The sequence below is a fragment of the Novosphingobium sp. LASN5T genome, from assembly GCF_003856955.1.
Classification (GTDB): Bacteria; Pseudomonadota; Alphaproteobacteria; order Sphingomonadales; family Sphingomonadaceae; genus Novosphingobium.
Window position 1 is genome coordinate 1 of record NZ_RQSI01000024.1, and the last position, 54,910, is coordinate 54,910.

Genomic DNA, 54,910 nt, shown 5'->3' on the forward strand with positions numbered 1-54,910 from the left:
CCGGTGCGGGGCGAGCCTGTGGCGCAGGTTTCGGGGGCGCGGGCTTCGGCGGTGCAGGCCGGGGAACCGGCCTTGGCGGCGCGGGGCGTGGCTGCAGCGCCACGGGCTTCGGTTGCGGCTGGGGCTTTGGCTCAGGTTGCGGCTTGGGCTGCGGCTGGGGTTGCGGCGCCGGCTGCGGCTGGGGTTCCGGCTGCGCTTCCTGCGCGGGCTGCGGCTCTCCCAGCGCGGGCGCGACATCGGGCGCGGCCTGCGCGTTGGGATCGGGCGAGGTCGACTTGTCGGCGATCTCGTCCGAGAACGTCACGGTCATGCGTTCGGGCGGCGGCTGCAGCTTCTTGCCCGGAGGTGACAGCGTCAGCGCCAGGATCAGCGCGGCATGCGCCGCCACCGCAATCGCCAGGGCGACGCCTTCTTCCTTCGAGAGGCCCGGAGCGGAGGGATCGCGCATCGTCGATAGCGCCTATGGCGTGGCCGCTGAACCGTTGGTGACCAGCGAGATCGACTTGAACCCGGCGTTGTTCAGTTCGCCCATCACCGCCATCACGCGGCCGTAATCAAGCCCGCGGTCGGCGCGCAGCGTGACCAGCGGCGGCTTGCCCACGCCTTCGGCCGGGCGCATGGTCATCAGCCGGTCGCCCAGTTCGCCGGGGGCCAGTTCCTGATCGCCCAGGAAGATGCGCCCGTCCGCATCCATCGACACGGTGATTTCGTCCTGCTCTTCCTTCAGCGCTTCGGCCTTGCTGTCGGGCAGGTCGATCGGCACGCCAGCGGTCAGCATCGGCGCGGTCACCATGAAGATGATCAGCAGCACCAGCATCACGTCGACCAGCGGGGTAACGTTGATCTCGGACATCGGGCCGCCCCGGCCCCGCCCGCGCCGGCCGCGCCGCCCGCCGCCGCCCGCCGAAAGGTTCATCGCCATCGCCTATTGCTCCAGCTCGCGGCTCAGCGACGCCTGGAAGCGATCGGCGAAGCGGAACAGCCGCGCTTCGAACCGGTTCACCCGGTGCGAGAAGCGGTTGTAGGCGACGACCGCCGGAATCGCCGCGAACAGGCCGATCGCGGTGGCCAGCAGCGCTTCGGAAATGCCGGGCGCGACCACCGCCAGCGACGAATTCTGCTGCGCGCCGATGTTGAAGAAGCTGTCCATCACGCCCCACACGGTGCCGAACAGACCCACGAACGGCGCCACCGAGCCGACCGTGGCCAGGAAGTTCAACCGCCCGGCCAGCGCGTCGCTTTCCGCCGTCACCGCGCCTTCCAGCGCAAGGCTGAGCCGCTGGCGCGTGCCCTCGCGGTCAATCGTGCGGCCCGAGGTGGACCGGCGCCATTCGCCCAGCGCGGCGTTGACGACGCGGGCGGAGGCCACGTCGCGCTTGCCGTTCTCCTTCTGGAACGCGTCAATGTCGTGCGCGTCCCAGAACTCGCGCTCGTACTTGTCGCACTGGCGCTGGACGCGGCCCATCTTGATCCGGAAGCCGACGATGATCGTCCAGACCCAGACGCTGGCGAGCACCAGCCCACCCATCACCGCCTTCACCACGATGTCGGCGTGAAGGAAAAGCTCCACCGGATTGAGCTGGGTCGGCGCGCCGGCGGCGCCGCTGGCGAGAACTTCGAGCATCATGCGGAAATCGGGCCTTCCTGTTCGGATGAGGTCGCTTCGGATGGAGCAACGAGGACAGTGTGGAACGCATCGACCCACGCGCGCGGCTGGCGGCGGGGCCGGCCAGTGGGCGCAACGAAGGCGACACGCACGGTCGCTTGGGACAAGAGCGCGTCTTCCCTGAACGCACGCTGGACGATCCGGCAAGTCGCGGGGGAAATATCGGAAACCTCGCTGCGCACCAGCACCGCATCGTCCAGCCGGGCGGGCCGGAGATAGCGGATCGCCAGGTCGGTCACGGCATAGGCGCCCTCGCCCGCGTCATGCGCGCCGCGCTGGTCGATGCCCAGGCAGCGCAGCATGTCGGAACGGGCGCGTTCGAACCAGCGCAGGTAGTTGGCATGATAGACCACGCCGGAAAGGTCCGTGTCCTCGAAATAGACGCGGACCGGGAAAAGATGGACGGCGCCGTCGAAACGGCCGGAAGGCGGCGCGGGCGGGAGCATGGGCGTTCCGTTTCTAGCCGTGCGACGAGTCGAAGGGCAAGGTCGTGCGGCGAACTTTGTTAAGCATCAGGCGAACCGAAGGACAGAACCCGAAAACGCCGCCGCTACGCCCTCGCTCGCTCAGCGCGTCACCAGCATCGGCCCCAGCGGACGGCCCGCGAAGACGTGGACGTGCAGGTGCGGCACTTCCTGGTGGCTGTCCGGCCCGACGTTGGCGAGCAGGCGATAGCCCGGCTCGATCACCCCCGCCTCGCGCGCCACCGTGCCCACCGCGCGCACGAAGCCGCCGATTTCTGCATCGGACGCCTGGGCCGAGAAATCGTCCCAGCTCACATAGGCGCCCTTGGGGATGACCAGGATGTGCAGCGGCGCCTGCGGGTTGATGTCGTGGAACGCCAGCGCCCATTCGTCCTCATAGACCTTGCGCGCGGGGATCTCGCCCCGCAGGATCTTCGCGAACACGTTCTGGTCGTCGTAAGGCAGGGTGGCGTCAACGGCCATGGCCGGCTCTCCTCTTGGCGTTTCTTGTCGGAATGGCGGGTCTTTCGAGGTCGCTTACTCCGTCGGCCGACTGGCCTTTTCGGCGATGCCGGAAACGCCTTCGCGCCGGTCCAGTTCCGCCAGCACGGCGGCCAGCGGCACGTCCCGCGCGCCCAGCAGGACGAGCAGGTGGAACAGCAGGTCCGCCGCTTCGCCGGTCAGCTCGTCGGCGCTGCCCGAAAGCGCGGCGATCACCGTCTCGGTCGCTTCCTCGCCCACCTTCTGCGCGATCTTACCCAGCCCGCGCGCGTGGAGCTTGGCGACATAGCTGGTCGCGGGATCGGCGTTGCGCCGCGCCGCGATGGTCGCTTCCAGGCGCGCGAGAGTGGTGGCGTGGTCCATGGCGCGGGGGATGGAGCGGCCGGGCCTCCGGGTCAAGAGGCCCGAATCCCGGTCAGGCCCGCGCAGGAAGGCCCGCCGCCCGCAGTGCGGCGTGCGCCTCGGCGATGGAATGCGTGCCGAAGTGGAAGATCGACGCCGCCAGCACCGCGCTGGCGTGGCCCTGGGTCACCCCGGCGACCAGGTGGTCGAGCGCGCCCACGCCGCCGCTCGCCACCACCGGCACGCTGACCGCATCGGCGATCGTCCGCGTCAGTTCCAGGTCATAGCCCTGCTGGGTGCCATCCCCGTCCATCGAGGTGACGAGCAGTTCGCCCGCGCCCAGGTCGGCCAGGCGCACGGCATGGTCCAGCGCGTCGATCCCGGTCGGCTTGCGGCCGCCGTGGGTGAAGATTTCCCACTTCCCCGGCGCCACCCGCCGCGCGTCGACCGAGCCGACCACGCATTGCGCGCCGAAGCGCTGGGCGATGTCCGCCACCAGTTCGGGCCGGGCAACGGCGGCGGAATTGACCGCGACCTTGTCCGCCCCCGCCAGCAGCAGCGCGCGCGCGTCCTCGGCGCTGCGCACGCCCCCGCCCACGGTCAGCGGCATGAAGCAGACCTCGGCCGTGCGCGCGACCACGTCGAGCAGCGTGCCGCGCCCTTCGTGGCTGGCCGAAATGTCGAGGAAGCACAGCTCGTCCGCCCCGGCCTTGTCATAGGCGCGCGCCTGCTCGACCGGATCGCCCGCATCGCGCAGGTCGACGAAGTTGACGCCCTTGACCACGCGCCCGTCGCGGACATCGAGGCAGGGGATCACGCGGACGCGGACAGTCATCGATCAGCCCCTCGCCGCCATCTGCAGCGCCGCGCGCAGGTCCAGCCGCCCGTCATAAAGCGCGCGGCCGGTGATCACGCCCTCGATCCCGTCCTCGGCGTGGAGCGTCAGGACATGGATGTCGTCCAGCCCCTTCACCCCGCCGCTGGCGATCACGGGAATGTCCACGCGCCGGGCCAGGCCCACCGTCGCCTCGATGTTCACGCCCTTGAGCAGCCCGTCGCGGCCGATGTCGGTGAACAGCAGGCTGGCGACGCCGGCGTCCTCGAACCGGCGGGCGAGATCGACCACCGAGACGTCGGACACATCGGCCCAGCCCTCGGTCGCGACCATGCCGTCGCGCGCGTCCACCGCCACCACGATGCCGCCGGGGAACTCCTTGGCCATGTCCTTGACGAATTCCGGGTCTTTCAACGCGGCGGTGCCCATGACCACGCGGCTCACGCCCAGGTCGAACCAGCCCGCCACCGCTTCGCGCGTGCGGATGCCGCCGCCCAGCTGGACGTGACCGGGAAAGGCTTCGAGAATGCCTTCCACTGCCTCGCGGTTTTCCGCGCGGCCGGCGAACGAACCGTCGAGATCGACGACATGCAGGTGCATCGCGCCCGCTTCGGCGAACAGCAGCGCCTGGGCCGCCGGGTCGTCGCCATAGACGGTCGCCCGGTCCATATCGCCTTCGGCGAGGCGGACGACCTGCCCTGCTTTCAGGTCGATGGCGGGAAAGACGATCATGTCAGGGCTTCCATTCCAGAAAACGGGCCAGCAGCTCCAGCCCGTAGGACTGGCTCTTTTCGGGGTGGAACTGCACCCCCAGGATATTCTCGCGCGCGACGGCGGCGACGATCCCGCCGCCGTGGTCGGTCATCGCCGCCACGTCCGCGCCCGCTTCGGGCACGAAGTGGTACGAATGCAGGAAATAGGCCTCGCCCGGCTCGATCAGGCCCGCCGCCGGCGCGCCGGCATGGTGCGCCGGGGCAACGTCGTTCCAGCCCATGTGCGGCACCTTGATCGCGGGATCGATCGGCTCGATCAGGCGAACCTCGCCGCCGATCCAGCCAAGCCCCGGCGTCACGCCATGTTCCACGCCACGGTCGGCCAGCAGTTGCATGCCCACGCAGATGCCCAGGAACGGCGCGCCGCCCACCAGCACGCGCTCGCGCATCGCCGCGACCAGCCCCGGCACCGCTTCCAGCGCATCGATGCAGGCCTTGAACGCGCCCACGCCGGGCAGGACGATGCGATCGGCCGCGCGCACCACGTCAGGATCGGCGGTCACCGCGACGCCTTCCGCCCCCGCCGCCTTCAGCGCATTGGCCACCGACCGCAGGTTGCCGGCGCCGTAATCGACCAGCGCGAGCACTTCAGCCACCGAGGATGCCCTTGGTGGACGGCACCGCATCGCCCTTGCGCGGATCGATTTCCACCGCCTGCCGCATGGCGCGGGCAAAGCCCTTGTAGATGCCTTCGATGATGTGGTGGTTGTTCGATCCGTAAAGCGATTCGATGTGCAGGGTGATGCCGGCCGCCTGGCTCACCGACTGGAACCAGTGCTCGAACAGCTCGGTGTCCATCTCGCCCAGGCGCGGCTGGGTGAACGCGGCCTTCCACACCAGCACCGGGCGGCCCGAAATATCGAGCGCGACGCGGCACAGCGCCTCGTCCATCGGCGAATAGGCGGTGCCGTAGCGGGCGATGCCCTTCTTGTCGCCCAGCGCCTGGGTGATCGCCTGGCCCAGCGCGATAGCGCTGTCCTCGGTGGTGTGGTGCTGGTCCACGTGCAGGTCGCCCACCACGCGCATCGTCACGTCGATCAGCGAATGGCGCGAAAACTGTTCGACCATGTGATCGAGAAAGCCGATGCCGGTGGACACGTCATAGGCGCCCGTGCCGTCGAGGTTGACCGAGACCGCGATGTCGGTTTCCGCCGTCTTGCGCGCGACCGATCCGGTACGGGACTGCTGCATGGTTTGGTCCTGTGCTGTCTGGGCCTGCGTATCCGAGGCGGACTCAACTGCGCCGCCTATAGGCGGGTGCGAACGAGAATCAATCTTTGCGCGCAACAAGGCCATGTGGAGACATGCCCTCTTGACCGCGCGGGCGGCCAAGGCCAGTTGTGGCGACGATGAACGATACGCCCGACAGCCTGATCCCCTATGACGAGATCGTGCAGGAGGCCCTGCGCGCCGTCGTCGGCCGCGTGCTGGGCGAAGTGGAAGCCTCTGGCGGCTCGCTGCCCGGCAACCACCATTTCTATATCACCTTCAAGACCCAGGCGCCCGGCGTCTCGATCCCGGCGCGCCTGAAAGAGCGCTTCCCCGACGAGATGACGATCGTGCTCCAGAACAAGTTCTGGGATCTGAAGGTGGAGAGCGACCGGTTCAGCGTGGGGCTCAGCTTCAACCAGGTGCCCGCCATGCTGGATATTCCGTTCAGCGCGATCACCGCCTTCGTCGATCCGGCGGTGGATTTCGGCCTGCAGTTCCAGGCGATCGCCGACAGCGACGACGAACCGCACGAAAGCGCCGAGAACGATTCGCCGGAACAGGCGGAGCACCCGGCCGTTGAACGCAACGAGGACGGGTCCAACGTGGTGACGGTGGATTTCGGCCGCAAGAAATAGCGGCGGGGCCTGCCGCAGGATGTCGGCCCCGGCGGGAATACCGAAGGGCAAGGCATGACGATCAGGGACAAGCTGGCAAAAATCAAACCCGGCCGGATCACCGGGAAAGGCGGCACCGCGCCTGTCGGGAAGGCGGCCGATGAAGCAGGGAGTGGCCCCAGCATCCCCGGCCCAAGCATCCCGGGCCCCAGCACCAACGCGATGACCAACCTGATCCTGGCCGACATCGCGCTGCGCGCCGGCGGCGCCCTGCTGCGGCGCGGCGTGGAGCGCGGGCTGCTGGGCAACCGCACCGGCGCGGCCAAGGCGAAGAAGATCATCCGCGGCCGCACCATGGGCGAAACGCTGATCGGCACCGCGCTGGCCCGCGTGGCCACCCGGTCGGTACCGGGCGCGATCATGGTCGGCGGCGGCCTGCTGGCCAAGACGCTGTACGATCGCCGGCACGGCAAATCCGCGAAGGCGGAAGGCGAGGCGGCCGTGGATGCGAAGGCGAAAAAGGGCGAGAAGGAATAGCCCGGCGGTCCGCCTGCAGCCGTCAGCGAAGCCGGGCCGAAAGCTCCATCAGTTCCAGCCGGTTGCCGAACGGGTCGTCGACATAGGCGTGCTGGTAGCCATCGCGCGACGCCTCGTCGCGGATCACGTAGCAGCCGGCATGTTCCAGCTTCCGCACCAGATCGCCAAGATGCGCCACGATGAACGCGACGTGGGCTTTATGCACCGGGCGGAAGTCGGGATCGACACCGAGGTGGACCTTGACGGCATCGCGTTCGAACCAGCAGCCGCCCAGCTTCGCCAGATGCGGCGGCTTGGGCACTTCACGAATGCCCAGCACGTCGCGGTAGAACGCCCGCGCGCGGTCCTCTCCGCCCGGTGGCATGGCCAGTTGCACGTGATCGAGCCTCTGAATGTCCATCCCTTGCTCCCGCCGGCGGCTCGCCGCCCAGTAACGACCCTGACCACGGCCTTGACCACCGCCTTGTCCATGCGCCACTAGCACGCATGGCCGATAACACCACGCATACCACGGATACGCTCCATCGCAGGGGGCTGATGTTCATCCTGTCATCGCCATCGGGCGCGGGCAAGACGACGATCGCGCGCAAGCTGCTGGACGAGGACGACGAGATCGCGATGTCGGTGTCGGTCACCACCCGCCCGATGCGGCCGGGCGAGGTCGACGGCAAGGACTACTACTTCGTCAGCCAGGCGGAATTCGACCGCATGGTGGAGGAAAGCGCGTTCTACGAATGGGCGCATGTCTTCGGCAACAGCTATGGCACGCCCAAGGCGCAGATCCGCGCGGGCCTGAAGGAAGGGCGCGATTTCCTGTTCGACATCGACTGGCAGGGCACGCAGCAGCTTTACCAGAAGGCGGAAACCGATGTGGTGCGCGTGTTCATCCTGCCGCCCAGCCTGGACGAGCTGCACCGCCGCCTGACCGGGCGCGGCACCGACAGCGCCGAAGTGATCGCCAGCCGCATGGCGCGCGCGCAGGCCGAAATCAGCCACTGGGACGGCTACGACTATGTCGTGGTCAACGATGACATCCAGAGCTGCTTCGACAAGGTGAAGCAGATCCTCGCCGCCGAACGCATGAAGCGCGCGCGCCAGACCGGGCTGATTGGCTTCGTCCGCGAACTGACGCGGGGATAGAACGGGCGCGCCGGCAGGCGGGCAACCTGCCGGCGATCGGCCTCAGTGCCCCGAAGGCCGGCTCAATGCCCCGAAGGATCGACGAAGTCGCTCGGGATCCAGGCGTTGACGATGCCGCCGTCGATCGGGATCGTCGTGCCGACGACATAGTCGCCCGCGCGGCTGGCCAGGTAGATCGCACCGCCGGCGATATCCTCGACGCCACCGATCCGCCCCGACGGGATGCCGCGTGCCGATTCCTCCGGCTTGCGCGCCGCCACCTTGTTCATTTCCGAAGGGTAGGCGCCGGGCGCGATGCAGGTGACGACGATGTTGTCCTTGATCAGCCGCGCCGCCATGCGCCGGGTCAGGTGGATCACCGCCGCCTTGGACGCCTGGTAGCTGTAGGTTTCCCACGGGTTGACCCGCATCCCGTCGATCGAGGCGATGTTGATGACCTTGGCCGGTTGCCCCGCCGACGCGGCCGCCTTGAGCAGACCGTGCAGCTTCTGCGTGAGGAAGAACGGCGTCTTGACGTTGAGGTTCATCACCTTGTCCCAGCCGCCTTCGGGGAAGTCCTCGAAGTCCGCGCCCCACGCCACGCCGGCGTTGTTGACCAGGATGTCGATCTTGGGCTCCAGCTTCGCCAGATCCTCGGCCAGCGCCTCGATCCCGGCGAGCGTGGAAATGTCGCCCGGCAGCGCGATCACGCGATCACCCAGTTCGCGCGCGGTTTCCTCTACCACCGCCGCCTTGCGCGCGGTGATGTAGACCTTCGCGCAGCCGGCGGCGAGGAACCCCTCGGCCAGCATCCGGCCGATCCCGCGCGATCCGCCGGTAATCACCGCCACGCGGCCTTCAAGGCTGAACAGCTTGCTGAAATCCATGTCAGTGCCTTTCGCTTTCCTTCCGCACGGGAAGGGCAATCAGGGTCAATATCCGCTCAGCTTCGCCACGCGCTCGGCATGGTAGAACGGATCGCCGGTGAATTCGGACAGCGCGCGGTCACGCTTCATGTAGAGGCCGATGTCGAACTCGTCGGTCATGCCCACGCCGCCGTGCATCTGCACGCCTTCGCGCACCGCCAGGTTGCAGACCTTGCCCGCCTTGGCCTTGGCCACGGCCACCATCAGCTCCGCCTTGTCGGAGCCGGCATCGAGCAGTTGCTGCGCCTTGATCACCGCGGCCTCGGCAATCTCGATTTCCGAATAGAGATGCGCGGCGCGGTGCTGCAGCGCCTGGAACTCCCCGATCAGCTGGCCGAACTGCTTGCGCGTCTTGAGATAGGCGGTGGTGATGTCGAACGCGCCGGAAGCGACGCCGATCTGCTCCGCCGCCGCGCCGACGCGGCCGGCATCGAGCACCCGGTTCAGCAGCGCGCGGCCGCCATCGACCTCGCCGATCACGCAATCGCCATCCAGCTCCACGTTGTCGAACGTGACGTGGCTGGCCATGGCGCTGTCGACCAGCCGCACCACGTCATGCCGCACGCCCGCGGCATCCTTGGGGACCGCGAACAGGGTGACACCATCGGCGTCGCCGTCGCTGCCCGCGGTGCGCGCGGCCACGATCAGGGCATCGGCCGAGGCGCCGTGGACCACGAAGTCCTTGCGGCCCGAAAGGCGGAAGCCATTGCCCGCCTTCTCGGCGCGGCAGGCGATGCGTTCGGGGCGGTGCTTGGGACCTTCGTCGATCGCCATGGCCAGCACCGTCTCGCCCGCGATAACGCCGGGCAGCCAGCGGCCGCGCAGCTCGTCCGATCCGGCGGATAGCGCGGTCACGCCCATAACCGCCGTGGTCAGGAACGGCGAAGGGCTGAGGTTGCGCCCGATTTCGGTGAGCACGATGCCAGCCTCGACATGCCCCATCGCCAGCCCGCCATCGGCTTCGGCGGCGAGGATGCCGGTCAGGCCCAGCTCGGCGAACTGCTTCCACAGCGCATGGCCGAACCCGTCCGGGCAGTTGATGTCGCGCCAGTGGCGCAGCTGCTGCTTGATCCCGCCTTCGTCGGCCATGAAGCCGATGACGGTTTCGGCGAGCATCGCCTGATCTTCGGTATGGTAGAGCGGCATGTCGTTTGCTCCGTTTCCCCTCCCGCTTGCGGGAGGGGTCAGGGGTGGGCATGGCTTGGGGGGCGCCTCGTTCGGCCCACCCCCGGCCCCTCCCGCAAGCGGGAGGGGGGATCGAAGCGTCAGGCCCCCGGAAGATCCAGGATGCGCTTGGCGATCACGTTGAGCATCACCTCGCTGGTGCCGCCCTCGATCGAGTTCGCCTTGGTCCGCAGCCACGATCGCGCGGGCGTGCCGCCGCTGGTCGCTTCGCTTTCCCATTCCAGCGCGGTGCTGCCGCCGGCGGCCATCAGCAGTTCGTGCCGGCGCTTGTTCAGCTCGGTCCCGGCATACTTCATCATGTTGGGCTGCGCCGGATGCGCCTTGCCCACCTTGATCTCGTCGAGGAACTTCTCGCCCATCGCGGTATAGGCCAGCGCATCGACATCGAACTGCGCCAGTTCGGCGCGCAGAATCGGGTCTTCCAGCCCGTTCCGCGCGATCACCGCGCCGATCGTGGTCAGCCGGTCGCTGCCGCCCGCGCCGGAGATCATCTCGCGCTCGTGGCCCAGCAGGTATTTCGCCACGTCCCAGCCGCGGTTGAGCTGGCCGACGATCTGCGCCTTGGGCACCTGCACGTTGTCGAAGAACGTCTCGCAGAACGGCGAACTGCCCGAAATCAGCTTGATCGGCTTGGTGGTGACGCCGGGGCTCTCCATGTCGAACAGCAGGAAGGAAATGCCCTGGTATTTGTTGGTCTTGTCCGTGCGGACGAGGCAGAAGATCCAGTCGGCCTTGTCGGCATAGGAGGTCCAGATCTTCTGGCCGTTGACCACCCAGTGGTCGCCCTTATCTTCGCCAAAGGTCTGGAGCGAGACGAGGTCGGAGCCCGATCCGGGCTCGGAATAGCCCTGGCACCAGCGGATTTCGCCACGCGCGATCTGGCCCAGGTAGTGAACCTTCTGCTCCTCGGTGCCGAACTTCAGCAGCGCCGGCCCCAGCATCCAGATGCCGAAGCTCGATAGCGGCGGCCGGGCGCCGATGCGGGCGCACTCCTCGCGCCAGATCTTGGCTTCGGCCGGCGACAGGCCCGCGCCGCCATAGGCCTTGGGCCAATCGGGCACGGTATAGCCCTTGGCCACGCAGCGTTCGAGCCAGGTCTTCTGGGCCGCGTTCTTGAACTGGAAGCGCCGCCCGCCCCAGCATATGTCCCCTTCGTCGCGCACGGGCTCGCGCATTTCCGGCGGGCAGTTGGCTTCCAGCCACGCACGGATTTCCTGTCGGAAACTGTCGAGATCAGACATGTTCGGGCTCCTCTCTTAATCGCAAGGTTAAGGCGAGTCGCTGCGCTTGCGCAAGCGCGGATTTCCAAGGGTTTGCGCGATGCAAGGATGCCGTAGCGTCAAGCGCCAAGGCATTGACGAAGACCCATTCGCGCCTAAGCTCCCGGCCAAACAGACAGACCGGAACACGGTCCAGAACACAGGCCCGACCGGGCCGGGAGAGAACCATGCGCTTCGAAGGAAAGACCGTTGTCGTAACGGGTGCCGCCTCGGGAATCGGCCGCGCCACCGCGCTCAAGTTCGCCGCGGAAGGCGCGCGCGTCTATGCGGCGGACATCGACGAACAGGGCCTTGCCGCGCTGGCGGCCACCACCAACGGCAGCATCGCCACCGCGCGGTGCGACGTGACCCGGACCGAGGACATCAAGGCGCTGATGGACCGCGCCGCCGCCGAAACCGGCGGAATCGACGTGGTATTCAACAATGCCGGCGCGGGCGGCGATCGCGCCACGATCGACGAGATCGAGCCGGCCGGCTGGGACCGCACGATGGACCTGCTGCTGCGGTCGGTGGCGTTCGGCATCCGCTATGCCGTCCCGCACATGATCGGCCGCCCGGGCGCGGCGATCGTCAACACTTCCTCGGTCGCGGCGGTCGGGCCGGGCTATTCGCCCACCGCCTATGCCGTCGCCAAGGCCGGGGTGCTGCACCTGACCAAGTGCGCGGCGGCGGACCTCGCCAAACACCAGATCCGCGTCAACGCGGTGCAGCCGGGCTTCATCAACACCAACATCTTCACCCGTTCGCTGGAAATGCCGGCCGAACTGGAAGCACAGGCCAAGGGCGCGATCGCGATGATGTCGCAAAGCGCACAGCCGGTGGCGCGCGGCGGCCAGCCGGACGACATCGCGGACGCCGTGCTGTTCCTGGCCAGCGACGCGGCCGGCTTCGTCACCGGCACCTCGCTGATCGTCGATGGCGGCATCACCATCGGCCCGCGCCACAGCTGGGATCCCACCATGCCGGGGATGTTCGACGCCCTGCAGCAGATGGCAGACGCCGGGCAGCCGGCGTGATCCCGATAGAAGGCCGCGTTCCGACGCGGACCGCGGCGTTTGCCGGGCTTGGCAGCGTGGCCTACGGGATCAAGGACAACGGCTTTTCCACGTTCCTGCTGCTGTTTTACAACCAGGTGCTGGGCATGGACGCCCGGCTCGTCAGCCTGGCGCTGCTGATCGCGCTGGTGTTCGACGGGCTCGTCGATCCGCTGGTCGGCCATGTCAGCGATCGCACGCGCACGCGTTTCGGCCGCCGCCTGCCGTTCCTCTACCTTGCCCCGATCCCGCTGGGGATCGCGTGGGTGCTGCTGTGGTCGCCCACCGGCGCGCCCAGCTTCGCCACGCTGCTGGTCTCGGCCATTCTCGTGCGCGGGCTGGTCGCGGCCTGCGAGGTGCCCTCGGCCGCGCTGGTGGCCGAAATCAGCCGCGATTACGACGAGCGCACCCGCCTCACCCGCTTCCGCTTCGTGTTCGCCTGGGGCGGCGGGCTGCTGATGCTGCTGCTGGCCTATGGCGTGTTCCTGCCCAACGCGATGCTGGCGCGCGAAGGCTATCGCGCGTTCGGCATCGCCGGCGCGATCCTGATGGCGGGTTGCGTGCTCGGCTCGGCGATCGGCCTCCACCGCACCATCGCCGGCTGGCCGCCGCAACAGGCCTCATCCGGCAAGGGACTGCTCGGTTCGCTGGGCGAAATCCGCGAAAGCTTCTCGCACCCCGCCTGCCTGGTGGTGATGGCGGGCATCGCCTGCGCCATGACCAGCCAGGGCATCACCTTCGCGCTGTCGAACTACCTGTACCTCTACGTCTGGCGCTTCACGCCCACGGCCTTGCAGATATTTCCGGTCGTGCTGTTCGGCAGCGTCATCGGCGCCTCGCTGCTCGCCGGGCCGGCACAGCGGCGCTGGGGCAAGGCGGGCGCGGTGGCGGCCACCGCGCCGCTGGGCATGCTGTTCTGGGTCGGCCCGCTGCTGCTGCGCTATGGCGATCTCTGGGCGGCGGACGGCAGCACGCCGGCGCTGGTGGCGATGTTCGTCTGCACGCTGCTGGCCAACACCTTCACCGTGACCTCGTCGATCGCGCTGTGGTCGATGGTGGCCGACGTGGTGGAAGCGTCGGAGGAACAGACCGGGCGCCGGTCGGAAGGCACGCTGTCGGCCGGGGCGTTCCTTGCGTCCAAGTGCGCCACCGGGCTGGGCATCTTCGCCGCCGGGCTGCTGCTCAGCTATGCGCAGTTGCAGCCCAACGCGCGACCGGACGCGGTGCCCGCGACGGTGATAGACCGGCTGAGCCTGGCCTATGCCGTCTGCACCGCCCTTCTCGCCGTGGCCACCGCCCTGATCGCGCGCCGGTTTCCGATCGATCGCGCCGCCCACGAAGCGCGGCTCGCCCTGCTCGACAAGCTGGCGCACAGCGATCCCGACGCGGGAGGGCTGCACCCCTGACGCCGGGGTCTGAAGCCCCCGGGACCGGTTTTGCTCCGGATCAAGGCCCGCTTTAACCGCACAGTTAGTTTTCGCTTGAATTCGCCCGATGCCCGGTGAATTCTTCCCGGACGCAAGGAGAGGACAGATGGATTTCGACCCCACAGAACGCCAGGTCTATTGGCGTGACCGCGTACGCCAGTTCATCGAGGACCGTGTCCGCCCGCGCAATGCCGAATTCAAGGCCGAGAAGAACAGCGGCGAACGCTGGAAAGTGATCCAGGTCCTTGAAGAGGAGAAGGCCCGCGCCAAGGCGCAGGGCATCTGGAACCTGTTCATGCCGCCGCAGTCCGGCCGTGCCCATGTGGACGACAGCTTCGCCTTCGAAGGCCCCGGCCTTACCAACCTCGAATACGCGCTCTGCGCCGAGGAAATGGGCCGCGTGGGCTGGGCCAGCGAAACCTTCAACTGCTCCGCGCCCGATACCGGCAACATGGAAGTGCTGCACCGCTACGGCACGCGCGACCAGAAGGACGAATGGCTCAAGCCGCTGATGAACGGCGAAATCCGTTCCGCCTTCCTGATGACCGAACCGCAGGTCGCCTCGTCCGACGCCACCAACATCGAAACCTCGATCCGCCGCGAAGGCGATGAATACGTCATCAACGGGCGCAAGTGGTGGTCCTCGGGCGCGGGCGATCCGCGCTGCAAGATCGCCATCGTCATGGGCAAGACCGATTTCGAGGCGAAGCGCCACCAGCAACAGTCGATGGTGCTGATGCCGCTGGATGCGCCGGGCGTGACGATCGAGCGCTTCCTGCCGGTGTTCGGCTATGACGACGCGCCGCACGGCCACATGGAAATCCGGCTCGACAACGTGCGCATCCCGGCGTCGAACATCCTGCTGGGCGAAGGGCGCGGCTTCGAAATCGCGCAAGGCCGCCTCGGGCCGGGCCGCATCCACCACTGCATGCGCACGATCGGCGTGGCGGAAGAAGCCATCGCCAAGATGGCCAAGCGCCTGCAATCGCGCGTCGCCTTCGGCAAGCGCGTGTCCGAACATTCGATCTGGGAACAGCGCATCGCGCAGGCCCGCATCGACATCGACATGACCCGCCTGCTCTGCCTGAAAGCGGCAGACATGATGGACAAGGTGGGCAACAAGGCGGCCGCGCTGGAAATCGCGATGATCAAGGTGCAGGCCCCCAACATGGCGCTGCGCATCATCGACGACGCGATCCAGGCGCACGGCGGCGGCGGCGTGTCCGAAGACTTCGGCCTGGCCGAAAGCTATGCCCACATGCGCACGCTGCGGCTGGCGGACGGGCCCGACGAAGTCCACAACCGCGCCATCGCGCGCATCGAGTTCGCCCGCCACGCGGAAGGCCCGCAGGGCGATCGCGGCTTCAGCTCGGGCGATCTGGGCGTGGCGCGCTAGGCCTCTCTGGCGCCAACTCCCCCCTCCCGCACGCGGGAGGGGTTGGGGGTGGGCCGGTCGGGCACTCCGCCGCTAACGCTCGCCCTGCTCCGTCCCGATGGGGACCACAAAGGAAAAGCACACATGAAAGCCGCCATTCTCGAAAAGCCCGGCCAGCCGCTGGAAATCGACCGGCTCGCCATTGCCAAGCCCGGCCCGCATGAGGTGCTGATCCGCACGGCGGCCTGCGGCCTGTGCCATTCGGACCTCCATTTCATCGAAGGCACCTATCCCCACCCGCTGCCCGCCGTGCCGGGCCATGAAGCGGCCGGCATCGTCGAAGCGGTGGGCAGCGAAGTCCGCACCGTGAAGAAGGGCGACGCGGTCGTCACCTGCCTGTCCGCCTTCTGCGGGCACTGCGAATTCTGCGTGACCGGCCGCATGGCGCTGTGCCTGGGCGGCGACACGCGGCGGGGCGCCGGCGAAGCGCCGCGCCTGACGCGGGCCAGCGACGGCAGCGCGGTCAACCAGATGCTCAACCTGTCCGCCTTCGCGGAAATGATGCTGGTGCACGAACATGCCTGCGTCGCGATCAATCCGGAGATGCCGCTCGATCGCGCGGCGGTGATCGGCTGCGCGGTGACCACCGGCGCCGGCGCGGTGTTCAACGCCTGCAAGGTGACGCCGGGCGAAACCGTGGCCGTGGTCGGCTGCGGCGGCGTGGGCCTTGCCACCGTCAACGCCGCGAAGATCGCCGGCGCGGGGCGGATCATCGCCGCCGATCCGATGCCGGAAAAGCGCGAACTGGCGAAGAAGCTGGGCGCGACCGACGTGGTCGATGCGCTGGCCCCCGATGCGGCCAAGCAGATCCTCGAACTGACCAAGGGCGGCGTCGATCACGCGATCGAGGCGGTGGGGCGGCCGGCTTCGGGCGAACTCGCGGTCAAGTCGCTGCGCCGGGGTGGCACCGCCACGATCCTGGGCATGATGCCGCTGAACCACGCGGTCGCCCTGCCGGCGATGGACCTGCTTTCGGGCAAGAAGCTGCAAGGCGCGATCATGGGCATGAACCGCTTCCCGGTGGACCTGCCGCGGCTGGTCGATTTCTACATGCGCGGCCTGCTCGATCTCGACACGATCATCGCCGAGCGCATTCCGCTGGAAGGGATCAACGAAGGCTTCGAGAAGATGAAGCAGGGCCATTCCGCCCGTTCGGTGATCGTGTTCGACCAATGAGCGAACCGGCCCCGATCGACGCCCAGGCCGCCTTTACCGGAACGGTCGTGCCCGAAGGGGCCGACCGGCTCGACGAAGCGCGCCTGACCGAATGGTTCGCGGCCAACGTGGCGGGCTTCCGGGGGCCGCTGACGGTGCGCAAGTTCAAGGGCGGGCAATCCAACCCGACCTACCGCATCGACGCGCCTTCGGGCAGCTACGTGCTGCGGCGCAAGCCGTTCGGCAAGCTGCTGCCCTCCGCGCACGCGGTCGATCGCGAACACCGCGTCCAGGCCGGGCTGGCGAAGACGGGCTTTCCTGTGGCGCCGCAATATGGCCTGTGCACCGACGATTCGGTGGTCGGATCGATGTTCTACGTCATGGGCATGGTCGAAGGCCGCACGATCTGGGATGGCGCCATGCCCGGCGCCACGCCCGATTTCCGCCGCCAGACCTACCACGCCATGATCGACACACTGGCGGCGCTGCACAGCGCGGACATCGAGGCGGCGGGGCTTTCGGATTTCGGCAAGCCCGGCAACTACTTCGGCCGGCAGGTCGATCGCTGGACCAAGCAGTACAAGCTGGCCGAAACCGAACACATGGACGTGATGGAGCGGCTGATCGCGTGGCTCCCCGCCACGCTGCCCGAACAGACGCGCACCTCGGTGGTCCACGGCGATTACCGCATCGACAACATGATCTTCGCGCCCACCGAGGCCCGCGTCGCCGCCGTGCTGGACTGGGAACTGTCCACGCTGGGCGATCCACTGGCCGATTTCACCTATGTCGCACTGGCCTGGGTGACCGAGAACGGCGGCCGGTCGGGCGTGATGGACCTTGATCGCAAGGCGCTGGGCATTCCCGAACTCGAGGAGATCGTCGAACGCTATTGCGCTGCCACCGGGCGCGATGGCGTGCCCGATCTGAACTGGTACTTCGCCTACAACTTCTTCCGCCTGGCCGGGATCATCCAGGGCATCAAGAAGCGCGTGATCGATGGCACCGCTTCCAGCGCCCATGCCCGGCAGATGTCGGAACGGGTCACGCCGCTCGCCGAAACGGCGTGGTCCTTCGCGGTCAAGGCGGGCGCCTGAACGTTACGTAACCAGGAACCAAAGCGGCGCTTCGGCGTAGATGGGCATCGAAACAGGAAAGCGCCGGGCGGCTCTCAGCAGACGACCCGGCAGCACCCGAAAAAGGATGCCAACCATGCTGATGACCATCGCCGTCGTGCTGCTCGTTCTGTGGCTGCTGGGCGTATTCGTGTTCAAGATCACGGCCGGCCTGATCCACCTGGTGCTGGTGGTGGCGATCGTCGTGGGTCTGTTCCAGCTGTTCACCGGTCGCAGAGCCTAGAGGGGGCAGACTGGCGGCAACAGGCCGCCACACGCGGCGCCCATTGTAACCGGCACGGTCCTCTGCCAACGGGGGTTCACCCCGCCCGCGGCAGCGGCTACACCGGTTACATATGCAACAGCTTTCAGCGACAGAACGCGATCTTGTCGGCCGCTTCAATGCCGGCGCCATGCTTTCGCAGGTACAGGCATGGAGCGCGGTCAACACCGGCACGCGCAATCTGGATGGTCTGGCGCGGCAGTGGGACCTGCTGGCCGATGCCTTTTCCGATCTGCCGGGAGAAATCCGCAAGGTTGAACCTGCGCGCGTGACCGCCATCGCGGCGGATGGGCGCGAGGAGGAAGTGGGCCACGGCGCGCATTTCGTACTCTCGGTCCGTCCACAGGCCGCGCGGCGCTATCTGCTGACCGGGCACATGGACACCGTGTTTCCGGCCACCCACGCCTTCCAGCAGCAGCGCTGGCTGGATGACGAGACGCTGAACGGCCCTGGCGTCGCCGACATGAAAGGCGGCATCGCGGTGATCCTGGCCGCGCTCGCCGCGTTCGAAACCAGCGTGGCGGCCGGCAACGTCGGCTACGATGTGATGATCAATTCGGACGAGGAGACCGGCAGCCTCGCCTCCGCCGCGCTCATCGCGGAACTGGCGCACGGCAAGGCGGCGGCGCTGACCTATGAACCGTCCGCCCTGCCCGATGGCACGCTGGCCGGCGCGCGCGCGGGCAGCGGCAACTTTTCGCTGATCGTCACCGGCCGCTCCGCCCACGCCGGGCGCAATCCGCAGGACGGGCGCAACGCGATCGTCGCAGCCGCCGATCTCGCCTTGCGGCTCAAGCACATGGAAACGGCCACGCTTTCGGTCAATCCCGCGCGGATCGACGGCGGTTCGGCCAACAACGTGGTGCCCGATCACGCGGTGCTGCGCTTCAACATTCGCCCGCGCGCGGTGACCGATGCCGATCGCTTCGCCGTGGCGCTGCGCGGCCTGATCGCCGAGATCGAGCGCGAGCATGAAGTCTCCATCCACCTCCACGGCGGCCTCTCGCGCCCGCCCAAGCCGCTCGATCCCCCGGCCGAGGCGCTGTTCGGGCTGGTCCGCGATTGCGGCGCGGCGCTGGGGCAACCAATCCGCTGGGAGAGTTCGGGCGGGGTCTGCGATGGCAACAACATCGCCGCGCTGGGCGTGCCCGTGGTGGACACGATGGGTGTGCGCGGCGGCGCGATCCATTCGCCCGACGAATTCCTGATCGTATCCTCGCTGGCGGAACGCGCGGCCTTGTCCGCGCTGGTCCTTCACCGGCTTTCCGGAGGCAACTGACCGTCATGACGCACCGTATCCGCGCCGCCGGCGCGCAGGACCTCCAGCACTTGTACGAGATGGCCAAGCTGACCGGTGGCGGCTTCACCAACCTGCCGCCCGACCGCAAGGCGCTGCAGGCCAAGCTCGACCGCTCGGCCGAAGCCTATGGCACCGAGGAAACGGGCGGCGACGAGCTGTTCGTGCTGGTGCTGGAGGACATCGAGACCGGCGAAGTGCGCGGCACCGCGCAGCTCTTCACGCGCGTCGGTCTGCAGTGGCCGTTCTATTCCTATCGCATGGCCACGCTGACCCAGCATTCCAAGGAACTAGGCCGCACCTTCCGCGCCGAAATGCTCAACCTCGTCACCGATCTCGAAGGGTCGAGCGAGGTCGGCGGGCTGTTCCTGCACCCGTCCGAGCGCGCCGGCGGCCTCGGCATGTTGCTGGCGCGCAGCCGCTACCTGTTCATCGCCATGCACCGCGCGCGCTTTTCCGACCGCATCCTGGCCGAATTGCGCGGCATCATCGACGAACGCGGCGGATCGCCGTTCTGGGATGGCGTGGCCGGGCGCTTCTTCGGCATGAGCTTCCAGGAAGCGGACTATTTCAACGCCATCAACGGCAACCAGTTCATCGCCGATCTGATGCCCAAGCACCCGGTCTATATCGCGATGCTGCCCGATTCGGCGCGCAGCGCGATCGGCCTGCCCCACCCTTCGGGCCGCGCCGCGATGCGCATGCTGGAAGGCGAAGGCTTTGCCAACGAAGGCTATTTCGACATCTTCGATGGCGGCCCGACGATGACCGCGCGCACCGACCGGGTGAAATCGATCGCCGAGGCGCGCCATGTGAACGTGGCGCGGGTCTGCCCGCCCGACAATCCGAAGAAGGCGCTCGCCGCCACCGGCCACCTTTCCACCTTCCGTTGCACCTTCGCGGAAATCGGGGAGGATGGTGACGGGGTGACGCTCGATCCCATGGCCGCCGCCGCGCTGGACGTGCGCGAGGGCGACATGATCTGGCATGTGGAACGCTAAGGCCGCGCGAACCGGACGGAGTCTCCTGTGAAACTGGTGGAAATCAACTTCGACGGCATCGTCGGCCCGAGCCACAACTACGCGGGGCTGAGCCTCGGCAACCTCGCCTCGGCCAGCCACGCCGGCGATGTCTCCTATCCGCGCGCCGCCGCGCTGCAGGGCGTGGCCAAGATGCGGCACAACCTGGCGCTGGGGCTGGCGCAGGGCTTTTTCGCGCCGCTGCCCCGGCCCAATTCCACGCTGGTGGAGGCCATGGGCCTGACCGCGATCGACGAAGGCGATCCGGTGCAGCGCCGGCTGCGCGCGGCGGCCTGGTCGGCCTCGTCGATGTGGACCGCCAACGCCGCCACGGTCAGCCCCGGCCCCGATACCGCCGACGGCCGCTGCCACCTGACCCCCGCCAACCTCGTGACGATGCTCCACCGCTCGCAGGAATGGCCGGACACCGCCCGCCAGCTCGCGCTCGCCTTTGCCGACACGGCGCACTTCGCGCTCCATGGCGCGGTTCCGCCGTGCTTCGGCGATGAAGGCGCGGCCAACCACATGCGCATGGCCGCGCGGCACGACGCGCCGGGCATCGAGATCTTCGTCTATGGCCGCACCGGCGGCGCGTTTCCGGCGCGCCAGCACGAACAGGCGAGCCGCGCCGTCGCGCGGCTGCACGGCCTCGATCCCGAACGCGCGCTGTTCATCGAACAGGCGCCCGAGGCGATCGCCGCCGGCGCCTTCCACAACGACGTGGTCGCCGTCGCCAACGAACGCGTGCTGTTCACCCACGAACAGGCCTTCGCCGACCCCGAGGGCGCCTATGCCGCGATCCGCGACAAGCTGCCCGAGGCGGAGATCGTGATCGTGCCCGCCGCCGCGGTGAGCCTGGCCGAGGCGATCCGCAGCTATCTGTTCAACGCGCAGTTGCTGACGCTGCCCGATGGCGACATGGGCCTGGTGATCCCGCTGGAAGCCTGGGAAAATCCCGCCGTGCGGGGCTGGCTGGACGGGATGCTGGCCGGCAACGGCCCGATCCGCCGCGTGCTGCCGGTGGATGTGCGGCAATCGATGGCCAACGGCGGCGGTCCCGCCTGCCTGCGGCTGCGCGTGGTGGCCGATCCCGCCACGGTCGATCCGCGCTTCCTGCTGGACGAGGCAAAGGCCGAACGGATCGAGGCCACGATCGCCCGGCTCTGGCCCGAACAGATCGATCCGGCCGACCTCGGCCGCGAATCGCTCGCCATCACAGTACGCGCGGCGCGGGGGGGCCTGCTCGATGCCTTGGACCTTGGTGCGCTGGCCTGACACCGCAGCAGGATCGCTCCCACATTGGAACATCGGGACCCGCAGATTTCCTTACCTGTCGCCGCGTTTTACAGTTACCATCCAGTTAACCTTGCCCTTTCCCGGAAATCCGGGGCTGGCACGATGATTGCTGACTGGTGGTTGTAAAATGGCGCCGGCCGTCCCCGCAGAGAAGGACGCAGCGGCGCAGGGGATAACAATGTTCGGAAAGCTCGGTCGCCTTTTCGTCATCAAGACTCGCTTTGAGGCCTGCGCCATCATCTATGCGCTGGCGCTGGGCGCGGTCGAGCGCGGGCAGGTTTACCTGTCGGTCTATCCCGGCTTCGGCGGCAAGCTGCTGTTCCTGGCCTGCACCGCCGCCGTGTTCATGGCCGGATCGAAGATTTTCGACTGCCTGCGGCACGAACAGGCCGACCGGCTCCGGCTGTAGAACCAGGCGGTTCCACCCCGGCATCGTCAGTGCGAGCGCAGCGAAGCAATCCAGAATTCCACGTGCCGCTCGGGATTGCCGCGGGGCTGCGCCCCTCGCAATGTCGATGTAACCAACGCATTCGCTGCTACAGCACGCGCCAGACCCACAGCTTGATGCCCAGCGGGAAGCGCGCGCCCGAACAGATGAAGATCGAGCGGTTCATCCATTCGTACCGGCCCTTGGGCGCGATGAATTCCGGCACCGTGCGGAAATAGTACTCCGCCGGGTCCACCGCGTCCCCGGCGGCGAGCCGCTGCATCACCTCGGGCGGGCCGTGGCGCAGGCCACGGTTGCGGATCTGGATGACCACGCCGTCGTCGGTTTCCAGCGCGTAGATCGCGTCGGCCACCGTCACCCCGTCGGGGCGGGTCAGTTGCCAGTCCGCCGCGTTGCCGACCAGCTTTCCGCTGATCAGCGGCCCTTCCACGCGTCCGCCGCCCACGATCGGAATGATCCGCCGCGTCCCGTCATAGGTTTCGCCGATCGGGCGCGGCGGTTCGAGATCGCCCGTGGCCTCGTAGACGAATTCGAGGCCGGGCGGGCTTACCGGCGGATTCACGCGGCCTCCGCTTCCAGCAGGCCGATCTCCTCGGCATTGGCCCAGTTGCCGTGCAGGCCGAAGCGCAGGCGGATGGGGACGTGGATCGTGGCGACCGGCCCCTTCTCGATATCGAGCGCGTCGAAGATCAGCAGATCGCTGCGCTGTTCCTCCAGCCGGTTGCAGACCTGCACGATCCAGCCATCGCCTTCGGGCGCGTTTTTGGCGCGCGGGACGAACGCTGGCTCCTGCAGGCTGCTGACCGGGCCGCACCACCAGTGCTGTTCGGCACCGGTCTCGAAGTCCTTGAGGAACAGGCAGTTCATCAGCAACCCGCCGGCACTGCCGCCGCGCAGCTCGACCGGTCGCTTCATGTCCATTTCCAGCCCCCAGCCATAGCGCGTCTTGCGGCCGGTGAAGCGATCGTCGATGCGCGGAAACTCGCTGGCGGTATCGGTCAGCGGACGGATTTCGGCGAAATCCTCGCTGTTAGAGGCCATATCGACCACCCAGTCGGTCAGCCGGCTCATCGCCTCCATCCCGTTGAACGGCGCACCGTGGACATCGGGGAAGAACGGGAACATGTTGTTCTTGGCCTCGGGCACGATGAAGTGGATCTTCGTGCCTTCCTGCCAGGCGTTCAGCACGTGGCTGGCGAAGCAGTTATCGCGCTTGAACCAGCGGATGTCGGCGTCGGTCACGCCATCGCGGCGGGGGATGATTCCCAGATAGACCGGCAGCGTCGTATCGAATCCGAAGTGCGGCTTGCCCTGTTCCAGCCGTTCCCAGCTGCCGATCGAGGGCACGATGTGCAGCACAAGATAGTCCTCGGTAATGCCGAAGTCGTGCATCATGCAGTAATAGGGTACCTTGAACCAGATTTCGCGCACCAGTTCGCCCGCCGGGCTGACTTCCATGTAGGTCACGTCGTCGGTGCACAGGCCCGATGCGGCATAGCCGATCGCCACCATGTTGCCGCTCGCCGGGTCCACCTTGGGATGCGCGGTGAAGGTCTGCCCGGTCATCTTGCCGCCGAACTTCTCGAAGCCGAAGCTTTCCATCGTCGCCGGGTCCATGACCAGCGCGGGGCTGTCCTCCTTCATCGCCCACAGCTTGCCGCCGAAGATGAAGGCGTTGGTGTTGGCGGTGGAGCGGATCTCGCCCTTCACGCTCTCGTCATCGGTCAGCGGGTTGCGATAGGCGCCGAACAGCGCCTTTCCGGCCTCGTTCTCCAGCTTCCACTTGTCCGTCTTCGCCCAGCGCTGGCGGAAATCGCACTGCCCGTCATGGATGTGGAACCGGGTGATCATGCCGTCGCCGTTGAAGGCGATGTCGTCGCCCAGCCGCGGCGGAAATTGCGGGTCGGGCTGGACGCGGTAGAAAGCGCCGTTTAACTCCTGCGGGATCGTGCCATCGTGGGCCAGATCGGCGATATCCGCCTCCACCCGCGACGGCGTGTTGAAGCCCGTGAAACTCGGGGTTTTTGGAAATTCGGCCATGACATCCTCCTTGTGATATTTGTATGCGACACTAACAAATAAGCAAGGGGCATCGGGGGTGGATCATTGATCAAGGACAAATTCGAGGACGCGATTGCGCCGGCCGACCCGGAATCCGGTGATATCGGCGCGATCAACGATATCCTGGGGTTCCACATCCGCCTGGCCCACGGCGCCTGCCTGCGCCACTTTACCGAGACGTTCACCGATCTCGATCTGACGCAGAAGCAGGTTTCCGTGTTGTGGCTGGTCGATGACCACCCCGGCATCGCCCAGACCGATCTGGCGCAGCGCCTGCGCATGGACCGCGCCACGACAATGGCGATCATCAACCGGCTTCAGGCCAAGCACCTCCTGCGCCGCGACCGTTCGCCGAAGGACGGACGCAAGCAGGCGCTCTATCTGGAGCCGGCCGGCAACGAGATGCTGGCCAGCGCCAAGCGCGCGATCGGTGAGCACGAAGCCTGGGTCAAAAGCCGCTTTAGCGATCGCGAAGTAAAGATCCTGCTGGAATTGCTGGCGCGCATTCATGAATGAGTTATAGGAAATAACAGTTTCGCCGCCGGCAGGGACCGATCTGGCGCGAAGGGGAGAGTGATGGCCGATTCGAGCACCGATCCACGCAGCATCCTCGACGATGCCCCGATGACCGCGCGGCAATGGATCGCGGTGATCATCACGATCTTCCTCAACGCGCTGGACGGCTTCGACGTGCTCTCGAGCGCCTTCGCCGGCCCCGGCATCAAGAAGGAATGGCACCTCGCGCCCGACGGGCTGGGCGCGGTGCTGTCGATGGAACTGATCGGCATGGGCCTCGGCTCGCTGCTGCTCGGCGGCGCGGCCGACCGCTTCGGCCGGCGCCGGACCACGCTGGCCTGCCTGCTGCTGATGGTAGTGGGCATGTTCATGGCGACCACCGCCACGTCGCCGGTCGGCCTTTCGATCTGGCGCATCATCACCGGCCTCGGCATCGGCGGGATGCTGGCCGCGATCAACGCCATCGCCTTCGAACTGTCCAGCCGCAAGGCGCGCAGCATGGCGATGTCGCTGATGGTGATCGGCTATCCGCTGGGCGCGTTCCTGGGCGGCCTCGTCGCGGCGCAGCTGCTGAAAGCGCACGACTGGCGTTCGGTGTTCCTGTTCGGCGGGACGATGACGGCCATCTGCCTGCCGCTGGTCTGGTTCCTCGTGCCCGAAACGCCGGCGTGGCTGATGCGCGCCCGGCCCGCCGGCGCGCTGGAGAGGATCAACCGCGCGCTGGCCGCGCTACGCCAGCCGGCGATCGGCGCGCTGCCGCCGCCGGCGCCGCACGAACAGAAGGCCAGCCTGGCCGACATCTTCAGCCCCGCGCTGCGCAAGGCCACGCTGATCCTCTCGCTCGGCTATGCCGCGCACGCGCTGACGTTCTACTACATCCTCAAGATGACGCCCTCGATCATGTCCGATCCCCAGTTCGCCGGACAGAACTTCACGCAGGCGCAGGGCGCGGGCGTGCTGGCCTATGCCAACCTTGGCGGCGCGATCGGCGGGGCGGCGTTCGGCTGGTTCATGCACCGTTTCGGGATCAAGCAGGCGACGCTGGTGGCGTTGGCGCTGTCGGTGCTGCTGGTCGCGCGCTTCGGCTTCGGCGCCAACAGTCTGATGGGCTGGACCCTGGCCGTGGTCTCGGTCGGCCTGTTCACCAATTCGGCGATCGTCGGCTTCTATACCGCTTTCGCCGCCGTCTATCCCACCCACGTCAAGGCCACCGGCACCGGCTTTGCGCTCAGCATCGGCCGCGCGGGGGCAGCGCTTTCGCCTTATCTCGCGGGCACGCTGTTCAAGGCCCAGCTGGGGCTGATGACGGTTTCGGTGATCATGGCCACCGGTTCGCTGCTCGCGCTCGCGCTGATGCTGTTCCTGCCGCTGCGGCGCGACCAGCACTGATCGCGGCCGCGGGCAGGCCCGGCGCTCACATCGCGGAAATGCCGCCGTCCAGCTTCAGTTCGGCGCCGGTCATGAAGCGGCTTTCGTCGCTCGCGAGATAGAGTACGCCCGCCGCGATATCGTCGGGCTGGCCCACGCGGCCCAGCGGGATCTGCCGCGCCAGCTTGCCCATCACCACGTCCTTGTCGAGATTGGCGTTGGTGGCGATGCCATCGAGGATCGGCGTGTCGATGAACGTCGGGTGGACCGAGTTGCAGCGCACGTCCCAGCCGCGCTTGGCGCAATAGAGCGCCACCGACTTGGACAGCATCCACACCGCTGCCTTGCTGGCGTTGTAGCCGGGCATGGTGTCGGAAGCGATCAGGCCGGCGATCGAGCTGATGTTGACGATCGATCCGGGCTGGTTGTCCTTCAGCAGCGGCAGCGCCTTCTGGCAGCCCAGGAACACGCTGTCGACGTTGATGGCGAAGCCGCGCCGCCAGTCTTCCAGCGTGCAGGTCTCGATATTGCCGCGCACGCCCACGCCGGCGTTGTTGACCAGCACCGACAGCCCGCCCAGCGCCTCGCCGGCCAGCGCGATCGCGGCGTCCCAGTCGTCGGGGCTGGTCACGTCGTGGCGGATCGCGAAGGCGGTGCCCGCACCCAGCTCGGCGTTGATCGCCTCGGCCTGCGCCGCCGCTCCCGCGCCGTTGATGTCGGTCAGCAGCACCTTCGCGCCCTCGCGCGCCAGCATCCGTGCCTGCGCCGCGCCCAAGCCCTGCGCCGCGCCGGTCACCAGCGCCTTCTTCCCCTGAACCCTGCCCATTTCATCCTCTCCGTTATGGTTTTCAGGTGCCGCCCAGCAGGCGCGGCCCCAGCAGCATGAGTATGCGCACGTCTATGCCATAGCCTTCGGCCCGGCGCGCGGCGATGAACCCTTCGATCTCCGGCAGCGGCACGTGGTGGACGGTGATGCCTTCGCCTTCCACCCCGCCGCCATCGGACACGCGCTCCAGATCGTGCGCGCGGAACAGCGTGAAGCTTTCGGAGACCATGCCGGGGGAGGAATAGAACTCGCCCACCGCCTCCATGCGGCCGGGGCGATAGCCCGTTTCCTCCTCCAGCTCGCGCGCGGCGGCGACGGCGGCATCCTCGTCCGCGCTATCGTCATGATCGCCGATCAGCCCCGCCGGCAGTTCGATCGCCGGCCTGCCCAGCGGCACGCGGAACTGTTCGACCAGGATCACCCGTTCCGCGCTGTCGACGGCCAAGATCACCGCCGCGCGGATGTTGCGCGTGCGGCTGACGTATTCCCAGCGCCCGCGCGTCTTGGCGACGATGAACCGCCCTTCCCAGCGCACCTGTTCGGGCTCGTCGCGATACTCGTCTTCCGGGCTCATACTTCGATCAACCGGTCCGGCAATTCGTTCACGTCATCATCGGCGCGCGGCAGGTGTTGCGCAAGCACCGCGCCCACGCCTTCCACGGCCGCGATCATCCCGTCGGCCACGCGGCCCTGCCGGATTTCGGCCAGCAGCGCGTGCATGGCGTCACCCCACACCTCGGGCGCGACGCGCGCGGCGATGGCCTCGTCGGCAATGATCTCGGCCCGGCGTTCCGCCATCGACAGGTAGATGAGGATGCCGGTGCGCCCGGTGGTGCGGCTTTCGGCGCCGATGCGGAAGCAGGTCAGCGCACGGGCGTGAACGCGCGCGCGCTTGATCGGCCGGGGCACCAGCCACAGCCGCAGCGGCTCCCAGGCCTGCAGCAGCAGCATGGCCAGGAATTTGACCAGTGCCACGCTCAGCGCCACCCCCAGCACCGCGCGCGGGCTCCATTCGGTCGCCCACAGGCCCAATACGCGGTCGATCAGCGCCAGATAGAAATGCGGCGCGAATTCGAGCGCGGCGAGCGCGAGAAACGCCACCGCCGCCGCCCAGGCCAGCGCCACGTCGCGATAGGGATCGGACCGCGCGGTCACGATCGTCACGATCTCGCCCGCGCTGCGCAGCTCGGCGGCGGTGACCGCCTGCGCGATGCGCGTCCGGTCGCTGTCGGTCAGGTGCACAGCCGCCATCCTACCAGTCCCCCGAAGCGCCGCCGCCACCGAAGCTGCCGCCACCGCCGGAGAAGCCACCGCCTCCTCCTCCGCCGCCCCAGTCGCTGCCGCCCCAGCTGCTTCCACCGCCACCGCTGCCCCAGCCGCCGCCGGGGAAGATCATCACGCCGGGGCTGCTGCCATAGCGCCGCCCGCCTCCCCGCATGGCGCGGATGAACGGCAGCACGAAGAACAGGAAAAAGATCACCAGGAACACCACGGTGCCGATGTCGAACCGTGGCGCGCTGCCCTTGCCGGCGCCCGCCTGCGCCTGTTCGGCCACCTTGCGCGCCTCGTCATCGGGCAGCTTCAGTTGCGCGATGAGCTGGTCCACCGCCGCGTCGATCCCGCCGGCATAATCGTTCTGCTTGAAGCGCGGCACGATCTCGCGCTGGATGATCACCTGCGACAGCGCATCGGTGAGAATGCCTTCCAGGCCATAACCGACCTCGATCCGCACCTTGCGTTCGTTGGGCGCGACGATCAGCAGGGCGCCATCGTTGCGCTGCTTGTCGCCCAGCCCCCAGGCGCGGCCGAGCTGGTAGCCGTAATCCTCGATCGGCATGCCCTGCAGGTCGGGAATCGTCGCCACGACCAGCTGGCGCTGCGACTGCTGCTCCAGCGCGGCCAGCTTGGCATCGAGCGCGGCGACCTGCTGCGGGTTCAGCAAATGCGCGTCATCGACCACGCGGCCGGTCAGCGGCGGAAAGGTCTGCGCGAAGGCCGGGCCGGCAACAAGCGCCAGCACGGCCAGCAACAGCGCGAACAGCGGGCGATTCATGACGCCCCTTTCGGCAGCGTGGGGTGGGCCGATAAGATCGCAATGATGCGATCCGCGCCTGCCTCGATCCCTTCACGCAGGGCATTAGCACGAAAGCGAGGGAGGATATCCTCTCCGATCACCTCGGCGCACAGAGTATCAGACAACGTGGTTTCGAGACCCTTGCCCACTTCAATCCGCACCTTGTGTTCGGCTGGCGCGACCAGAAGAATCACGCCATCATTGCGTTGCCTGTCGCCTACGCCCCAGCCATTGCCGAGTGCGCGGGCATAGTCCTCGATCGAACGATCACCAAGCGTGGGCACCGTCACCACCACGAACTGCGGCCCGGCCGTCCGTTCCAATACCGCAAGTCTATCCGTCAACGCCGCCTTAGCCGCATCCGGCAGAAGCCCTGCTTTGTCGACCACGCGGCCTGTCAGGGCAATGGGCGCTGACGGCCTCGCCGCTTCGGCCACGCGCTGGCCGAATACCGCCCATGCCCAACCCGCCGCGCCCGTTGCCAGAAGCAGCGCGGCTGCAAGAGCAAGAGCGAGCCTGCGCATCACGGGGCCGATCAGTTCAGTTCGCGGCCTTCTTCGCCGACGCATCACCGGTGTTGTCGTTGGCGGGCGCCGCGACCGGGGCGGCCGGGCTGTCGAAGCTGACGGCCGGCGCCTCCTGCGCCCCCGGCGTGGTCGCCTCGAACGGCACCAGCGGCTTCGCGCCATAGATCACCTTGGCACCGATCACCGCCGGGAAGGTGCGGATCGTGGTGTTGTATTCGCGCACGGCCTCGTTGTAATCGCGCCGCGCCACGGAAATGCGGTTCTCGGTGCCTTCCAGCTGGCTTTGCAGCGCCAGGAAGTTCTCGTTTGACTTGAGATCGGGATAGGCTTCCACGTTCGCCATCAGGCGGCCCAGCCCCTGCGACAGCGCGCCCTGCGCCTGCTGGAACGCGGCCATCTTGGCGGGATCGGTCAGGTCGTCGGCGGAAACCTGCACGCTCGTGGCCTTGGCGCGCGCTTCGGTCACCTTGGTCAGCGTGTCCTGCTCCTGCTTGGCATAGCCCTTCACCGTCGCCACCAGGTTGGGGATCAGGTCGGCCCGGCGTTGGTACTGGTTCTGCACGTCAGCCCACTTGGCCTTGGCGTTTTCCTCGGCGGTGGGGATCGAATTGACGCCGCAGCCGGCCAGCGTCGCCGCGGCGGCGGCCACGAACGCGAAACGCGCCAGGGGGCGGGAAAGGCGGCGGAACAGGGAAGCGGCCATCGGTCGGAATACCCTTATGTCATCCTGCCGGGCGCGCGGCCCCGGCAGGGCCGCTCCGGCGTTGCTGTCCAGGAACATAGCGATAGCCGGTGACCGTTCAAGGGCAGGGCCGGGTTGCGGCAACCTGCACCATTCTGGAGAAACCCGCAGCACGTTTGCCGCTTGTCGCGCCCGGCGGCGGGTGGCAAGCAACCGGTAACAGGGCCGTCAGAACTACGGGGAAGCTCATGGGCATGTTGCAGGAATTCAAGACGTTCATCGCGCGCGGCAACGTGCTGGACCTGGCCGTTGGCGTGATCATCGGCGCGGCGTTCGGCAAGATCGTCACCTCGCTGACCGAAAACGTCATCATGCCGGCGGTCGGCTATTTCACCGGCGGCGCCGATTTCTCCAAGTATTTCATCCGCCTCGGACCGATTCCGGAAACCTACAAGGGCAAGCCGGACGATTACGCCGCGCTCAAGGAAGCGGGCGTGGCGATGATCGGCTATGGCGATTTCGTCACCCAGATCGTCAACTTCGTGATCCTGGCCTTCGTGATCTTCCTGATCGTGAAAGCCGCGAACAAGGCGTTCGCCAAGCCCGAGGAACCGGCCGCTCCGGCCGCGCCCGCGGGGCCGAGCGAAGTGGAACTGCTCGCCGAAATCCGCGATGCGCTGAAAAACCGGGTCTGACCGGTCTTTCTCCGCGCGCGGGCATCCGGGCACGGCAAGGGGCGCTTCGGCGCCCCTTTTCATTTGGCGGGCGATCCCTATATGGGGAGGTGCCGGCTTGCCGGCTATGGTGATAAACTGCGGCGTGCAATAGGCGCAGCGGACCCGGGGGCGGTACCCGGCGGCTCCACCACCTTTCCCGTCCGGCCTCCTTTGGCGGCAGGCGGGGCAGATGACGGGGCCGAACTAGGATCGACGTGTGTTGAAAAGCGCTGTTTTCGCCCGGGCTGAGTAACCCGTTCAAGGCTCAAAACCAACAAGTGCCAACGACAACGAAGCACTTGCTCTCGCGGCGTAATTCTAGGGGCTAACGCCCTGAAGTTACAAAGCCAGAACGCGGTTGGACCCACCGGTCAACAGAAGCGGATTCCAGCGGCTTGGGGGGTGCCGGGCAACAGAAACCCCCTACCGTTTCCCCGATTTCACGCGGCTGGCGCACGATGGCTGCGTTTTGATCCGCTTCGTCATTGCGAGCGCAGCGAAGCAATCCAGTGCCCCGCGCGCCGCTCTGGACGGCCACGGGGCTTTGCCCCTCGCCATGACGAGAGGCCATGTCATGCGACTTTATGCGGCGCCCGCACGCTCCAGCAGCGCCGCCTCGTCGCGCGCGGCGCGGCGGGCGATCAGCAGCATCAGCACCACGATCGGCACGGCCACCGCGTTGATGCTGAGCATCGAGGCGCGCAGGTTGCCGGTCGCGTCGGACAGCAGCCCGACCAGATAGGGGCCGATGCCCATGCCCAGGATCGTCATCGCCAGCAGATAGAGGCTCGCGGTCAGCCCGCGCATCCGCGGGAGCACCTGATCGTAGAGGATGGCGTAGAGCGGCGGCATCCAGCCGGTCAGCACCAGGCTATACAGCACGAAACGTCCGTAGAACGTGCCGGCCGCCGGCGCGGTATAGACCCAGAACGACAGCAGCGGCGAAACCGCCATGGCGAACAGCGCCACGCCTGCGCGCCCGCCGCCCGGATAGCGGCGGTGGAGCCGGTCCGACAGCGGCCCCCACAGCATCGGGCCGACGATGCCCATTCCGGCCGAAACCATGCCGAACTGCAGCGCGGTTTCGCGCATCGACAGGCCATAGCTCTGGATCAGAAACGTGGGGTTGAACGCCATCATGCCATAGTTGATCGCCGACTGGAGCGTGCCGACCGCGATCGCCATGATCAGCGTGGGCGATCGCGTGATGACGCGGTGCGCCTGCGGATCGGACAGCCGCATCCCTTGCACCAGATTGACGATCACGAACACGCCGAAGCCGATCACGGTCCATTGCAGCGCGTGCGGGTTGACCGCCAGCCCGGCGATGACGAAGGTCGGGCGTGGCGAAACCGCCATGCTCACCCGCGTCAGCACCACCATCAGCGCCACGATCGCCGCCAGCCCCGCCAGATTGCGCAGCACCGTGCCCCGATCGCCGCCGCGCCGGATCATGCCGATCCAGTGCAGGCCGGGCAGCACCGAACCGAGCAGTTCCAGGCTGGCCGCGAAAGGGCGCGGATCGGGCGCGGTCGGCAATCCGTCCATCACGCCGCGTTCCGGTTCGTGCAGGCGCAGCAGGAATAGCGCCAGCACGAAGCCGGGGGCCGAGGCGACAAGGAAGGCGAACTGCCACCCCTTCAGCCCGAACGGCGCCACCGTGCCGGCGTAGCGCTCGGTCCATGCCTGCGCCGCCACCCCGCCCAGCACCAGCGATCCGCCCAGGCCCAGCGCGATGGCAGAGGCCAGCACCGCCATCACGAAGCCCCGGCGCGGCTTGGGCCAGTAGTCGTAGATCAGCGAGGTGCCGGCCGGTTGCGTCGCCGCCTCGCCGATGCCCACGCCCAGCCGCGACAGCGCCAGCGTGGCGAAACTGCCGGCCAGGCCACCCAGCGCCGTGGCGGCGGACCAGAAGGCGATGCTGATGCCCAGCAGGCGCGTGCGCACCCAGCCGTCCGCCAGCCGCCCCACGGGCAGCGAGAACAGCGCGTAGAACAGCGCGAAGACGGTGCCATAGAGCAGCCCCATCTCGGCATCGCCGATTGCCAGGTCCTTCTTGATGGCGGGCGCCAGGATCGCCAGGATCTGGCGGTCGAGCAGGCTCATCGCGTTGGTCAGCGCCACCAGCGCGAGCGCGTACCATCCGCCCTTGGCGACTGCGTTCACCGGCTCTCCCTTTCCACCTGCGGCGCCCATGCGCCGGTTCAGATACCGAACCAGCGTTCGGCGTTGGTCTGGAAGAACTTCTTCTTGAGTTCGGGGGAGATGTCCATGGTGTCCATGTCGCGCACCTCGCGCGCCTCCACCTGATAGGGATAGTCCATCGCGTACATCACGCGGTCCTCGCCCACCACCTGCTGTGCGAAGCGGATCGCCGGCTCCCACGCCATGCCCGAATTGGTGATGAGCACGTTCGAGCGCATGTATTCGGCGATGGTCTTGTTCAGCGGCTTCATCCGTTCGTAGCGCTTCGACCGCACGCCCGCCTGGTGCATGTAGTCCAGGCGATAGAGCCAGTAGGGCAGCGCCTCGCCCATGTGGCCGACCATGATCTGCAGATCGGGATAGCGGTCGAAAATGCCGATGGTGATCAGCCGCAGCAGGTGCATCCCCGTCTCCACCCCGAAGCCGAAGATCGCGCCGTCGAGGCCCGATTCGAGCAGCGGGTCGATCATCGCGTCCGGCGGCGTGGCGGGATGGATGTACAGCGGCTGCCCGGTATCGGCCAGCGCGCGGAAGATCGGGTCGAACTTGGGATCGTCGAGGTATTCGCCCTGGGTGTGGCTGTTGATCTGCACGCCCTTGAAGCCCAGCTCGCCCGCGCCGCGGCGGATTTCGGCGGCCGACCATGCCGGGTCCTGCGGCGCCACGGCGGTCAGGCCGATGAAGCGATCGGGATGCGCGGCGCAGCGTTCGGCCAGATAGTCGTTGGCGCGCGTGGCGATGCCCTTGGCCTCGGCCAGATCGAGCATCGGCTGCACGCCGGGCGAGGTCAGTGCGAGCACCGCCTTGTCGATGCCATAGGCGTCCATGTCGGCCAGCCGCCGCTCGCCCAGGTCGAGCAGGCGATCCATGATCTGCGTGGCGCGTTCGGACGGCGACTGGGCATAGAAGCCCCACAGCGAGAGCATGCCCTTGTCGGCCGTGCCATCGCGCACCATGCGCAGATAGACGTCGACCTGTTCGCGCGTGGCGAAGGCTTCCTCGGTGGCGATGCGCAGATAGCCGCGGTCGCCGCCGGTCCTGAGGGGGTGGTCATTGGTCATGGGCTGTTCCTTTTCCGAAGCAGCCCGGCGACGGTCACCTGCGCAGCGACAGCGAAAGGCTGATAACGTGGTTCATGCTGTCCGGCTGCCGATAACGGGCGATGTATTGCCCCATGTAGCCGGGTTCGATGGCGATTCCCCTGGCCACCGGCAGGGAGACGCCGGCAAAGGCGCGCACCTGGTCGAAGCCCGCGCGCTGGCCCCAGCCGGTGGTGTTGAAGCTGACGAAGGGTTCGAGCGTGGACACCAGCGCCACGCCCCGCCCCCCCAGCGGCAGCGTGCCGCGCACCTGCTGACGCAGCCGCCAGCCGGTGTGGCCGGTCCAGCCTTCGACGAAGCGCTGCTCCAGCCGCGTGCGCGCGGTCAGCGTCGGCCCCTTGCCGTCTCCGGCGATGCGGAATGTCAGTTGCTCGAACACGCGATGTTCGTCGGTCGGCGTGCCGCCCAGCGGATCGGTGGTGACGAAGGCATAGCCGAGATAGGCGGCCGTGGTCTTGTTCAGGTAGACGCCGATCGCCGGCCGGATCAGCACCTGCCCCTGGCGCGAGGCGCCGTCGGTCACGCGGTACTGGACGTCGAACGCCGATGTCGCCCGGCCGCCCAGATCGACGGTGCCCTGCACCACGCCCCAGACCTGGTGATCGTTCCGCGCGGCGTGGGCCGGCAGGGCGGACAGAGCCAGAATCAGCACGGGCAGGGGCAGAAACAGGGCACGGCGGGGCAATCGCGGCATGGCATTCTCGCTGAGGGAACCGGAAAACGGCCCGTTCAGCTAGATTGCCCATGTTTCCAAAGGATTGCCCGGCCATGACGTTGCGCTGCCCGGTCAGCCTTCGTGGACCGCCTTGGTGACGAGGCAGGCCATCACGCCTTCCGGGCCGTCCTCCGCCCCGTGGCCCGACCACTTGACCCCGCCGAACGGCGCATCCGCGCCACCGATCATGGTCGTGTTGATGCCCACCATGCCGCTTTCGATCTCGCGCGCCACGCGCTGCTGGCGCTTGCCGTCCTGCGTCCAGGCATAGGCGGCCAGGCCATAGGGCAGGCGGTTCGCCTCCTCGATCATCGCCTCTTCGCCCCGGAACGGGTTGAGCAGCGCCACCGGGCCGAACGGCTCCTCGTTGAGAACCGCGGCATCGAGGGGGATTTCGGACAGCACCGACGGCGCATAGAAGAACCCGGCATTGCCCACGCGCTCGCCCCCGGCGAGCAGCTTCGCGCCGCGCGCCGTGGCATCGCCGATCAGGCGCTCCATCGCCTCGGGCCGGCGCGCGTTGGCCATCGGCCCCATCTGCGCGCCCTCGTCCAGCCCGTTGCCGACGCGGATCGCCTTGACCCGTTCGACAAAGCCGTCGCGGAAGCGGTCGAACACGCTTTCCTCAACGATGAAGCGCGTGGGGCTGACGCAGACCTGCCCGGCGTTGCGGTACTTCGAGGTCACCATGGTATCGAGCGCGCGGTCGATGTCGGCATCGCCGAACACCAGCACCGGGCCGTGGCCGCCCAGCTCCATCGTGGTGCGGATGCAGTTGTCGGCGGCCAGTTTGCTCAGGTGCTTGCCGATCACGGTCGATCCGGTGAAGCTCAGCTTGCGGATCACCGGGCTGGCCAGCAGGTGCCGGCTAACCTCGTCGGGCACGCCGAACACGGCCTGCGCCACTTCCTTGGGCAATCCCGCGTCGAGCAGGCACTGCAGCACGCCCAGCGCCGAGGCCGGCGTCTCTTCCGCCGCCTTGAGGATCACCGAACAGCCCGCCGCGATCGGCGCGCCCAGCTTGCGGCCCGGATTGCCCAGCGGGAAGTTCCACGGGGCGAAGGCGGCGACCGGACCGACCGGCTCGTGCGTGACGGTCGAGCGCATGCCCGCCGGGCGCACCAGCGTGCGGCCATAGAGCCGGAACACCTCGCCCGCGTAGAAGTTGAACAGCCCCACGTTCATCATCACTTCGATGCGGGCCTCGGGCAGCGTCTTGCCCTCTTCCAGCGTGGCGATGCGGGCCAGGTCGTCCTGCCGCTCCAGCATGAGCCGCGCCGCGCCCTGCAGCACCGCCGCGCGCTGCTGCGGCGTCGAATCGCGCCAGATGCGGAACCCCTTGCGCGCGGTTTCCAGCGCGCGGTCGAGATCGGCCGGCTCGGCCAGCGGCAGTTCGCCGATGGTCTCGCCGGTCGCGGGATTGACGACCGCGTGCGTGCGGCGCCCGCCGCCGGCAACGCGCTCGCCATCGATCACCATGTGGAGGGCAGGATAGGCCGTCATCGGATCAGCCTTTCGCCTTTGCGCGGGCTTCATCGCCTTCCCAGCGCTGCGCCACGATTTCCTCGCCCGTCACCGGGTGGGGGAAGTGGAACGGCGTCAGCTTGTGGGTCGGCCACAGCCAGTGGCCCTCGATCAGCTCGTCCGGCCCGGTCGGGTCGGTGGGATAGGTTTCCTTGGGGAACGGCACGTATTCGGGCCTGGTGTTGGCCCAGCCGGTTTCGAAATCGGCATGCCAGATCGGCATGTAGTTCAGGATGTGGATGCGCCAGGTGCCGTCCACCTTCTTGTAGGTGTTCTCGTAGATGCCGCCTTCCCACCACTGGCGGCTCTTGAGCCAGGGCTGGTCGCCTTCGAAGTCCTTGTGGCGCCCCGCCTGCATCATCGAGCGCGCGCGGGCCAGCGCGGTCACGCCATCGGGCTGCACGTTGATGATGTCCTGCAACTGCGGGTGTTCGAGCAGGAAGCCGTCGATCGGGCCGTTGTTGCCATAGGTGAAGCGCTTCTGGAACCGTTCGACATAGAGGCGACGCACGCCTTCCTTGCCTTTCCAGACGCCGCCGAAGAAGCGCACTTCGCCATCGTCGGTGAACAGATCGGCCGTCTCGTTGTAGAGGCACTTGTCGATGAGATAGCCGTAGAGGTGCTGGAGCTTGCGGATATCAAGCTCGTCCTCGCGCACGGTCAGGCGGCGGCCAAGCTCGGCAACCTGCGTTTCAAGCGCGGCGATACGATCGGAATCGGACATCTGGAAACTCTCCCGAATTGTACGTGTTGCAAACAAACTGCGGCAACTTCATTGAACTGTCAACGACCTTCCGCTTCCAGCCGCGCCACTTCGGCGCGATAGGGGCGGATGGCCAGCACCATGCACAGCGTGGCGATCGGTAGCAGCGTGCCGGCGGTGATCACCAGCGCCTTCCACAGCTCCGCCTCCACCCCCACGATCCGCTGCGCGACCACGCCGACCACGAAGCTGCCGAGCGCGCCGAAGAACGTGAACATGAACAGGTAGATCGCGGTCACCTGCCCGCGCATCTCGTTGGGGGCGATGCGCTGGATCGCGGCGTTCTGCGGCACCGCGCCGGCCAGGCCGAACACGCCGCTCAGCGCGAACACCGCCAGCGCCATCTCGCCCGTGGGCATCAGCGGCGCGGTGATCGAGCAGATCGTGACGAGCGCGAACAGGATCGCCGCGCAGCGCACGTTGGCATCGGCATGGCGCTTGGCCATCCATTCCACGAACACCCCGCCCAGAAACACGCCCGCCAGCTGCGAGACGAGCAGCATCGGCGCCATGACCAAGCCGATCCGCCCCTCGTCCCAGCCATAGGTGCGGATCATGAATGGCACGCGCCAGAACATCAGGCCGAACGTTTCGATCGCGCTCAGCGCCAGCCCGCCGAACAGCGGGTAATAGACCCGGCCACGCGCATGGATCGCCCTGGCCGCGTCCAGCCCGGTGAAGGCCAGCACGCGCCGGCCCAGCCCGTGCCGTTCCGGCACCGGCACGCGCCCTTCCGCCGGCGCACGGACGAGGCGCGGCGGTTCCTTGACCAGCAGCAGCAGGCCGGCCGCCAGCAGCCCCAGCGCCGCCTGGCCCACCAGGATCAGCTGCCAGCTATGCACCCGCAGCCCCAGCACGTGCGCCTCGCTCCAGCCCGCCAGCGCGACGATCAGCTTGCCGCCGGCCAGCACGCCCGCGGTCGTCCCGCCGATGAAGCCCAGTTGCAGCAGCGCGAAGGCGCGGGTGATCTTCTTCGGCGGGAAATAGTCCGCGATCATCGAATAGGCGGCCGGCGCGTGCGCCGAACCGCCCGCGCCCAGGAACATGCGGCTGCCGATGAACTGGCCGAACCCCTGCGCGATGCCGCCCAGCCCCATGATCACACCGGTCGCCGCCATGCCGCCGGCCAGCACCAGCTTGCGCGGATAGATATCCGCCAGCCGGGCCAGCGGAATGCCCACGAACACGAAGAAGATCACGCTGGCGGGGCCGCCCAGAAAGCCCAGCTGTTCGTCGGTCAGCCCGAAATCGATCTTGATCCGCTGTGCCAGCATCCCGAACACGGTCTGGTCGAAAAAGTTCAGGAACGTCGCCGCGATGATCGCGAACAGCGCGAAATAGGCCGATGCGGTTGACGGCCAGCGCCGCTCGGCGCCCCCTCCTTCCGCCTTGCTTTCAGATACTTCCGGCGCACCGTTCATCGCCGGGGATGCTGCTCCCGCCATCTGCTCTCCTCTCCCGGCCAGTCGATTCTCCGACCTGTTTTTCGCACCGGATAATTGTTAGTCTTGCATACAATCTCGCGCTGGTGAATAGAAAAGACGATAACGAATGGTCGCATGGCCCCGGCACCCGGCTCCGCCCCTGAAACGGACCGTGGCAACCGGGCGGGCGGCGCAGCATGGAGAGAGGCAAGGATGCAGAATCTTCCGGGCAAGACGGCTTTCATCACGGGCGGGGCCAGCGGCATCGGCCTCGGCATCGCCAAGGCGCTGCTCGGCGCGGGGATGAACGTGACCATCGCCGACATCCGCCAGGATCACCTCGATTCGGCCGTCGCCGAGCTGGACGGGGGCGACCGCGTGCTGGCGGTGCCGCTCGACGTGACGAATCGCGCCAACTTCGCCGCCGCCGCCGACGCCACTGAAGCGAAGTTCGGCAAGATCCACATCCTGTGCAACAACGCCGGCGTCGCGGTGGTCGGCCCCACCGATCTGGCCACGTTCGCCGACTGGGACTGGGTGATGAACGTCAACCTGGGCGGCACCATCAACGGCGTGGTCACGATCCTGCCGCGCATCCTGGCGCATGGCGAAGGCGGGCACATCGTCAACACCGCCTCGATGTCGGCGCTGGTGCCGGTGGGCGGGACCACGATCTATTCGACGGGCAAGGCCGCCGTCACCGCGATGATGGAATGCATGCGCCCCGAACTGGAGCCGCGCGGCGTGATCTGTTCGGCCTTCTGCCCCGGCGCCGTCCAGTCCAACATCGCCGACGCCGGCAAGACCCGCCCGGCCGACCTTGCCGAAACCGGCTATGCCGAGGCGGACAAGCGCCGGCAGGCGGGCGGCAGCTTCATGCACCTCTACCAGACCAAGGAGGAGGTGGGCGAACGCGTGCTGCGCGGCATCCTCAACGACGAGCTCTACATCCTCACCCACAGCGAGTTCCTGGCCGGCGTGCGCGAACGCGGCGAAGCGACCACGGCGGCGGTGCAGACCCACCTTCCGGAAAACCCGGAATACAAGGAAACCTTCGCCATGCTGTTCCGCAACCCGGCAATCACCGCCGAGATCGAACGGCAGAACCGGCTGCGCGCCGGCGCCTGACCGTAACGCCCCTCCCACGGGCGGGAGGGGTTTGGGGTGGGCAATCCCACGCACATCACATTTCAGGGAGAGGCCCACCCCCGGCCCCTCCCGCAAACCGGAGGGGAGACATATGAAGGATTTCGCAGGCCGCACCGCCTTCGTCACCGGCGGCGCCAACGGCGTCGGCATCGGCCTCGTGCGCCAGCTGCTCAACGAAGGCTGCAAGGTCGCCATTGCCGACATCCGCCAGGATTCGATCGACAAGGCTCTGGCCGCGCTGGACAACCGCGAGGTCATGGGCGTGCAGCTCGACGTCGCCAGCCGCGAAGGCTTCCGCGAGGCCGCCGACCGGGTCGAGGCGGAAATGGGACCGGTTTCGATCCTGTGCAACAACGCCGGGGTCAACCTGTTCCAGCCGATCGAGGAAAGCTCGTTCGACGATTGGGACTGGCTGCTGGGCGTGAATCTGCACGGCGTGATCAACGGCGTGATGACCTTCGTGCCGCGCATGGTCGAACGGGTGAAGGCGGGCGAGCAGAAGGGCGGCCATGTCGTCAACACCGCCTCGATGGCCGCGTTCCTCGCGGCGGGCACGCCGGGCATCTACAACACCACCAAGTTCGCGGTGCGCGGCCTGTCGGAATCGCTGCACTATTCGCTGCTGCAATACCAGATCGGCGTGTCGGTGCTCTGCCCGGGCCTGGTGAAGAGCTACATCTACGCCAGCGACGATATCCGCCCCGATGCGCTGAAAAGCCAGATGAAGGCGGTGGACAAGGCGGCGGTGGAACGCCTCGCCGGGGTCCACGAGTTCGGCATGGAGCCGGACGTGATCGGCGCGCGGGTGATCGACGCGATGCGCCACAACCGCCTGCACATCTTCTCCCACCCCGATCACAAGGACGAGATGCGCACCATCTTCGACGAGATCATCGCCGAATATCAGGACTACCCCAAGGACCCCGGCTTCGATCAGCGCGTGGCCTTCGAGAAGTTTCGCCACGATGCCTTCGCCGAAGCCCGGCGCAAATCGCGCGCCGCGGATTTCTGAGGGGCAGCGAATAGCCCTCTCCCCTTCAGGGGAGAGGGTTGGGAGAGGGGAACGCGCTCAGCTGCCCCTCTCGACTCCGAGGGGGAGAGAACGGTCCCGCACGGTCAGATGCCGTGCTTGCGGTTGTACTCGTGAATCCACTCGAGCGTCTTCACCAGCCCGCCGAACGGATAGAAATGCAGCCGCACCCGGCCGTGTTCCGGCCCCAGCCCCTGGGCGAAGGCGTTCACCAGCTTGTCCGGCCCGGCCGAGCCGAGCAGATTGGTGACCGAGATGCCGTACTTCTTGAGGACCGACGTGGACGCGCCCACACCGCAGCGCGCGGCGAACGCGAGCAGGCGCTTGATCCCCGCCGGCCCCGGCACGCCAATGCGCACCGGCGCGTCGATGCCGCGCGCGCGCAGCTCCTTCAGCCAGGCCAGGAACGCATCGGGATCAAAGCCGAACTGGGTGACGATCAGCGGGGCCATGCCGCGCCGCTCGATTTCCGCCACCTTCTTTTCCAGCACGGCCCAGCATTCGGCCACGGTCATGTTGGGGTGGCCTTCGGGATGCCCGCCCACGCCGATCGCCTTGATCCCGGCGCGCTCGAACGCGCCCGTCGCGATCAGCGCGGAGGTATCGAAATAGGGGCCTTGCGGCTCGGGCGGGTCGCCGGCGACGATGAAGCAGCGCTCCACGCCGGCCTGTTCGACCACGGCCTTCAGATAGCCTTCGAAATCGTCTTCGGACAGGATGCGGCGGGCCGAGAAGTGCGGCATCGGCTCGAAGCCCAGCTCGCGCACCGCCACGGTCGCGGCGACACGGGCGGCCACGTCCTCGCCCGGCAGGAAGGTAACGGCGATCGGCGTATCGGCGGGGATGAGCGGGGCGGCATCGCGCAGCGAGGCCTCGTCCTTCGCGGTCATCTCCAGGCTGAAGCCGTCGGTGATCCCGTCGGGCGCCTTGTCCCAGTTGGGATGGATCAGGGGTGTTGCCATAGCGGGATCCTCTTTTGGTGGAAGGCCATCCGCCCGGCCGCCTTTGCGGCGATCCGGGCGGGGCCAGTCTTCATTGCATCAGCGGGCGGTACGCCAGCCTTCCGCGTAGGCTTCACGAGCGACACGGCTGTAGGGCACCGGCGAAACGATCGCGCGGACCTCGATCTGCTTGTGCGGCTCGACGGTGGTCTTGCGGGTGCCGCCGTTCTCTTCGCCCCACACCACGCGCAGCTCGGTGCCGACCGGGATTTCCGGATCGATCGTGGCGAGCGAAAGCGCCTGCTTCTCGTTGTACGAATAGCCCGTGAACATCGAGAAACCGACGGTCTTGCCGCCCGCATCGACCACGCGGTCGTAGTTCGACGAGGCATAGTTGGCGAGCGGGGTGTCGAAGAACTTGTACTGTTCGCCATCGGGGTTGAACAGCGAGGCCACGATCTTGGTCATGTCCTCGGGGTGCCAGGCCAGCGTCACCTTCTTGCGCTGGTCGGCCGGGTTCAGGGCTTCCAGCGCCTCGCGGCCGTGGAACTCGTGGTCGAACTTGACGAAGTTGCCGTAACCCAGTTCCCACGGGTTGAGGTAGTAATCCTCGATGTTGTCCGACACGAATGAACCACCGATCGAACCGGTCGCTTCGTAGCTGTCGGCGCCCAGCCATTCGCGGAAACCCTTGAGCTTTTCGCCGGTGTAGATGGCGGGCAGCGGCGAGGGGATCCAGCCGGATTCGAGCGTGTTCGACGGATAGGCGCGGCTGCCGCAGGCGATCAGGCCGAATTCCTTGCCGGCTTCGAGGATCGCGGCGCGGATTTCTTCCTGCTCGGCATAGGGACCCCAGATTTCGAGGCCCGGCGCGCCCGACATGCCGTGGCGCAGCGTGCGCACGGTCTTGCCGGCGATGTTCATCGTGCTCATGTTGAAGAACTTGAGCTGTTCCAGCGGGCCGCCGTGCAGCTTTTCGATCACCGCCCAGGCGTTCGGCCCCTGGATCTGGAAGCGCCATTCCTTGCGGGTGACGGGCTTACCCATCGGGCGCATCGGCGAACGGTCGTCCAGCTCGATTTCGCAGTCATAGCCGCCGGTCGCCGCGTGATAGCGCAGCCAGTTCGAAGCCGGCGCGCGGCCGACATAGGTGAACGATTCCTCTTCTTCCCAGAAGATGATGCCGTCGCCGATGACGTGGCCATAAGGCGTGGTCGGCACGTACTGCTTGGCCTTGTTGACCGTCCAGCCCTTGGGGGTGTTGATCATGGTGTCGGACAGCAGCTTCAGCGCGTCCTTGCCACGGATATAGAGGTTCACCATGTGGTGCGACTGGTCGAACAGCACCGCGCTGTGCTGCCAGGCCCACTGTTCCGAACGCCAGTTCGAAAATTCCGGCGCGACCACCGGATAGACATACGCGCCGAGCTGCGAATTGCGCAGCATTTCGACGATGTTGCCGCCCGCGTTGAGGACTTCTTCAAGATTCTTGGCTGCCATGCCTTCTCTCCCGACAAAAAATGGCTGGTTGAAAATTTGTATGCAACACATACAATATCAAACGAGATTCGCAATCGGAAATCGTGCGCCCTATGAGGCCCACGCAGACGGGAGAGACTTTTGATGAGTGCACCGCTGATTTTGACGCTTTCGTGCGAGGACAAGCCGGGCATCGTCGCCCGCGTCACCGGCAACCTGTTCGAATCGGGCGCCAACATTCTCGAAGCGCAGCAGTTCGACGATACCGAATCGGGCCGCTTCTTCATGCGCGTGGTGTTCGATCCCGGCGAAGCGGGCGCCGACGCGCTGCGTTCCGCCTTCGCGCCCGTGGCGCAGCAGTTCGCCATGGACTGGACCATGCGCGATACCGCGGCCAAGCGCCGCACCATCCTGATGGTCTCGAAGTTCGATCACTGCCTGGGCGATCTGCTCTACCGCACGCGGCTGGGCGAGCTGCCGATGGACGTGGTGGCGATCATCGGCAACCACCCCAAGGAAGCGCTGAACATCTCGCTGATCGGCGACGTGCCCTATCACCACCTGCCGATCACGCGCGATACCAAGCCGCAGCAGGAAGCCGAAGTGAAGCGCATCGTCAACGAAACGGGCGCCGAATTCGTGGTGCTGGCGCGCTACATGCAGATCCTCTCGGACGATCTGGCGCGGTTCCTGTCGGGCCGCTGCATCAACATCCACCATTCGTTCCTGCCCAGCTTCAAGGGCGCCAAGCCCTATCACCAGGCGCACGCGCGCGGCGTGAAGATGATCGGCGCCACCGGGCATTACGTAACGGCGGATCTCGACGAAGGCCCGATCATCCACCAGGACGTGGAAACGGTCAGCCATGCCGACACGCCCGAGGATCTGGTGCGCAAGGGCCGCGACATCGAACGTCGCGTGCTGGCCGAAGCGGTGCGCCTGCACCTGGAGGACCGCGCGCTGCTGAACGGCAACAAGACCGTGGTGTTCAAGGGCTGATGCGGTCGCCGGGCGGCGGGGTCACCAGCTCCCCGCCCGGGGCCGCCTCCGGTCCGGTTTGCGAGAGGAGAAGGCCATGCGCGTCAACGCGCTCGATCACGTCAACATCATTACCGACCGGCTCGACGAAACCGCCGAATTCTACCGTTCCCTGCTCGGCCTCGAACGGCGCGACGCGCCCGCCCCGCTCACGCCGCGGAATGCGCAATGGATGTACGACGAGGCCGGCCGGGCGATCATCCACATCAATTCGGAAGACTGCCCCCGCGCGTTCGACCGCACCGTGCGCCCCGGCGACCTGACCGGCGCGATCCACCACGTCGCGCTCAACTGCGCCGGCTATGACGAAATGGTCGCCCGGATCGAGGCGCGCGGCATGGCCTATCAGGTCAATACCGTCGCCGCGATCGGCCTGCGCCAGATCTTCACCGCCGATCCCAACAACGTGCTGCTGGAACTCAATTTCTTCGGCGATTGAACCCCGCCTGCCGCGCGGAGCCGCCCGTCTCAGGCCGGAATGCTGCTCTCCAGCGCATCGGCCAGCTCGACCGGGCGCGACAGATAGGGGCTATGGTCCGCATCCAGCGTCACCACCCGCGCGCCCGGCGAAAACTGCTGCATCTTGCGCTGGCTGTCGATCGGGATCGTGCGGTCCTGCGTGCATTCCACATAGGTGCGCGGCAGGCTGCCCCACCGTTCCGGCGTTAACGCCAGCTTTTCCGAACGCGGGCCGTGCGGCTCGGCGATCAGGCGCGGCAGCACCGCCGCCACCAGATCGGGCGGGGAAACCTGCGCGAAGACCGCGCCCGCAGCCGCCGGATCGACCACCGTGCCCACGCCGCCGTGGACCGGGCTGATGATGGTGTCGAACGCCGGGTTGGGGCCTTCCAGCTTCTTGAACTCGGCGCGCGAGAGGCCGTCAGGCAGCATCATCGCGCAGATATAGACCAGCGCGTCCATCGCCCGCGGATCGCGTTCCGCCGCCGTGCTGACCACCAGCCCGCCCCGGCTGTGCCCGGCCAGCACCACCGGCTCGCCGGTTTCGGCGCGCAGCCGGCGGCAGTGTTCCAGCGCGAAATCCGCCCAGCCAGCGAGCGTGACCGCCGCCAGTTCCTCCGCTGTGCCGCCCATGCCAGGCAGCGTCGGCGCCAGCACGGCATGGCCCCGCGCGCGCAGGATCTCGGCGACCGGATCGAAGCACCAGCCGCCGTGCCAGGACCCATGAATCAGGACAAAACCGGCCATGTCGTTCCCATTTCTCCCTTTCGCCGCGCCTTAGCGGACATGCCCGGTCCAGGTGCGCAGGCCCGGCGCGGTGCGGTCCTCGCCGCGCAGCGCTTCGGCCACGCCGGGGCGCGCGGTCATCCGCTCGCGCCAGTCGACCAGGCGCGGCGCGCGCTTCGCGATCTCCAGTTCGGGGAACATGCGCTCCACCATCATGCCGCAATGGGCGTAGAAATTGATGTCGGCCAGGGTGTAGGCATCGCCCGCCAGCCACGCCGTTTCGCCCAGCTGTTTTTCGACCTTGTCGACCGCGTATTCGATCTTGGCCGTGGCGTTGGCCAGATCGGCCTCGGAAAAGCCCGATCGCGCCGTGGCCCATTTCTTGCGCTGGTCGGGCAGCGGAATGTTCTCCAGCAGCTTCTCGAACTCCCCGTTCTCGATATTGCGCGCGATCACGCCGATCATGCGATGCCAGCCGTGCATCGAGACGAAGTTCATCACATGCTCGTCGACGAACTTGTTCCAGTAACGCATCCGCGCCGCACCCAGCGGATCGCGCGGGCGCAGCGGGCCGGAGGCGGGCTGCGCATCGGGGAAGGCATCCTCCAGATATTCGTTGATGACCGTGGTGTGGGTAATCACCGTGCCATCGTGGTCGAGCACCGGCACCTGCCCTTCGGGATTGATCGCCGTGAACCACGGTTGATGCTGTTCGAACTTGTGCAGATCGACATAGACGCTTTCGTAGGCGAGGCCCTTTTCCTTGAGCGGAATCATCGACTTGAGCGAGTTCGCCACCGGCTCGGCGTGGTAGTATTTCAGGGCCATAGACTTCTCCCGTGGGCGCGTTCAGACGCGCATCGTTCCCAGCATCCCGCCGTCCACCGCCCAGGCCTGCGCCGTGACGTGGCTGGCCGCGTCCGACAGCAGGAACGCGGCGACCTCGGCCAGTTCCGCCGCCGCGCCGGTGCGCCCCTGCGGCACCGCCTGCGCCATCTGCGAGGCGGCTTCGGGCGGAAGCCCTTCCAGCATCGGCGTATCGATCAGGCCGGGGATGATGCAGTTGCAGCGCACGCCGAACGCGGCCGCCTCGCTGGCGACGGCACGCGACAGGCCCAGCACCGCGTGCTTGCTGGCGACATAGCCCACGTTCATCGGCAAGCCGCGCTCGCTGGCCAGGCTGCCCGTCACCAGGATCGCGCCCGCGCCGCGCTGCTTCATCGCCGGCAGCACATGCTGGATCGCCCAGAGCACGCCCTTGAGGTTCACCGCCAGCACCGCGTCGAAGGCATCGTCCGGATAGTCTTCCACCGGCGCGAACGTGCCGCCGATCCCGGCGTTGAGGAACAGCCCGTCGATCAGGCCATGCGCCGCGACGGCGGCGTCCAACGCCCCCTTGAGCGCCGCCTTGTCGGCCACATCGGCGGCGGCGAAGGCCGCGCGCGCGCCGGTTTCGGCCCGCAGCGCGGCCGCCGCCTGTTCCAGCAGGTCTGCGCGGCGCGCGATCAGCGTCACCGCCGCGCCGGCCTGCGCGCAGCGCGTGGCGCTGGCGCGGCCGATCCCGGTCGATGCCCCGGTGATGACGACATGCTTGCCCGCAAGGTCGGTCATCGCGCGGTCCCGGCGATGAAGGCGGCCCAGACTTTCGCCTCGGGCCGGTCGCTGCCGTCGGGCGACCACTGGCGTTCCATGATCGCGCGCGCTTCCGGTTCGGCCATACCGCGATGGTCGCGATTCAGCCGGTAGAGGAACGCCGAAACGCGCCAGTTCATGATGCAGTGGACGTGGACCGGGCGCGGGCCTTCCTCCACCGCCTTGCGAAAGGCGGCGAAGTGATCCTCGCCCGGCGCGTCGAACGGCACCGGGATGTGGGTATAGGCGATCCCCTGCCCGGTCAGCTTGGCGCCTTCGTCCGCCAGCGCCTCGGGATGGGTTTCCAGCGCGAGGTTGACGACGTGGCGCACGCCCAGCGCCGCCAGCCGCGCCACGTCCTTGTCCTCGATCCGGCCGGAGGTGGTGATCTCCGCGTCGAGCCGCTGCCAGGCGCGGATGTCTTCGGGATCGCCAGCCATGGCCCCCTCCGTCAGGCCAGCCCGAGCACGCGGGTGGCGTTGTCCTTCATGATGCCGGGCAGGACCTCCTCCTTGAAGCCGACCTTCAGGGCCGCCTCGATCCACTTCTGTGGATGGATCAGCGGAAAATCGCTGCCGAACAGCATCTTCTTGCGCAGCTGCGTGTTGGCGTACTGGATGATCTGCGGCGCGAAATATTTGGGCGACCAGCCCGAAAGGTCGATGAACACGTTGTCCTTGTGCAGCGCCATCGACAGGCTCTCGTCCACCCACGGCCAGCTCGGATGGGCGAGGATGATCTTCATGTCGGGAAAATCGACCGCCACGTCGTCGACCAGCATGGGCTGGCCGTACTTCAGCCGCACCCCGCCGCCGCCGCGCATCCCCGTCCCCATGCCCGAATGGCCGGTGTGGAAGATCGCGGGCAGCTTGTATTCGTTGATGACCTCGTAGATCGCGTAGCCGACCTGCTCGGCCGGGTGGATGTTCTGCATGATGTGGTGGAACTTGAAGCCCCGCACGCCGTGGTTCTCGATCAGATCCCGCGCCTCGCGCGCGCCCAGCTTGCCCTTGTGCGGATCGATGGAAGCGAAGGGGATGCAGATATCGTCATGCTTCGCGGCGAATTCGGCGATCTCGTAGTTCGACAGGCGCTTCGCGCCGATGCCGCTCTCGCAATCGACCGTGAACAGGCAGAAGGCGATCTGCTGTTCGCGGTAGATCTCGACGATCTCGGGCATCTTGGGTCGTTCGCGCGGCGCCTTGAAATAGGCCGAAGCCGCATCGAAGAACTTGCCCATGATCGGGTCTTCGGGATCGTGGCACGAAACCTCGGCATGGACGTGGACGTCGATCGCCTTGATCTTGGTTAGGTCGATGGGCATTTTCCAGACTTTCCAAAAGGATGCCCGTCATCCCGGCGAAAGCCGGGATCGCAGGCCGTTGCAGGGTGAGAGCCAGGCGGTTCGGCCTAGCCTCACGCGATCCCGGCTTACGCCGGGATGACGGTGACACCTACGACGGGATAATCACCGTCTTCGTCTTGGGATAGGACCTCGATGCCCCGGTGGCCCGGTCGTCCATCACGCTTCCGCTCCATGAAATATTCAAGTCCGTGAAAAATGCGTGGTAAGCGAGACCTATCCCTTTTTCCAGCGCAAACCGACGCGGTACGGGGACGACGCCGGATCGCCCCCGTCCGCCGTCTTGTCAGCCGCCTTGCGCGGCCAGCGCCTTGTCCTCGTTCGCGCGCTTGATCACGTAGAGCCGGATCGTCTCGATCTGCGCCGGCGTCAGCACCGGCGACCAGGCGATCATGCCGTTGTCCTTCAGCGCGCCGTCGTGCACGATCATCTGCCACGATTTGGGATCGGCCAGGAAGCCGCTGCGGCGCAAGTCGGGCACCACGCCCCCGCCGATCGCGGCATCGCCGTGGCAGACGTTGCAATAGCGGCCGAAGTGCTGTGCGCCTTCCGCCACTTGCGCCGGTGTGCCGGTCAGCGCCGGCGGATCGAGCGGCAGTTCGTTCAGCGCCGGAGCCGGCGGCAGGCTGGCCTTGCCGCCGATCTTGAATACCAGCAGGCGGCTGACGTTGCGCACCGGACCGGATTTCTCGGCGAGGATGCCGGTCGCCAGCGGCCACACCCCGCCCCAGCCGGCCAGCACCGCGACGTATTGTTCGCCGCCGGCCATGAACGTGACGGGCGCCGCGACCACGCCGGTCTGCGCGGGGAACGACCACAGCTCCTTGCCGTCCTTGATCGAATAGGCCGCGAACGTGCCCTTGGCGTTGCCCTGGAACAGCAGGCCGCCGCCGGTGGCCAGCAGGCCCCCGTTCCACGGGCCGGGGAAGCTGACGCGCCAGCGTTCCTTCTGCGCCACCGGGTCCCAGGCGATGATCGCCCCGGTGGTGGCGGCGCGCGCCTCGGCGCGGACCTTGGCGTCGGCCGGCATCGCGCTCGCCGCCTGATCGATGCCCACGTTGAAGCCGACGGGCGAAGGCTTCCAGTTCTTGTCCGGAAAATAGGGGAACGCGGCAAACTGCGCGGGGATGAACACCAGCTTCTGCGCGGGATCGTAGGCCATCGGGTGCCACGAATGCGCGCCCGCCGCGCCCGGCGTGCTGATGAAGGGCTTGCCCGTCTTGTCGTAGCGCGAATCCGGGTTTTCGATCGGCCGGCCGCTCACCGGGTCCAGCCCGGTCGCCCAGTTCACCGGCGCATAGTTGTTGCCCGAGATGAACTGGCCCGTCACGCGGTCGATCACATAGAAGAAGCCGTTCTTCGGCGCGTGCATCAGCACCTTGCGCACTTTCCCGCCGATTTCGAGGTCGGCCAGCATGATGTGCTGGGATGCGGTGAAGTCCCAGGTTTCGCCCGGCGTTTCCTGGAAGTGCCAGACATACTGGCCGGTCTTCGCGCGGATCGCGACGACCGAGGACAGGTAGAGGTTGTCCCCGCCGCCCGGAGAACGGTACGACTGGTTCCACGGGCTGCCGTTGCCCACGCCGATGTAGAGCAGATCGGTGGCCGGGTCATAGGCCATCGAATCCCAGACGGTGCCGCCCCCGCCCAGCTTCCACCATTCGCCGTGCCAGGTGGATTCGGCCTTCTTGAGGTATTCCTCGGTGTTCTTCCCCGGCTGATCGGGCACGGTATAGAACCGCCAGACCTGCTTGCCGGTCTGCGCGTCATAGGCGGTGATATAGCCGCGCACGCCCATTTCGGCGCCGCCGTTGCCGATCAGCACCAGCCCGTTGATCACGCGCGGCGCGCCGGTGATGGTATAGGCCTTGGTCTGGTCGACCGTGACCGTGGACCACACCTGCCGGCCCGTGGCGCGGTCCAGCGCGATCAGCCGGCCGTCCAGCGTGCCGAGATAGAGCTTGTCGCCCCATGCCGCCAAGCCGCGGTTGACCACGTCGCAGCACGCCTTCACCGCGGTTTCGCCGGGCACCTTGGGATCGAACTCCCACAGCAGCTTGCCCGATACCGCGTCATAGGCCTTGGCCTTCGACCACGCCGTGGTGATGTAGATCTTGCCGTCGATCACCAGCGGCGTGGCTTCCTGCCCGCGCGCGGTATCCATGTCGGCGGACCAGGCCAGCCCCAGCGAGCCGATGTTGCCCTGGTTGATGCGGTCGAGCGGGCTGAAGCGCTGCTCGTCATAGGTGCGGCCATAGGAGAGCCAGTCCACCGCGCTGGCGGCCTGGATGCGCGCGGCGTCCACCACGCTGCGGGCGCCACCGTTTGCCGCCGTCACCATGTCGCTGGCGGTCAGCGTTGCCAGCAGCACCGCGCCCGATGCCAGCACCCACCGGATTCCACGCATCATTCGCATCTCGCATCCTCTCCCATCGGCCGGCTTCCGGCTCGGATTCGCGTCCCGTTCAAGGCGTTAGGTCGTAAACTCATAATCAGCAGGCTCGAGGCGTCCAAATGGCGAACATATCGGGCCGAAAGGCGCGCCGCGAAGGCTGGTTGCCTTTGCCAGCGCCTTTCGGTTCGAGATGGAAGCCATTTGAACGTCCCGCAGGGATTTGACCAAAATGGCCCAGCGCGGCGTCGGAGCGGCTTGAAATATCGACATATTCCTGCGCCCCTCCTCCTTGCGCCGGGCCATTTTGCTTCAAACCTCGAGCCTGCTGATTATGAGTTTACGACCTAGTTAACCATCCGCTGGGCGTCACCCCAATACTTCACGCGCAGCGCCTTCTTGTCCATCTTGCCGGCGGCGGTGCGGGGAATGGCGTCCACGAACTCGACCGACTTGGGCGCCTTCACCCCGCCCAGGCGATCCTTGGCATAGGCGATGATCTCCGCGCCGGTGATGCCCTCGGCCACCACCACGGCGTGGACCTGTTCGCCCCACTTCTCGTGCGGGATGCCGAACACGCAGGCCTCGCGCACTTGCGCCAGTTCGGTAACCGCCGCCTCGACCTCGGCGGTGAACACGTTGAACCCGCCGGAGACGACCATGTCCTTCTTGCGGTCGACGATGTACAGGTAGCCGTCCTCGTCGAACTTGCCGACATCGCCGGTGTGGTGCCAGCCGAACTTGCGGACTTCGGCGGTTTCCTCGGGCTTCTCGAAATAGGAATGGCTGACCAGCGCGCCGCGCGCGCAGATCTCGCCCGCCTCGCCACGCGGTACCTCGCGGCCGTCATCGTCGAGCAGCGCGACCCGGATCGAGCGCGTGGGCCGGCCACAGGCGGCCAGTTTTTCGGGCGCTTCCTTCGCGAACCGCGCCACGTCCTCGGGCGGGAACCACGCCACGATCATCGGGCATTCCACCTGGCCATAGGACTGGCACATGCACGGCCCGAAGATCTCCACCGCCTGGCGCAGCTTTTCCGGGCTGCACGGCGAACCGACCAGGATGAAGATGCGCAGGCTGGAATAGTCGTGGTCGCCGATCTCGGGCGATGCCATCAGCTGGTACAGCGCCGTCGGCGGCAGGTACATGTGGGTGACCTTGTACTCCGCGATGGTCTGCAGCACGCGCTCGGCATCGAATCCGGGCAGGATCACCTGCGTCGCGCCCAGGCTCAACGTGGACAGCGCGATCGGCCCTGCCGCGTGCGTGATCGGCGCGGAAACCAGCGCCACCGGGCTGTCGGTGCGCCCGCCCATGCCGTCGGCCGCCGTCTCGATCATCGTGCCCCAGCCCAGGTTGGTGACGTTCGCGCCCTTCGACGGGCCGGTGGTGCCGCCGGTGGGGAAGATGCCGACCAGATCGGACAGGTTGCCGAAGGCATCGACCTCCGGCTCGACGAAATCGGCGGCGGTCACGCCGGCCATGAACTCCTCGAGGCTGGGATCGTCGCCCATCCGCTGGTCCAGGCAGACGAAGTGCTGCATCACCGGGCAGCGGTCCTTGAGCTGTTGGACCTCGTCCGCCTTCGACGAATGATAGACCAGCCACTTGCAGCGCACGTAGTTGATGTAGCCGGCGTTGGCATCGATGGCGTTGCGCGTGTTGACCGGGATCCACTTGCCGTTGGCGCGCCACATCGCCAGCAGCACCACCAGCAGCATTCCGTCGTTGGGGCCGTACAGGCCCAACAGGTCCTGGTTCTCGAACCCGCCGCGCTGCAGCGCCGCCGCGATCCGTTCGGACAGTTCCTTGGTCTCGGCGAAGGTCAGCTTCAGCCCGGTTTCGGTGTCCACCACCGCCAGCCGCTGCGGATCGCGATCATGGCCCCGGTCGAAATAGTCGATTGCACGCATCGTCGGCTTACCCCCAGCGATTAATTTCAGGCCCCGGCGCCCAGGCGCGGAGCGGTTCGGATACGGTGGCGCGCGCCAGCGCGGCGGCCACGGCGGGCCGCGCCTGCACGCGCGCCAGCCACGCGGTCGTTTTCGGCGCGGCGGCGAAGGCTTCGGGGCGGAGCAGTTCCATGCCCGCGAGCCAGGAGAACGTGACGATGTCCGCGATCGAATAGACGCCCATCAGCCAGTCGCGCCCGTCGGCAAGCTGGCCTTCGCACCGCGCGACAGCCTGCGCCACCTTGGTCTCGCTGTCGGCCACCTGCGCCGCGTCGATCGTGCCATCGTGCAGCGCCTGCCAGCGCTGGCGCAGATCGTCGGACGGGATGCTGGCCGTGATTCCCGCGAAATCCGCCGCGCCAATGGCGGCGATTTCCGCCTGCGAGGAGGCAAGGTTGCCGAGCAGCGCCGCCGCCGGCGAAAGCCGTTCGGTGATCTGGCGGCACCACATCATCATTTCCCAGTGCGCGTGCGAATCCGCCGGCTGAAGCCCTGCGCCGCCCGCCAGTTCGTCAATGTATTGCGCCAGGAACACCGACTCGGTCATCGCCTCGCCATCGATCACCAGCACCGGGCCTTCGCCCTCGATCCCCATGTCGAGCGCGACACGTTCGGAAAGGCCGGGGATGCGGTGCCGTTCGCCGGCCAGAAGGTCGATCGGCCGGCAGGTAATGCCCAGCGCCGCTTCGTCGCCCGTTTCTGCCAGCGCCGCCAGCACCGTCAGCGAGGCGCCGTTCGGCTCGCCGTGATAGAGAACCGCGCCCATCAGTCGATGCCTTCCATGATCAGGCTGTAGCGGTGGGCGAGATCGGTGCGCCCCATCGCCCAGGTCTTCTGCACCGCCTCGCGCTGGTACACCCGCTTGAGCCAGCGCATGATGTTGGGCGTGCGGTCCTTGCCGGCGAGGTCCGGCTGCGACAGCGGCAGCGAATAGGTGCTGTTGAAGATGTTGATGTCGGCCAGGCTGTAGTGGTCGCTGCCCACGTAATCGCGCTTGCCCAGCTCCTGTTCGAGCAGGCCGATGCCCAACGCCACGCGGCGGCGGCTTTCCGCCATTTCCGCTTCGCCGAACTGGCCGCTGATCGCCTTGCGCCAGGCCACGCGGCGTTCGGGCAGAGGAATGCGCTCGATCGCCGCGTCCAGTTCGGCCGGATCGCGCTGGCGCACCATCGGGCCGACGAACACGCTCCAGCCGATCATCGAGAAGCTGGGGCCAAGCCACTGGTCCATGAACTTCATCCACCAGCGGATGCGCCAGCGGTCGCGCGGATCGGCGGGCATCAGGGCCGGCCCGGCGAACTCCTCGTTCACGTATTCCATGATCGCGGTGCTTTCGGTCAGCACGCGCGTGCCCCACGCCCCGCTGTGCGTCATCGCCGGGATCGTGCCCTGCGGATTGATCGCCAGGTAGCCGGGCTTGTGCTGGTCGAACTGGAGCATGTCGATGTAATGGCTGTCGAACGACACGCCCTTTTCCATCAGCGCCAGCATCGGCTTGCCCGAATTGGCGTTGGGTTCCCAGTGGTAGAGCGCGATCCCGCTCATGCCGTGCCGCCTGCCCGAGGGAGCGGCTCCACGCCGCCTTGCTGCACCATCGACTCTCTCCCGATCGGGCCATCCCGATTTTGTTAGTGTTACATACTAATTTGGACCGAGAGTCGGTCAAGAGCCATCGCGTGAAAATTTACGGCACTTTGGGGCAGCCGCGCGCGCCGCGCCGCTCCCCTTGCGGCACGGTTTCATGGAGTGAAACCAAACGGCGCTATTGCGGCGGACACGGAAAACCCCGCGCCGGGGCGGCGCGGGGTTCCGGGGATCGGCAGGGAATGGTCAGGCGGCGTCGACCATCACGATCTCGCTGTCCTCGATCGCGGTGATGCGCACCACGTCGAGATCGCTGATCGCCGCGCCGTCGCGGGCGTTGACGCGCACGTCGCCCACCTGCACCGCGCCACTGGCGGGCACGAGGTAGGCCTTGCGATCGCGGCCCAGCGGGTATTCCGCCGTTTCACCCGCCTTCAGCGTCGCGCCCACCACCCGCGCGTCGGTGCGGATCGGCAGCGCGTCGTTGTCGTTGTCATAGCCCGAGGCGAGCGTGACGAAGTGGCCGGAACGGTCGTCCTTGGGGAACGGGCGCGAACCCCAGCTCGGCGCGCCGCCATCGCGCGTCGGGATGATCCAGATCTGGAAGATCCGGGTGGTCACGTCCTCCAGGTTGTATTCGGCGTGGCGGATGCCGGTGCCGGCGCTCATCACCTGCACGTCGCCCGCTTCGGTCCGGCCCT

General features: G+C 67.3%; 59 protein-coding genes, 1 other RNA gene and 1 pseudogene (1 of these 61 cut by a window edge). 21 read left to right on the forward strand and 40 right to left on the reverse strand.

Annotated elements, in window-relative coordinates; translation table 11 throughout:
* The 10 genes and pseudogenes from EH199_RS15440 to hisB all read right to left on the reverse strand — a co-directional run.
* Positions 1-448: pseudogene (locus tag EH199_RS15440) on the reverse strand (hypothetical protein); the annotation flags it as partial.
* 12 nt (positions 449-460) lie between these two features.
* Positions 461-922 carry a protein TolR gene (gene tolR / locus EH199_RS15445; RefSeq protein WP_124810159.1) on the reverse strand — a complete coding sequence of 154 codons (462 nt, stop codon included), beginning with the start codon at positions 920-922 and terminating at the stop codon, positions 461-463.
* A 3-nt stretch (positions 923-925) separates the two neighbouring features.
* Positions 926-1,627: a protein TolQ gene (gene tolQ / locus EH199_RS15450; protein ID WP_124810160.1), complete on the reverse strand. Its 702-nt coding sequence runs from the start codon at positions 1,625-1,627 to the stop codon at positions 926-928.
* The gene (locus tag EH199_RS15455; RefSeq protein ID WP_124810161.1) at positions 1,624-2,112 is read right to left on the reverse strand and encodes a YbgC/FadM family acyl-CoA thioesterase; all 489 of its coding nucleotides are present in this window, start codon (positions 2,110-2,112) and stop codon (positions 1,624-1,626) included. Before EH199_RS15455 ends, tolQ begins: the two co-directional genes overlap by 4 nt.
* A gap of 120 nt (positions 2,113-2,232) precedes the next feature.
* A complete protein-coding gene (locus EH199_RS15460; protein ID WP_124810162.1) occupies positions 2,233-2,613 on the reverse strand; it encodes a histidine triad nucleotide-binding protein in 381 nt (126 codons plus the stop codon).
* 54 nt (positions 2,614-2,667) lie between these two features.
* Positions 2,668-2,994, reverse strand: coding sequence for a phosphoribosyl-ATP diphosphatase (locus tag EH199_RS15465; RefSeq protein ID WP_124810225.1), 327 nt, complete (start codon positions 2,992-2,994; stop codon positions 2,668-2,670).
* 52 nt (positions 2,995-3,046) lie between these two features.
* Positions 3,047-3,808, reverse strand: a complete 762-nt coding sequence (gene hisF, locus EH199_RS15470) for an imidazole glycerol phosphate synthase subunit HisF (protein ID WP_124810163.1) — start codon at positions 3,806-3,808, stop codon at positions 3,047-3,049.
* 3 nt (positions 3,809-3,811) lie between these two features.
* Positions 3,812-4,540: a 1-(5-phosphoribosyl)-5-[(5-phosphoribosylamino)methylideneamino]imidazole-4-carboxamide isomerase gene (hisA, locus tag EH199_RS15475; RefSeq protein ID WP_124810164.1), complete on the reverse strand. Its 729-nt coding sequence runs from the start codon at positions 4,538-4,540 to the stop codon at positions 3,812-3,814.
* Position 4,541: 1 nt separating this feature from the next.
* Complete coding sequence (gene hisH, locus EH199_RS15480) at positions 4,542-5,177, reverse strand: imidazole glycerol phosphate synthase subunit HisH (RefSeq protein ID WP_124810165.1); 636 nt, start codon at positions 5,175-5,177, stop codon at positions 4,542-4,544.
* Positions 5,170-5,772, reverse strand: coding sequence for an imidazoleglycerol-phosphate dehydratase HisB (hisB, locus tag EH199_RS15485; RefSeq protein ID WP_124810166.1), 603 nt, complete (start codon positions 5,770-5,772; stop codon positions 5,170-5,172). The genes hisH and hisB overlap by 8 nt, the downstream gene beginning before the upstream one ends.
* Before the next feature lie 158 nt (positions 5,773-5,930).
* Here hisB and EH199_RS15490 point away from each other — a divergent pair, with 158 nt between their 5' ends.
* A complete protein-coding gene (locus EH199_RS15490) occupies positions 5,931-6,428 on the forward strand; it encodes an SspB family protein (RefSeq protein WP_124810167.1) in 498 nt (165 codons plus the stop codon).
* A gap of 54 nt (positions 6,429-6,482) precedes the next feature.
* Positions 6,483-6,944 (forward strand): hypothetical protein, encoded by a 462-nt coding sequence (locus EH199_RS15495; protein ID WP_223806707.1) that lies wholly within the window; start codon positions 6,483-6,485, stop codon positions 6,942-6,944.
* 22 nt (positions 6,945-6,966) lie between these two features.
* Here the strand turns inward: EH199_RS15495 and EH199_RS15500 are convergent, their stop codons facing one another.
* Positions 6,967-7,344, reverse strand: coding sequence for a VOC family protein (locus tag EH199_RS15500; protein ID WP_124810168.1), 378 nt, complete (start codon positions 7,342-7,344; stop codon positions 6,967-6,969).
* Between the two features lie 86 nt (positions 7,345-7,430).
* On the opposite strand from EH199_RS15500, the gene gmk reads away from it, so the two are divergent.
* Positions 7,431-8,084, forward strand: a complete 654-nt coding sequence (gene gmk, locus EH199_RS15505) for a guanylate kinase (protein WP_124810169.1) — start codon at positions 7,431-7,433, stop codon at positions 8,082-8,084.
* Positions 8,085-8,146: 62 nt separating this feature from the next.
* Here gmk and EH199_RS15510 read toward each other — a convergent pair whose 3' ends face one another.
* The 3 genes from EH199_RS15510 to EH199_RS15520 all read right to left on the reverse strand — a co-directional run bounded on the left by EH199_RS15510 (position 8,147) and on the right by EH199_RS15520 (position 11,415).
* Positions 8,147-8,950 (reverse strand): SDR family oxidoreductase, encoded by an 804-nt coding sequence (locus tag EH199_RS15510; RefSeq protein WP_124810170.1) that lies wholly within the window; start codon positions 8,948-8,950, stop codon positions 8,147-8,149.
* Between the two features lie 45 nt (positions 8,951-8,995).
* The gene (locus EH199_RS15515; RefSeq protein ID WP_124810171.1) at positions 8,996-10,135 is read right to left on the reverse strand and encodes an acyl-CoA dehydrogenase family protein; all 1,140 of its coding nucleotides are present in this window, start codon (positions 10,133-10,135) and stop codon (positions 8,996-8,998) included.
* 119 nt (positions 10,136-10,254) lie between these two features.
* On the reverse strand, positions 10,255-11,415 hold the full coding sequence (locus EH199_RS15520; RefSeq protein ID WP_124810172.1) for an acyl-CoA dehydrogenase family protein: 1,161 nt from the start codon (positions 11,413-11,415) through the stop codon (positions 10,255-10,257).
* 206 nt (positions 11,416-11,621) lie between these two features.
* Between EH199_RS15520 and EH199_RS15525 the strand changes: the two genes are divergently transcribed.
* The 10 genes from EH199_RS15525 (at position 11,622) to EH199_RS15570 (ending at position 21,924) form a co-directional block, all read left to right on the forward strand.
* On the forward strand, positions 11,622-12,470 hold the full coding sequence (locus tag EH199_RS15525; protein ID WP_124810173.1) for an SDR family NAD(P)-dependent oxidoreductase: 849 nt from the start codon (positions 11,622-11,624) through the stop codon (positions 12,468-12,470).
* Positions 12,467-13,894, forward strand: coding sequence for an MFS transporter (locus EH199_RS15530; RefSeq protein WP_190287288.1), 1,428 nt, complete (start codon positions 12,467-12,469; stop codon positions 13,892-13,894). Before EH199_RS15525 ends, EH199_RS15530 begins: the two co-directional genes overlap by 4 nt.
* 127 nt (positions 13,895-14,021) lie before the next feature.
* A complete protein-coding gene (locus EH199_RS15535; protein ID WP_124810175.1) occupies positions 14,022-15,311 on the forward strand; it encodes an acyl-CoA dehydrogenase family protein in 1,290 nt (429 codons plus the stop codon).
* 123 nt (positions 15,312-15,434) lie between these two features.
* On the forward strand, positions 15,435-16,526 hold the full coding sequence (locus tag EH199_RS15540; RefSeq protein ID WP_124810176.1) for a Zn-dependent alcohol dehydrogenase: 1,092 nt from the start codon (positions 15,435-15,437) through the stop codon (positions 16,524-16,526).
* Positions 16,523-17,602, forward strand: coding sequence for a phosphotransferase family protein (locus EH199_RS15545; protein ID WP_124810177.1), 1,080 nt, complete (start codon positions 16,523-16,525; stop codon positions 17,600-17,602). Before EH199_RS15540 ends, EH199_RS15545 begins: the two co-directional genes overlap by 4 nt.
* A gap of 115 nt (positions 17,603-17,717) precedes the next feature.
* On the forward strand, positions 17,718-17,864 hold the full coding sequence (locus tag EH199_RS15550) for a lmo0937 family membrane protein (protein WP_124810178.1): 147 nt from the start codon (positions 17,718-17,720) through the stop codon (positions 17,862-17,864).
* 112 nt (positions 17,865-17,976) lie between these two features.
* A complete protein-coding gene (locus EH199_RS15555) occupies positions 17,977-19,182 on the forward strand; it encodes a hydrolase (protein ID WP_124810179.1) in 1,206 nt (401 codons plus the stop codon).
* A 5-nt stretch (positions 19,183-19,187) separates the two neighbouring features.
* Positions 19,188-20,201 carry an arginine N-succinyltransferase gene (locus EH199_RS15560; protein ID WP_124810180.1) on the forward strand — a complete coding sequence of 338 codons (1,014 nt, stop codon included), beginning with the start codon at positions 19,188-19,190 and terminating at the stop codon, positions 20,199-20,201.
* 27 nt (positions 20,202-20,228) lie between these two features.
* Positions 20,229-21,494 carry an N-succinylarginine dihydrolase gene (locus tag EH199_RS15565; RefSeq protein ID WP_124810181.1) on the forward strand — a complete coding sequence of 422 codons (1,266 nt, stop codon included), beginning with the start codon at positions 20,229-20,231 and terminating at the stop codon, positions 21,492-21,494.
* Between the two features lie 199 nt (positions 21,495-21,693).
* Positions 21,694-21,924, forward strand: a complete 231-nt coding sequence (locus EH199_RS15570) for a hypothetical protein (protein WP_124810182.1) — start codon at positions 21,694-21,696, stop codon at positions 21,922-21,924.
* Positions 21,925-22,051: 127 nt separating this feature from the next.
* Here EH199_RS15570 and EH199_RS15575 read toward each other — a convergent pair whose 3' ends face one another.
* Both EH199_RS15575 and EH199_RS15580 read right to left on the reverse strand, forming a co-directional pair.
* Entirely contained in the window at positions 22,052-22,525 is a 474-nt protein-coding gene (locus EH199_RS15575; RefSeq protein WP_124810183.1) for a DUF3237 domain-containing protein, read from the reverse strand.
* Entirely contained in the window at positions 22,522-24,003 is a 1,482-nt protein-coding gene (locus EH199_RS15580) for a carotenoid oxygenase family protein (protein WP_124810184.1), read from the reverse strand. The genes EH199_RS15575 and EH199_RS15580 overlap by 4 nt, the downstream gene beginning before the upstream one ends.
* Positions 24,004-24,069: 66 nt before the next feature.
* On the opposite strand from EH199_RS15580, the gene EH199_RS15585 reads away from it, so the two are divergent.
* Both EH199_RS15585 and EH199_RS15590 read left to right on the forward strand, forming a co-directional pair.
* Complete coding sequence (locus EH199_RS15585; protein WP_124810185.1) at positions 24,070-24,540, forward strand: MarR family winged helix-turn-helix transcriptional regulator; 471 nt, start codon at positions 24,070-24,072, stop codon at positions 24,538-24,540.
* Positions 24,541-24,600: 60 nt separating this feature from the next.
* Complete coding sequence (locus tag EH199_RS15590) at positions 24,601-25,929, forward strand: MFS transporter (RefSeq protein WP_124810186.1); 1,329 nt, start codon at positions 24,601-24,603, stop codon at positions 25,927-25,929.
* A gap of 25 nt (positions 25,930-25,954) precedes the next feature.
* On the opposite strand, the gene EH199_RS15595 is transcribed toward EH199_RS15590, so the two are convergent.
* Genes EH199_RS15595 through EH199_RS15620 form a run of 6 tightly spaced genes read right to left on the reverse strand, consistent with a single transcriptional unit; the run spans position 25,955 to position 30,038 of the window.
* Entirely contained in the window at positions 25,955-26,734 is a 780-nt protein-coding gene (locus EH199_RS15595) for an SDR family oxidoreductase (RefSeq protein WP_124810187.1), read from the reverse strand.
* A gap of 22 nt (positions 26,735-26,756) precedes the next feature.
* On the reverse strand, positions 26,757-27,308 hold the full coding sequence (locus EH199_RS15600) for an NUDIX hydrolase (protein ID WP_124810188.1): 552 nt from the start codon (positions 27,306-27,308) through the stop codon (positions 26,757-26,759).
* Positions 27,305-27,985, reverse strand: a complete 681-nt coding sequence (locus tag EH199_RS15605) for a TPM domain-containing protein (protein WP_124810189.1) — start codon at positions 27,983-27,985, stop codon at positions 27,305-27,307. The genes EH199_RS15600 and EH199_RS15605 overlap by 4 nt, the downstream gene beginning before the upstream one ends.
* 1 nt (position 27,986) lies before the next feature.
* The gene (locus EH199_RS15610; protein ID WP_124810190.1) at positions 27,987-28,787 is read right to left on the reverse strand and encodes a YgcG family protein; all 801 of its coding nucleotides are present in this window, start codon (positions 28,785-28,787) and stop codon (positions 27,987-27,989) included.
* The gene (locus EH199_RS15615; RefSeq protein WP_124810227.1) at positions 28,784-29,332 is read right to left on the reverse strand and encodes a YgcG family protein; all 549 of its coding nucleotides are present in this window, start codon (positions 29,330-29,332) and stop codon (positions 28,784-28,786) included. The genes EH199_RS15610 and EH199_RS15615 overlap by 4 nt, the downstream gene beginning before the upstream one ends.
* Before the next feature lie 16 nt (positions 29,333-29,348).
* Positions 29,349-30,038 (reverse strand): LemA family protein, encoded by a 690-nt coding sequence (locus EH199_RS15620; RefSeq protein ID WP_124810191.1) that lies wholly within the window; start codon positions 30,036-30,038, stop codon positions 29,349-29,351.
* A 227-nt stretch (positions 30,039-30,265) separates the two neighbouring features.
* Here EH199_RS15620 and mscL point away from each other — a divergent pair, with 227 nt between their 5' ends.
* Together mscL and ssrA are read left to right on the forward strand one after the other, a co-directional pair.
* Positions 30,266-30,712, forward strand: coding sequence for a large conductance mechanosensitive channel protein MscL (gene mscL, locus EH199_RS15625; protein WP_124810192.1), 447 nt, complete (start codon positions 30,266-30,268; stop codon positions 30,710-30,712).
* A gap of 52 nt (positions 30,713-30,764) precedes the next feature.
* Positions 30,765-31,161: a transfer-messenger RNA gene (gene ssrA, locus EH199_RS15630) on the forward strand.
* A 154-nt stretch (positions 31,162-31,315) separates the two neighbouring features.
* On the opposite strand, the gene EH199_RS15635 is transcribed toward ssrA, so the two are convergent.
* From EH199_RS15635 to EH199_RS15660, 6 genes are all read right to left on the reverse strand, one after another.
* A complete protein-coding gene (locus EH199_RS15635) occupies positions 31,316-32,899 on the reverse strand; it encodes an MFS transporter (RefSeq protein WP_223806708.1) in 1,584 nt (527 codons plus the stop codon).
* 38 nt (positions 32,900-32,937) lie between these two features.
* Positions 32,938-33,999 carry an amidohydrolase family protein gene (locus EH199_RS15640; protein WP_124810194.1) on the reverse strand — a complete coding sequence of 354 codons (1,062 nt, stop codon included), beginning with the start codon at positions 33,997-33,999 and terminating at the stop codon, positions 32,938-32,940.
* 34 nt (positions 34,000-34,033) lie between these two features.
* Positions 34,034-34,732, reverse strand: a complete 699-nt coding sequence (locus EH199_RS15645; RefSeq protein ID WP_124810195.1) for a DUF2490 domain-containing protein — start codon at positions 34,730-34,732, stop codon at positions 34,034-34,036.
* A gap of 93 nt (positions 34,733-34,825) precedes the next feature.
* Positions 34,826-36,256: an NAD-dependent succinate-semialdehyde dehydrogenase gene (locus EH199_RS15650; RefSeq protein WP_124810196.1), complete on the reverse strand. Its 1,431-nt coding sequence runs from the start codon at positions 36,254-36,256 to the stop codon at positions 34,826-34,828.
* A gap of 4 nt (positions 36,257-36,260) precedes the next feature.
* Positions 36,261-37,001: a nuclear transport factor 2 family protein gene (locus EH199_RS15655; protein WP_124810197.1), complete on the reverse strand. Its 741-nt coding sequence runs from the start codon at positions 36,999-37,001 to the stop codon at positions 36,261-36,263.
* Between the two features lie 59 nt (positions 37,002-37,060).
* The gene (locus EH199_RS15660) at positions 37,061-38,485 is read right to left on the reverse strand and encodes an MFS transporter (protein WP_124810198.1); all 1,425 of its coding nucleotides are present in this window, start codon (positions 38,483-38,485) and stop codon (positions 37,061-37,063) included.
* Between the two features lie 192 nt (positions 38,486-38,677).
* On the opposite strand from EH199_RS15660, the gene EH199_RS15665 reads away from it, so the two are divergent.
* Positions 38,678-39,592, forward strand: a complete 915-nt coding sequence (locus EH199_RS15665; RefSeq protein ID WP_124810199.1) for an SDR family NAD(P)-dependent oxidoreductase — start codon at positions 38,678-38,680, stop codon at positions 39,590-39,592.
* A gap of 112 nt (positions 39,593-39,704) precedes the next feature.
* Positions 39,705-40,625 (forward strand): SDR family NAD(P)-dependent oxidoreductase, encoded by a 921-nt coding sequence (locus EH199_RS15670; RefSeq protein WP_124810200.1) that lies wholly within the window; start codon positions 39,705-39,707, stop codon positions 40,623-40,625.
* Between the two features lie 104 nt (positions 40,626-40,729).
* Here EH199_RS15670 and EH199_RS15675 read toward each other — a convergent pair whose 3' ends face one another.
* A complete protein-coding gene (locus EH199_RS15675; protein WP_124810201.1) occupies positions 40,730-41,605 on the reverse strand; it encodes a methylenetetrahydrofolate reductase in 876 nt (291 codons plus the stop codon).
* A gap of 78 nt (positions 41,606-41,683) precedes the next feature.
* On the reverse strand, positions 41,684-43,084 hold the full coding sequence (locus tag EH199_RS15680) for an aminomethyltransferase family protein (protein WP_124810202.1): 1,401 nt from the start codon (positions 43,082-43,084) through the stop codon (positions 41,684-41,686).
* A 123-nt stretch (positions 43,085-43,207) separates the two neighbouring features.
* Here EH199_RS15680 and purU point away from each other — a divergent pair, with 123 nt between their 5' ends.
* Together purU and EH199_RS15690 are read left to right on the forward strand one after the other, a co-directional pair.
* Positions 43,208-44,062 carry a formyltetrahydrofolate deformylase gene (purU, locus tag EH199_RS15685; protein ID WP_124810203.1) on the forward strand — a complete coding sequence of 285 codons (855 nt, stop codon included), beginning with the start codon at positions 43,208-43,210 and terminating at the stop codon, positions 44,060-44,062.
* Positions 44,063-44,138: 76 nt separating this feature from the next.
* The gene (locus tag EH199_RS15690) at positions 44,139-44,540 is read left to right on the forward strand and encodes a VOC family protein (protein ID WP_124810204.1); all 402 of its coding nucleotides are present in this window, start codon (positions 44,139-44,141) and stop codon (positions 44,538-44,540) included.
* Positions 44,541-44,569: 29 nt separating this feature from the next.
* On the opposite strand, the gene EH199_RS15695 is transcribed toward EH199_RS15690, so the two are convergent.
* From EH199_RS15695 to EH199_RS15745, 10 genes are all read right to left on the reverse strand, one after another.
* Positions 44,570-45,307 (reverse strand): alpha/beta fold hydrolase, encoded by a 738-nt coding sequence (locus EH199_RS15695; protein ID WP_124810205.1) that lies wholly within the window; start codon positions 45,305-45,307, stop codon positions 44,570-44,572.
* Between the two features lie 30 nt (positions 45,308-45,337).
* A complete protein-coding gene (locus EH199_RS15700; protein WP_124810206.1) occupies positions 45,338-46,114 on the reverse strand; it encodes a glutathione S-transferase family protein in 777 nt (258 codons plus the stop codon).
* A 21-nt stretch (positions 46,115-46,135) separates the two neighbouring features.
* Entirely contained in the window at positions 46,136-46,897 is a 762-nt protein-coding gene (locus EH199_RS15705) for an SDR family NAD(P)-dependent oxidoreductase (RefSeq protein WP_124810207.1), read from the reverse strand.
* On the reverse strand, positions 46,894-47,358 hold the full coding sequence (locus EH199_RS15710) for a beta-lactamase hydrolase domain-containing protein (protein WP_124810208.1): 465 nt from the start codon (positions 47,356-47,358) through the stop codon (positions 46,894-46,896). The genes EH199_RS15705 and EH199_RS15710 overlap by 4 nt, the downstream gene beginning before the upstream one ends.
* 11 nt (positions 47,359-47,369) lie before the next feature.
* Entirely contained in the window at positions 47,370-48,242 is an 873-nt protein-coding gene (locus EH199_RS15715; RefSeq protein ID WP_124810209.1) for an amidohydrolase family protein, read from the reverse strand.
* Between the two features lie 325 nt (positions 48,243-48,567).
* Complete coding sequence (locus EH199_RS15720) at positions 48,568-50,688, reverse strand: PQQ-dependent dehydrogenase, methanol/ethanol family (protein WP_124810228.1); 2,121 nt, start codon at positions 50,686-50,688, stop codon at positions 48,568-48,570.
* Positions 50,689-51,020: 332 nt separating this feature from the next.
* Complete coding sequence (locus tag EH199_RS15730; protein ID WP_124810210.1) at positions 51,021-52,586, reverse strand: class I adenylate-forming enzyme family protein; 1,566 nt, start codon at positions 52,584-52,586, stop codon at positions 51,021-51,023.
* Positions 52,587-52,593: 7 nt separating this feature from the next.
* The gene (locus EH199_RS15735) at positions 52,594-53,391 is read right to left on the reverse strand and encodes a glutathione S-transferase family protein (protein ID WP_124810211.1); all 798 of its coding nucleotides are present in this window, start codon (positions 53,389-53,391) and stop codon (positions 52,594-52,596) included.
* Complete coding sequence (locus EH199_RS15740) at positions 53,391-54,170, reverse strand: glutathione S-transferase family protein (protein WP_124810212.1); 780 nt, start codon at positions 54,168-54,170, stop codon at positions 53,391-53,393. Before EH199_RS15740 ends, EH199_RS15735 begins: the two co-directional genes overlap by 1 nt.
* 285 nt (positions 54,171-54,455) lie before the next feature.
* Positions 54,456-54,910: the 3' portion of a pirin family protein gene (locus EH199_RS15745; protein ID WP_124810213.1), read on the reverse strand. Its footprint extends 244 nt past the window's final position; only the last 455 of its 699 coding nucleotides appear in the window; its start codon lies beyond the right edge, outside the window; its stop codon occupies positions 54,456-54,458.

Bases quoted from the DNA above. Each gene is read 5' to 3' on its own strand.
- tolR (WP_124810159.1), bottom strand. From the start codon at position 922: ATGGCGATGAACCTTTCGGCGGGCGGCGGCGGGCGGCGCGGCCGGCGC.
- tolQ (WP_124810160.1), bottom strand. From the start codon at position 1,627: ATGATGCTCGAAGTTCTCGCCAGCGGCGCCGCCGGCGCGCCGACCCAG.
- EH199_RS15455 (WP_124810161.1), bottom strand. From the start codon at position 2,112: ATGCTCCCGCCCGCGCCGCCTTCCGGCCGTTTCGACGGCGCCGTCCAT.
- EH199_RS15460 (WP_124810162.1), bottom strand. From the start codon at position 2,613: ATGGCCGTTGACGCCACCCTGCCTTACGACGACCAGAACGTGTTCGCG.
- EH199_RS15465 (WP_124810225.1), bottom strand. From the start codon at position 2,994: ATGGACCACGCCACCACTCTCGCGCGCCTGGAAGCGACCATCGCGGCG.
- hisF (WP_124810163.1), bottom strand. From the start codon at position 3,808: ATGACTGTCCGCGTCCGCGTGATCCCCTGCCTCGATGTCCGCGACGGG.
- hisA (WP_124810164.1), bottom strand. From the start codon at position 4,540: ATGATCGTCTTTCCCGCCATCGACCTGAAAGCAGGGCAGGTCGTCCGC.
- hisB (WP_124810166.1), bottom strand. From the start codon at position 5,772: ATGCAGCAGTCCCGTACCGGATCGGTCGCGCGCAAGACGGCGGAAACC.
- EH199_RS15490 (WP_124810167.1), top strand. From the start codon at position 5,931: ATGAACGATACGCCCGACAGCCTGATCCCCTATGACGAGATCGTGCAG.
- EH199_RS15495 (WP_223806707.1), top strand. From the start codon at position 6,483: ATGACGATCAGGGACAAGCTGGCAAAAATCAAACCCGGCCGGATCACC.
- EH199_RS15500 (WP_124810168.1), bottom strand. From the start codon at position 7,344: ATGGACATTCAGAGGCTCGATCACGTGCAACTGGCCATGCCACCGGGC.
- gmk (WP_124810169.1), top strand. From the start codon at position 7,431: ATGGCCGATAACACCACGCATACCACGGATACGCTCCATCGCAGGGGG.
- EH199_RS15510 (WP_124810170.1), bottom strand. From the start codon at position 8,950: ATGGATTTCAGCAAGCTGTTCAGCCTTGAAGGCCGCGTGGCGGTGATT.
- EH199_RS15515 (WP_124810171.1), bottom strand. From the start codon at position 10,135: ATGCCGCTCTACCATACCGAAGATCAGGCGATGCTCGCCGAAACCGTC.
- EH199_RS15520 (WP_124810172.1), bottom strand. From the start codon at position 11,415: ATGTCTGATCTCGACAGTTTCCGACAGGAAATCCGTGCGTGGCTGGAA.
- EH199_RS15525 (WP_124810173.1), top strand. From the start codon at position 11,622: ATGCGCTTCGAAGGAAAGACCGTTGTCGTAACGGGTGCCGCCTCGGGA.
- EH199_RS15535 (WP_124810175.1), top strand. From the start codon at position 14,022: ATGGATTTCGACCCCACAGAACGCCAGGTCTATTGGCGTGACCGCGTA.
- EH199_RS15540 (WP_124810176.1), top strand. From the start codon at position 15,435: ATGAAAGCCGCCATTCTCGAAAAGCCCGGCCAGCCGCTGGAAATCGAC.
- EH199_RS15545 (WP_124810177.1), top strand. From the start codon at position 16,523: ATGAGCGAACCGGCCCCGATCGACGCCCAGGCCGCCTTTACCGGAACG.
- EH199_RS15550 (WP_124810178.1), top strand. From the start codon at position 17,718: ATGCTGATGACCATCGCCGTCGTGCTGCTCGTTCTGTGGCTGCTGGGC.
- EH199_RS15555 (WP_124810179.1), top strand. From the start codon at position 17,977: ATGCAACAGCTTTCAGCGACAGAACGCGATCTTGTCGGCCGCTTCAAT.
- EH199_RS15560 (WP_124810180.1), top strand. From the start codon at position 19,188: ATGACGCACCGTATCCGCGCCGCCGGCGCGCAGGACCTCCAGCACTTG.
- EH199_RS15570 (WP_124810182.1), top strand. From the start codon at position 21,694: ATGTTCGGAAAGCTCGGTCGCCTTTTCGTCATCAAGACTCGCTTTGAG.
- EH199_RS15580 (WP_124810184.1), bottom strand. From the start codon at position 24,003: ATGGCCGAATTTCCAAAAACCCCGAGTTTCACGGGCTTCAACACGCCG.
- EH199_RS15590 (WP_124810186.1), top strand. From the start codon at position 24,601: ATGGCCGATTCGAGCACCGATCCACGCAGCATCCTCGACGATGCCCCG.
- EH199_RS15595 (WP_124810187.1), bottom strand. From the start codon at position 26,734: ATGGGCAGGGTTCAGGGGAAGAAGGCGCTGGTGACCGGCGCGGCGCAG.
- EH199_RS15600 (WP_124810188.1), bottom strand. From the start codon at position 27,308: ATGAGCCCGGAAGACGAGTATCGCGACGAGCCCGAACAGGTGCGCTGG.
- EH199_RS15605 (WP_124810189.1), bottom strand. From the start codon at position 27,985: ATGGCGGCTGTGCACCTGACCGACAGCGACCGGACGCGCATCGCGCAG.
- EH199_RS15610 (WP_124810190.1), bottom strand. From the start codon at position 28,787: ATGAATCGCCCGCTGTTCGCGCTGTTGCTGGCCGTGCTGGCGCTTGTT.
- EH199_RS15615 (WP_124810227.1), bottom strand. From the start codon at position 29,332: ATGCGCAGGCTCGCTCTTGCTCTTGCAGCCGCGCTGCTTCTGGCAACG.
- EH199_RS15620 (WP_124810191.1), bottom strand. From the start codon at position 30,038: ATGGCCGCTTCCCTGTTCCGCCGCCTTTCCCGCCCCCTGGCGCGTTTC.
- mscL (WP_124810192.1), top strand. From the start codon at position 30,266: ATGGGCATGTTGCAGGAATTCAAGACGTTCATCGCGCGCGGCAACGTG.
- EH199_RS15640 (WP_124810194.1), bottom strand. From the start codon at position 33,999: ATGACCAATGACCACCCCCTCAGGACCGGCGGCGACCGCGGCTATCTG.
- EH199_RS15645 (WP_124810195.1), bottom strand. From the start codon at position 34,732: ATGCCGCGATTGCCCCGCCGTGCCCTGTTTCTGCCCCTGCCCGTGCTG.
- EH199_RS15650 (WP_124810196.1), bottom strand. From the start codon at position 36,256: ATGACGGCCTATCCTGCCCTCCACATGGTGATCGATGGCGAGCGCGTT.
- EH199_RS15655 (WP_124810197.1), bottom strand. From the start codon at position 37,001: ATGTCCGATTCCGATCGTATCGCCGCGCTTGAAACGCAGGTTGCCGAG.
- EH199_RS15660 (WP_124810198.1), bottom strand. From the start codon at position 38,485: ATGGCGGGAGCAGCATCCCCGGCGATGAACGGTGCGCCGGAAGTATCT.
- EH199_RS15665 (WP_124810199.1), top strand. From the start codon at position 38,678: ATGCAGAATCTTCCGGGCAAGACGGCTTTCATCACGGGCGGGGCCAGC.
- EH199_RS15670 (WP_124810200.1), top strand. From the start codon at position 39,705: ATGAAGGATTTCGCAGGCCGCACCGCCTTCGTCACCGGCGGCGCCAAC.
- EH199_RS15675 (WP_124810201.1), bottom strand. From the start codon at position 41,605: ATGGCAACACCCCTGATCCATCCCAACTGGGACAAGGCGCCCGACGGG.
- EH199_RS15680 (WP_124810202.1), bottom strand. From the start codon at position 43,084: ATGGCAGCCAAGAATCTTGAAGAAGTCCTCAACGCGGGCGGCAACATC.
- purU (WP_124810203.1), top strand. From the start codon at position 43,208: ATGAGTGCACCGCTGATTTTGACGCTTTCGTGCGAGGACAAGCCGGGC.
- EH199_RS15690 (WP_124810204.1), top strand. From the start codon at position 44,139: ATGCGCGTCAACGCGCTCGATCACGTCAACATCATTACCGACCGGCTC.
- EH199_RS15695 (WP_124810205.1), bottom strand. From the start codon at position 45,307: ATGGCCGGTTTTGTCCTGATTCATGGGTCCTGGCACGGCGGCTGGTGC.
- EH199_RS15700 (WP_124810206.1), bottom strand. From the start codon at position 46,114: ATGGCCCTGAAATACTACCACGCCGAGCCGGTGGCGAACTCGCTCAAG.
- EH199_RS15705 (WP_124810207.1), bottom strand. From the start codon at position 46,897: ATGACCGACCTTGCGGGCAAGCATGTCGTCATCACCGGGGCATCGACC.
- EH199_RS15710 (WP_124810208.1), bottom strand. From the start codon at position 47,358: ATGGCTGGCGATCCCGAAGACATCCGCGCCTGGCAGCGGCTCGACGCG.
- EH199_RS15715 (WP_124810209.1), bottom strand. From the start codon at position 48,242: ATGCCCATCGACCTAACCAAGATCAAGGCGATCGACGTCCACGTCCAT.
- EH199_RS15720 (WP_124810228.1), bottom strand. From the start codon at position 50,688: ATGCGTGGAATCCGGTGGGTGCTGGCATCGGGCGCGGTGCTGCTGGCA.
- EH199_RS15730 (WP_124810210.1), bottom strand. From the start codon at position 52,586: ATGCGTGCAATCGACTATTTCGACCGGGGCCATGATCGCGATCCGCAG.
- EH199_RS15735 (WP_124810211.1), bottom strand. From the start codon at position 53,391: ATGGGCGCGGTTCTCTATCACGGCGAGCCGAACGGCGCCTCGCTGACG.
- EH199_RS15740 (WP_124810212.1), bottom strand. From the start codon at position 54,170: ATGAGCGGGATCGCGCTCTACCACTGGGAACCCAACGCCAATTCGGGC.